64 protein-coding genes and 1 pseudogene (1 of these 65 only partly in view) are annotated in these 57,671 nt (G+C 32.9%); 56 read left to right on the top strand and 9 right to left on the bottom strand.

What is annotated here, in order from left to right; genetic code table 11:
* Nucleotides 1–266, top strand: partial view of a peptidylprolyl isomerase gene (locus B6K90_RS02455; RefSeq protein WP_088010939.1) — the 3' end only. It extends 370 nt beyond the left edge of the window; 266 of the gene's 636 nt are visible here — the last part of the coding sequence; its start codon lies off the left edge, out of view; the stop codon is at nucleotides 264–266.
* Nucleotides 267–343: 77 nt separating this feature from the next.
* Here the strand turns inward: B6K90_RS02455 and B6K90_RS02450 are convergent, their stop codons facing one another.
* Complete coding sequence (locus B6K90_RS02450; protein ID WP_084006937.1) at nucleotides 344–667, bottom strand: rhodanese-like domain-containing protein; 324 nt, start codon at nucleotides 665–667, stop codon at nucleotides 344–346.
* 175 nt (nucleotides 668–842) lie between these two features.
* Here B6K90_RS02450 and B6K90_RS02445 point away from each other — a divergent pair, with 175 nt between their 5' ends.
* The 3 genes from B6K90_RS02445 (at nucleotide 843) to mntR (ending at nucleotide 3,743) form a co-directional block, all read left to right on the top strand.
* On the top strand, nucleotides 843–1,676 hold the full coding sequence (locus B6K90_RS02445; protein ID WP_088010938.1) for a lipoate--protein ligase family protein: 834 nt from the start codon (nucleotides 843–845) through the stop codon (nucleotides 1,674–1,676).
* A 419-nt stretch (nucleotides 1,677–2,095) separates the two neighbouring features.
* Entirely contained in the window at nucleotides 2,096–3,121 is a 1,026-nt protein-coding gene (gene splB / locus B6K90_RS02440; protein ID WP_088010937.1) for a spore photoproduct lyase, read from the top strand.
* 184 nt (nucleotides 3,122–3,305) lie between these two features.
* Nucleotides 3,306–3,743 carry a transcriptional regulator MntR gene (gene mntR, locus B6K90_RS02435; RefSeq protein WP_088010936.1) on the top strand — a complete coding sequence of 146 codons (438 nt, stop codon included), beginning with the start codon at nucleotides 3,306–3,308 and terminating at the stop codon, nucleotides 3,741–3,743.
* A 10-nt stretch (nucleotides 3,744–3,753) separates the two neighbouring features.
* Here the strand turns inward: mntR and B6K90_RS02430 are convergent, their stop codons facing one another.
* Both B6K90_RS02430 and B6K90_RS02425 read right to left on the bottom strand, forming a co-directional pair.
* Nucleotides 3,754–4,149: an SA1362 family protein gene (locus B6K90_RS02430; protein ID WP_088010935.1), complete on the bottom strand. Its 396-nt coding sequence runs from the start codon at nucleotides 4,147–4,149 to the stop codon at nucleotides 3,754–3,756.
* A 119-nt stretch (nucleotides 4,150–4,268) separates the two neighbouring features.
* Entirely contained in the window at nucleotides 4,269–5,198 is a 930-nt protein-coding gene (locus B6K90_RS02425; protein ID WP_088010934.1) for a DUF1385 domain-containing protein, read from the bottom strand.
* A 207-nt stretch (nucleotides 5,199–5,405) separates the two neighbouring features.
* Here B6K90_RS02425 and B6K90_RS02420 point away from each other — a divergent pair, with 207 nt between their 5' ends.
* The 29 genes and pseudogenes from B6K90_RS02420 (at nucleotide 5,406) to spo0A (ending at nucleotide 30,608) form a co-directional block, all read left to right on the top strand.
* On the top strand, nucleotides 5,406–6,026 hold the full coding sequence (locus tag B6K90_RS02420) for a YqhR family membrane protein (protein ID WP_088010933.1): 621 nt from the start codon (nucleotides 5,406–5,408) through the stop codon (nucleotides 6,024–6,026).
* 89 nt (nucleotides 6,027–6,115) lie between these two features.
* Nucleotides 6,116–6,574: a type II 3-dehydroquinate dehydratase gene (gene aroQ / locus B6K90_RS02415; RefSeq protein WP_088010932.1), complete on the top strand. Its 459-nt coding sequence runs from the start codon at nucleotides 6,116–6,118 to the stop codon at nucleotides 6,572–6,574.
* Nucleotides 6,561–7,622, top strand: coding sequence for a M24 family metallopeptidase (locus B6K90_RS02410; RefSeq protein ID WP_088010931.1), 1,062 nt, complete (start codon nucleotides 6,561–6,563; stop codon nucleotides 7,620–7,622). The genes aroQ and B6K90_RS02410 overlap by 14 nt, the downstream gene beginning before the upstream one ends.
* 149 nt (nucleotides 7,623–7,771) lie before the next feature.
* On the top strand, nucleotides 7,772–8,335 hold the full coding sequence (gene efp, locus B6K90_RS02405; RefSeq protein ID WP_088010930.1) for an elongation factor P: 564 nt from the start codon (nucleotides 7,772–7,774) through the stop codon (nucleotides 8,333–8,335).
* An 81-nt stretch (nucleotides 8,336–8,416) separates the two neighbouring features.
* On the top strand, nucleotides 8,417–8,905 hold the full coding sequence (locus B6K90_RS02400; protein WP_088010929.1) for a DUF456 domain-containing protein: 489 nt from the start codon (nucleotides 8,417–8,419) through the stop codon (nucleotides 8,903–8,905).
* A gap of 375 nt (nucleotides 8,906–9,280) precedes the next feature.
* Nucleotides 9,281–9,562: a YqhV family protein gene (locus B6K90_RS02395; RefSeq protein ID WP_235821689.1), complete on the top strand. Its 282-nt coding sequence runs from the start codon at nucleotides 9,281–9,283 to the stop codon at nucleotides 9,560–9,562.
* 16 nt (nucleotides 9,563–9,578) lie between these two features.
* Nucleotides 9,579–10,499, top strand: a complete 921-nt coding sequence (gene spoIIIAA / locus B6K90_RS02390) for a stage III sporulation protein AA (RefSeq protein ID WP_088010928.1) — start codon at nucleotides 9,579–9,581, stop codon at nucleotides 10,497–10,499.
* On the top strand, nucleotides 10,500–11,012 hold the full coding sequence (gene spoIIIAB, locus B6K90_RS02385) for a stage III sporulation protein SpoIIIAB (RefSeq protein ID WP_088010927.1): 513 nt from the start codon (nucleotides 10,500–10,502) through the stop codon (nucleotides 11,010–11,012).
* A gap of 12 nt (nucleotides 11,013–11,024) precedes the next feature.
* Nucleotides 11,025–11,228, top strand: coding sequence for a stage III sporulation protein AC (gene spoIIIAC, locus B6K90_RS02380; protein ID WP_088072847.1), 204 nt, complete (start codon nucleotides 11,025–11,027; stop codon nucleotides 11,226–11,228).
* 26 nt (nucleotides 11,229–11,254) lie between these two features.
* Nucleotides 11,255–11,644: a stage III sporulation protein AD gene (gene spoIIIAD, locus B6K90_RS02375; RefSeq protein ID WP_088011436.1), complete on the top strand. Its 390-nt coding sequence runs from the start codon at nucleotides 11,255–11,257 to the stop codon at nucleotides 11,642–11,644.
* 21 nt (nucleotides 11,645–11,665) lie between these two features.
* A complete protein-coding gene (gene spoIIIAE, locus B6K90_RS02370; RefSeq protein ID WP_088010926.1) occupies nucleotides 11,666–12,835 on the top strand; it encodes a stage III sporulation protein AE in 1,170 nt (389 codons plus the stop codon).
* 8 nt (nucleotides 12,836–12,843) lie between these two features.
* On the top strand, nucleotides 12,844–13,461 hold the full coding sequence (gene spoIIIAF, locus B6K90_RS02365; RefSeq protein WP_088010925.1) for a stage III sporulation protein AF: 618 nt from the start codon (nucleotides 12,844–12,846) through the stop codon (nucleotides 13,459–13,461).
* A gap of 6 nt (nucleotides 13,462–13,467) precedes the next feature.
* The gene (gene spoIIIAG / locus B6K90_RS02360) at nucleotides 13,468–14,160 is read left to right on the top strand and encodes a stage III sporulation protein AG (RefSeq protein WP_088010924.1); all 693 of its coding nucleotides are present in this window, start codon (nucleotides 13,468–13,470) and stop codon (nucleotides 14,158–14,160) included.
* A gap of 21 nt (nucleotides 14,161–14,181) precedes the next feature.
* Nucleotides 14,182–14,745, top strand: coding sequence for a SpoIIIAH-like family protein (locus tag B6K90_RS02355; RefSeq protein ID WP_088010923.1), 564 nt, complete (start codon nucleotides 14,182–14,184; stop codon nucleotides 14,743–14,745).
* A 292-nt stretch (nucleotides 14,746–15,037) separates the two neighbouring features.
* Nucleotides 15,038–15,520: an acetyl-CoA carboxylase biotin carboxyl carrier protein gene (gene accB / locus B6K90_RS02350; RefSeq protein WP_088010922.1), complete on the top strand. Its 483-nt coding sequence runs from the start codon at nucleotides 15,038–15,040 to the stop codon at nucleotides 15,518–15,520.
* A gap of 43 nt (nucleotides 15,521–15,563) precedes the next feature.
* Nucleotides 15,564–16,913 (top strand): acetyl-CoA carboxylase biotin carboxylase subunit, encoded by a 1,350-nt coding sequence (accC, locus tag B6K90_RS02345; RefSeq protein WP_088010921.1) that lies wholly within the window; start codon nucleotides 15,564–15,566, stop codon nucleotides 16,911–16,913.
* A 15-nt stretch (nucleotides 16,914–16,928) separates the two neighbouring features.
* Nucleotides 16,929–17,327, top strand: coding sequence for an Asp23/Gls24 family envelope stress response protein (locus B6K90_RS02340; RefSeq protein WP_056475162.1), 399 nt, complete (start codon nucleotides 16,929–16,931; stop codon nucleotides 17,325–17,327).
* 190 nt (nucleotides 17,328–17,517) lie between these two features.
* The gene (locus tag B6K90_RS02335; protein ID WP_088010920.1) at nucleotides 17,518–18,084 is read left to right on the top strand and encodes a GNAT family N-acetyltransferase; all 567 of its coding nucleotides are present in this window, start codon (nucleotides 17,518–17,520) and stop codon (nucleotides 18,082–18,084) included.
* Between the two features lie 382 nt (nucleotides 18,085–18,466).
* Nucleotides 18,467–18,847 carry a transcription antitermination factor NusB gene (gene nusB, locus B6K90_RS02330; RefSeq protein ID WP_088011434.1) on the top strand — a complete coding sequence of 127 codons (381 nt, stop codon included), beginning with the start codon at nucleotides 18,467–18,469 and terminating at the stop codon, nucleotides 18,845–18,847.
* 37 nt (nucleotides 18,848–18,884) lie between these two features.
* Nucleotides 18,885–19,760 carry a bifunctional methylenetetrahydrofolate dehydrogenase/methenyltetrahydrofolate cyclohydrolase FolD gene (gene folD, locus B6K90_RS02325; protein WP_088010919.1) on the top strand — a complete coding sequence of 292 codons (876 nt, stop codon included), beginning with the start codon at nucleotides 18,885–18,887 and terminating at the stop codon, nucleotides 19,758–19,760.
* Nucleotides 19,761–19,796: 36 nt separating this feature from the next.
* Nucleotides 19,797–21,143, top strand: a complete 1,347-nt coding sequence (xseA, locus tag B6K90_RS02320; RefSeq protein WP_088010918.1) for an exodeoxyribonuclease VII large subunit — start codon at nucleotides 19,797–19,799, stop codon at nucleotides 21,141–21,143.
* Nucleotides 21,144–21,148: 5 nt separating this feature from the next.
* Nucleotides 21,149–21,376: an exodeoxyribonuclease VII small subunit gene (locus tag B6K90_RS02315; RefSeq protein ID WP_387327302.1), complete on the top strand. Its 228-nt coding sequence runs from the start codon at nucleotides 21,149–21,151 to the stop codon at nucleotides 21,374–21,376.
* A 1-nt stretch (nucleotide 21,377) separates the two neighbouring features.
* Complete coding sequence (locus B6K90_RS02310; RefSeq protein ID WP_088010916.1) at nucleotides 21,378–22,265, top strand: polyprenyl synthetase family protein; 888 nt, start codon at nucleotides 21,378–21,380, stop codon at nucleotides 22,263–22,265.
* Nucleotides 22,266–22,624: 359 nt separating this feature from the next.
* Nucleotides 22,625–24,505: a 1-deoxy-D-xylulose-5-phosphate synthase gene (gene dxs, locus B6K90_RS02305; RefSeq protein WP_088010915.1), complete on the top strand. Its 1,881-nt coding sequence runs from the start codon at nucleotides 22,625–22,627 to the stop codon at nucleotides 24,503–24,505.
* A 15-nt stretch (nucleotides 24,506–24,520) separates the two neighbouring features.
* Nucleotides 24,521–25,348 carry a TlyA family RNA methyltransferase gene (locus B6K90_RS02300; protein ID WP_088010914.1) on the top strand — a complete coding sequence of 276 codons (828 nt, stop codon included), beginning with the start codon at nucleotides 24,521–24,523 and terminating at the stop codon, nucleotides 25,346–25,348.
* Nucleotides 25,349–25,557: 209 nt separating this feature from the next.
* Nucleotides 25,558–26,010 (top strand): transcriptional regulator AhrC/ArgR, encoded by a 453-nt coding sequence (gene ahrC / locus B6K90_RS02295; RefSeq protein ID WP_069034068.1) that lies wholly within the window; start codon nucleotides 25,558–25,560, stop codon nucleotides 26,008–26,010.
* Nucleotides 26,011–26,042: 32 nt separating this feature from the next.
* A complete protein-coding gene (gene recN / locus B6K90_RS02290) occupies nucleotides 26,043–27,773 on the top strand; it encodes a DNA repair protein RecN (protein ID WP_088010913.1) in 1,731 nt (576 codons plus the stop codon).
* A 308-nt stretch (nucleotides 27,774–28,081) separates the two neighbouring features.
* Nucleotides 28,082–29,191, top strand: a pseudogene (spoIVB, locus tag B6K90_RS02285) (SpoIVB peptidase); the annotation flags it as partial.
* Nucleotides 29,192–29,819: 628 nt separating this feature from the next.
* On the top strand, nucleotides 29,820–30,608 hold the full coding sequence (gene spo0A / locus B6K90_RS02280; RefSeq protein ID WP_088010911.1) for a sporulation transcription factor Spo0A: 789 nt from the start codon (nucleotides 29,820–29,822) through the stop codon (nucleotides 30,606–30,608).
* A gap of 654 nt (nucleotides 30,609–31,262) precedes the next feature.
* On the opposite strand, the gene bacA is transcribed toward spo0A, so the two are convergent.
* Entirely contained in the window at nucleotides 31,263–32,063 is an 801-nt protein-coding gene (gene bacA, locus B6K90_RS02275; protein ID WP_088010910.1) for an undecaprenyl-diphosphate phosphatase, read from the bottom strand.
* Between the two features lie 252 nt (nucleotides 32,064–32,315).
* Nucleotides 32,316–32,483 carry a YycC family protein gene (locus tag B6K90_RS02270; protein WP_088010909.1) on the bottom strand — a complete coding sequence of 56 codons (168 nt, stop codon included), beginning with the start codon at nucleotides 32,481–32,483 and terminating at the stop codon, nucleotides 32,316–32,318.
* An 85-nt stretch (nucleotides 32,484–32,568) separates the two neighbouring features.
* Here B6K90_RS02270 and B6K90_RS02265 point away from each other — a divergent pair, with 85 nt between their 5' ends.
* The gene (locus B6K90_RS02265; RefSeq protein WP_268875912.1) at nucleotides 32,569–33,303 is read left to right on the top strand and encodes a glycerophosphodiester phosphodiesterase; all 735 of its coding nucleotides are present in this window, start codon (nucleotides 32,569–32,571) and stop codon (nucleotides 33,301–33,303) included.
* 68 nt (nucleotides 33,304–33,371) lie between these two features.
* Here B6K90_RS02265 and B6K90_RS02260 read toward each other — a convergent pair whose 3' ends face one another.
* A complete protein-coding gene (locus B6K90_RS02260) occupies nucleotides 33,372–33,620 on the bottom strand; it encodes a DUF2627 family protein (protein WP_088010908.1) in 249 nt (82 codons plus the stop codon).
* Nucleotides 33,621–33,807: 187 nt separating this feature from the next.
* On the opposite strand from B6K90_RS02260, the gene B6K90_RS02255 reads away from it, so the two are divergent.
* The 13 genes from B6K90_RS02255 (at nucleotide 33,808) to B6K90_RS02195 (ending at nucleotide 47,882) form a co-directional block, all read left to right on the top strand.
* Entirely contained in the window at nucleotides 33,808–35,880 is a 2,073-nt protein-coding gene (locus tag B6K90_RS02255) for a sigma 54-interacting transcriptional regulator (RefSeq protein WP_088010907.1), read from the top strand.
* A 210-nt stretch (nucleotides 35,881–36,090) separates the two neighbouring features.
* Nucleotides 36,091–36,996 carry a phosphate butyryltransferase gene (gene yqiS, locus B6K90_RS02250; RefSeq protein ID WP_088010906.1) on the top strand — a complete coding sequence of 302 codons (906 nt, stop codon included), beginning with the start codon at nucleotides 36,091–36,093 and terminating at the stop codon, nucleotides 36,994–36,996.
* Nucleotides 36,997–37,026: 30 nt separating this feature from the next.
* Entirely contained in the window at nucleotides 37,027–38,121 is a 1,095-nt protein-coding gene (bcd, locus tag B6K90_RS02245) for a branched-chain amino acid dehydrogenase (RefSeq protein WP_088010905.1), read from the top strand.
* A gap of 115 nt (nucleotides 38,122–38,236) precedes the next feature.
* Complete coding sequence (gene buk / locus B6K90_RS02240; protein ID WP_088010904.1) at nucleotides 38,237–39,337, top strand: butyrate kinase; 1,101 nt, start codon at nucleotides 38,237–38,239, stop codon at nucleotides 39,335–39,337.
* A 19-nt stretch (nucleotides 39,338–39,356) separates the two neighbouring features.
* A complete protein-coding gene (gene lpdA / locus B6K90_RS02235; protein ID WP_088010903.1) occupies nucleotides 39,357–40,778 on the top strand; it encodes a dihydrolipoyl dehydrogenase in 1,422 nt (473 codons plus the stop codon).
* A 324-nt stretch (nucleotides 40,779–41,102) separates the two neighbouring features.
* Nucleotides 41,103–42,110: a thiamine pyrophosphate-dependent dehydrogenase E1 component subunit alpha gene (locus B6K90_RS02230; protein WP_088010902.1), complete on the top strand. Its 1,008-nt coding sequence runs from the start codon at nucleotides 41,103–41,105 to the stop codon at nucleotides 42,108–42,110.
* Nucleotides 42,111–42,126: 16 nt separating this feature from the next.
* Entirely contained in the window at nucleotides 42,127–43,110 is a 984-nt protein-coding gene (locus B6K90_RS02225) for an alpha-ketoacid dehydrogenase subunit beta (protein ID WP_088010901.1), read from the top strand.
* 27 nt (nucleotides 43,111–43,137) lie between these two features.
* Nucleotides 43,138–44,484: a dihydrolipoamide acetyltransferase family protein gene (locus B6K90_RS02220; RefSeq protein ID WP_088010900.1), complete on the top strand. Its 1,347-nt coding sequence runs from the start codon at nucleotides 43,138–43,140 to the stop codon at nucleotides 44,482–44,484.
* A 105-nt stretch (nucleotides 44,485–44,589) separates the two neighbouring features.
* Nucleotides 44,590–45,066 (top strand): GNAT family N-acetyltransferase, encoded by a 477-nt coding sequence (locus B6K90_RS02215; RefSeq protein WP_088010899.1) that lies wholly within the window; start codon nucleotides 44,590–44,592, stop codon nucleotides 45,064–45,066.
* Between the two features lie 220 nt (nucleotides 45,067–45,286).
* A complete protein-coding gene (locus B6K90_RS02210; protein WP_088010898.1) occupies nucleotides 45,287–46,534 on the top strand; it encodes an MDR family MFS transporter in 1,248 nt (415 codons plus the stop codon).
* A 148-nt stretch (nucleotides 46,535–46,682) separates the two neighbouring features.
* Nucleotides 46,683–46,931, top strand: a complete 249-nt coding sequence (locus tag B6K90_RS02205) for a hypothetical protein (protein ID WP_088010897.1) — start codon at nucleotides 46,683–46,685, stop codon at nucleotides 46,929–46,931.
* A 91-nt stretch (nucleotides 46,932–47,022) separates the two neighbouring features.
* Nucleotides 47,023–47,334: a hypothetical protein gene (locus tag B6K90_RS02200; RefSeq protein WP_088010896.1), complete on the top strand. Its 312-nt coding sequence runs from the start codon at nucleotides 47,023–47,025 to the stop codon at nucleotides 47,332–47,334.
* 110 nt (nucleotides 47,335–47,444) lie between these two features.
* Nucleotides 47,445–47,882, top strand: a complete 438-nt coding sequence (locus B6K90_RS02195; RefSeq protein WP_088010895.1) for a BrxA/BrxB family bacilliredoxin — start codon at nucleotides 47,445–47,447, stop codon at nucleotides 47,880–47,882.
* A gap of 100 nt (nucleotides 47,883–47,982) precedes the next feature.
* Here B6K90_RS02195 and B6K90_RS02190 read toward each other — a convergent pair whose 3' ends face one another.
* Entirely contained in the window at nucleotides 47,983–48,177 is a 195-nt protein-coding gene (locus B6K90_RS02190) for a hypothetical protein (protein WP_088010894.1), read from the bottom strand.
* Nucleotides 48,178–48,331: 154 nt separating this feature from the next.
* On the opposite strand from B6K90_RS02190, the gene B6K90_RS02185 reads away from it, so the two are divergent.
* The 7 genes from B6K90_RS02185 (at nucleotide 48,332) to B6K90_RS02155 (ending at nucleotide 55,155) form a co-directional block, all read left to right on the top strand.
* Nucleotides 48,332–48,814: an NUDIX hydrolase gene (locus B6K90_RS02185; RefSeq protein ID WP_235821687.1), complete on the top strand. Its 483-nt coding sequence runs from the start codon at nucleotides 48,332–48,334 to the stop codon at nucleotides 48,812–48,814.
* A gap of 455 nt (nucleotides 48,815–49,269) precedes the next feature.
* Nucleotides 49,270–50,025: a transporter substrate-binding domain-containing protein gene (locus tag B6K90_RS02180; RefSeq protein WP_088010893.1), complete on the top strand. Its 756-nt coding sequence runs from the start codon at nucleotides 49,270–49,272 to the stop codon at nucleotides 50,023–50,025.
* 102 nt (nucleotides 50,026–50,127) lie between these two features.
* Complete coding sequence (locus B6K90_RS02175) at nucleotides 50,128–51,468, top strand: aspartate aminotransferase family protein (protein WP_088010892.1); 1,341 nt, start codon at nucleotides 50,128–50,130, stop codon at nucleotides 51,466–51,468.
* A gap of 79 nt (nucleotides 51,469–51,547) precedes the next feature.
* Complete coding sequence (locus B6K90_RS02170) at nucleotides 51,548–52,207, top strand: amino acid ABC transporter permease (RefSeq protein ID WP_088010891.1); 660 nt, start codon at nucleotides 51,548–51,550, stop codon at nucleotides 52,205–52,207.
* Nucleotides 52,200–52,922, top strand: a complete 723-nt coding sequence (locus tag B6K90_RS02165; protein WP_088010890.1) for an amino acid ABC transporter ATP-binding protein — start codon at nucleotides 52,200–52,202, stop codon at nucleotides 52,920–52,922. The genes B6K90_RS02170 and B6K90_RS02165 overlap by 8 nt, the downstream gene beginning before the upstream one ends.
* A 341-nt stretch (nucleotides 52,923–53,263) precedes the next feature.
* Nucleotides 53,264–53,608, top strand: coding sequence for a DUF485 domain-containing protein (locus B6K90_RS02160; protein ID WP_088010889.1), 345 nt, complete (start codon nucleotides 53,264–53,266; stop codon nucleotides 53,606–53,608).
* The gene (locus B6K90_RS02155; RefSeq protein WP_088010888.1) at nucleotides 53,605–55,155 is read left to right on the top strand and encodes a solute symporter family protein; all 1,551 of its coding nucleotides are present in this window, start codon (nucleotides 53,605–53,607) and stop codon (nucleotides 55,153–55,155) included. Before B6K90_RS02160 ends, B6K90_RS02155 begins: the two co-directional genes overlap by 4 nt.
* Nucleotides 55,156–55,234: 79 nt before the next feature.
* On the opposite strand, the gene B6K90_RS02150 is transcribed toward B6K90_RS02155, so the two are convergent.
* On the bottom strand, nucleotides 55,235–55,759 hold the full coding sequence (locus tag B6K90_RS02150; RefSeq protein WP_088010887.1) for an acyl-CoA thioesterase: 525 nt from the start codon (nucleotides 55,757–55,759) through the stop codon (nucleotides 55,235–55,237).
* A gap of 244 nt (nucleotides 55,760–56,003) precedes the next feature.
* On the opposite strand from B6K90_RS02150, the gene B6K90_RS02145 reads away from it, so the two are divergent.
* Together B6K90_RS02145 and B6K90_RS02140 are read left to right on the top strand one after the other, a co-directional pair.
* Entirely contained in the window at nucleotides 56,004–56,963 is a 960-nt protein-coding gene (locus B6K90_RS02145) for an aromatic acid exporter family protein (protein ID WP_088010886.1), read from the top strand.
* 12 nt (nucleotides 56,964–56,975) lie between these two features.
* A complete protein-coding gene (locus B6K90_RS02140) occupies nucleotides 56,976–57,491 on the top strand; it encodes a L,D-transpeptidase (RefSeq protein WP_088010885.1) in 516 nt (171 codons plus the stop codon).
* 70 nt (nucleotides 57,492–57,561) lie between these two features.
* On the opposite strand, the gene prli42 is transcribed toward B6K90_RS02140, so the two are convergent.
* On the bottom strand, nucleotides 57,562–57,654 hold the full coding sequence (prli42, locus tag B6K90_RS23550; protein ID WP_088010884.1) for a stressosome-associated protein Prli42: 93 nt from the start codon (nucleotides 57,652–57,654) through the stop codon (nucleotides 57,562–57,564).
* Nucleotides 57,655–57,671 lie beyond the last annotated feature (17 nt).

The raw sequence follows: 57,671 nt of genomic DNA, 5'->3' as shown, positions 1-57,671 counted from the left end.
ATACAACAGGCGTACTTTCTATGGCAAGAACTGGTGATCCAAATAGTGCTGGCAGTCAATTTTTCATAATGGCAAACGATACACCTGACCTTGATGGGCAATATGCTTCATTTGGTAAAGTGACAGAAGGGATCGATATTGTTAAGAAAATTGACGCAGTTGAAGTGGATTCAATGGAAAAACCTGTTACTCCAGTAATCATCGAGTCCATAAAGGTAGATACAAAAGGCGAGAAATATGCTAAACCAAAAACTCATAAAGAATAAATGGTAAACTATTTTACATAACGCAAAAAACTACTTCGCAAAAATGAAGTAGTTTTTTCATTTAAAGTAAAAATAGATTATAAACCTTTTTTTATTTTACCAGACCAAAGTTTATATCCGCCTTTAAGTTGGTAAAGTTCTGTTACTCCTTGTTTACGTAAAATACGTGCAGCTTGTCCTGGACGAACGCCCATTTGATCATATAAATATACTGCCTGATCTTTACGAATTTCTTTTGAACGTGTTTTTAATTGTGCGAACGGAATATTACGAGCACCTAATATATGGCCGTTCTTAAAATCTTCTTGATCACGTAAGTCAATTAGTTGAGCTTTACGGTAGCCAGCACGAAATTCTTCCTCAGTTAACGTTTTAATTAAACGTTTTTGGTAGAAATACATAACTGTTGAGTATACAATGATACCTAGTACGACAAAAATTATTGGTAAAAACTGACTCAAATTCTTCAACACCTTTCAATTACCTACTTATCTTATTATAATTCTCTAGTAGGATTGTGCAAGAAACTTTCATTAAAAAGTAAAAATTTAATCGAAAAATGAGGAGATTTTCAACATGACAAAGACAAAGTGGAATTTTATTAATAGCGGAGTAAAATCAGGTAGCTATAATATGGCTCTTGATGAATGCTTAATCAAGTGGCAAAGTGAAGAAGGTTTTCTTCCAACACTACGTTTCTACGAATGGGAAAATCCTACTGTAACAATCGGATATTTCCAAAAAAACCAAGAAATAAGTTTAGAAGCATTAAAAAAATACAACGGTGATTTCGTTAGACGCCAAACTGGTGGAAGAAGCGTACTTCATCATGATGAATTAACTTATAGTGTAATTGTCCCTGAAAGTTATCCAAATATGCCTGTATCGGTTACAGAAGCATATCGAGTTATTTCAATGGGAATTTTAGAAGGGTACAAGCTACTTGGTTTAGATGCTTCTTTTTCTGTACCAAAAACTGCAGAAGAAAAAAATCAATTAAAAAACCCAGCAAGTGCTGTTTGCTTTGATGCTCCATCATGGTATGAAGTTGTCGTTAATGATAAAAAAATTGCTGGAAGTGCTCAAACTAGACAAAAGGGCTCAATTCTTCAGCACGGATCAATTCCTTTAAATATTGATGTTGATATGTTATATGACTTATATATTTTCTCTTCGGACGCAGTGAGAGAGAGAATGAAAAAACGCTTCTTAGATCGTGCAACATGGATCAATGCAGAAAGTACTACTCCTAAAACAATGGCTGACTTATATGAAGCATTTGAAAAAGGCTTCGAAATTGGCTTAGATATCGAGTTGGTGCCGTATGAATTAACAGAGGCTCAAGAGAAGGAAGTACAGGAATTAGCCGCTACTAAGTATAGTACTGAGGAATGGAATTTGCGCAAGTAATATATAGTGAGAATTTTATTGAAAGCCTTTTTGGCTTTCTTTTTTTGTTGCACCGAGAGAAGATGTTTATTAGATAAAACCCGAGTGCTATTTAAGGAGGAAAGGGTGCAAATAAAAACTCTAGAGGAGCAATTAAATGTAGAAGTGCAAATTAAAAAGTGCAATTAAAATTCGAAAAACGCAAATAAAAAAGTGAAAAATACAATTGGGTATCCGAATGTAACTTAATTTCAAAAAAAAAGAATCTTTTTTAATTAAATCCTACATAATTTAAAAAAATCATGCAATAAAATACCCTAAAAACCGGCCTATTTTCCTCGTACTAAAGGAGCATCACAAGAGAACTTCCTACCTTTTCCACTGTTTTAATTTTTATCGGTGTTAATACTATCAAAAAATGATGAGAAGGAGTAGATGAAATGAAGCCCTTTATACCAAAGCTTGTTTATTTTGAGCCCCAAGCTTTAGAGTATCCGTTAGGAAAGGAATTAATGGAGAAATTTGAGAAGATGGGTTTAGATATTAGAGAAACAACATCCCATAATCAAATTCGAAATTTACCTGGTGAAAATGATGTGGAAAAATACCGGATAGCCAAGTCAACTTTAGTAGTTGGGCTGCGTAAGACTTTAAAGTTTGAAACATCTAAACCTTCAGCGGAATATGCAATTCCTCTTGCAACAGGCTGTATGGGGCATTGCCATTATTGTTACTTACAAACAACGCTTGGTTCTAAGCCATATATTAGAGTTTATGTAAATTTAGAAGATATTTTTGAGCAAGCAAAGAAGTATATGAAGGAACACGAACCGGAGATTACAAGGTTTGAAGCGGCGTGTACTTCTGATATTGTTGGTATTGATTATTTAACACATTCCCTTAAGAAAACGATTGAATTCATTGGTGAAACAGAATACGGTCGTTTAAGATTTGTAACGAAATTTCCACATGTAGATCATTTACTTGATGCAAAGCATAATGGAAAAACAACATTTAGATTTAGTATAAATTCTAGGTATGTTATAAAAAACTTTGAACCTGGAACTGGTTCATTTGATGAGAGAATTGAAGCCGCGAAAAAAGTTGCATATGCAGGGTATCCATTTGGCTTTATTGTTGCACCTATTTATATGCATGAGGATTGGGAAGAAGGCTATAAGGAGCTTTTTATTCGATTAAAGGATGCATTAGGTGAATTGGCAAATGAAAAGATGACGTTTGAACTTATACAGCATCGTTTTACTAAGCCTGCAAAAAAGGTGATTTTAGAAAGGTATCCTAATACAAAACTTGAAATGGATGAAGAGAAAAGGAAATATAAATGGGGGAAATATGGAATTGGAAAATATGTTTATCAAAAAGAAGAAGCTGCTTCAATTGAAGAGACAATTTCTGGTTATATAAATAAGTATTTTCCTAATGGAGAAATTCAATATTTTACATAATAAAGTGGATCTGTATTTTATAGGTACACTCTTATTATTTTCATCATACTCTTATACAGAATGACTATCTATTATCATTTAAATGTGTTCTTGTTAATTGCACTTTTGGTATATGTATTGTATCATTTTATTTGATGCTTATTGTAACGGAATAAAGTTTGAATGACTGTATTGGAGGAAGAACATGCCCACACCTAGTATGGAAGATTATATTGAACAAATTTACCTTTTAATTGAAGATAAAGGGTATGCTCGTGTATCTGATATTGCTGAAGCATTATCTGTGCACCCATCGTCAGTAACTAAAATGGTGCAAAAACTAGATAAAGACGATTACTTAATTTATGAAAAATATAGAGGATTAATCCTAACGCAAAAAGGTAAAAAGATGGGGAAAAGACTTGTCTATCGCCATGTATTACTTGAGCAATTCTTAAGAATTATTGGTGTGGATGAAAACTTAATTTATCAAGATGTTGAAGGTATGGAACATCATATGAGTTGGGAAGCGATTGATCGAATTGGCGAACTTGTTCAGTTCTTTGAAGAAGATAAAAATCGAATCGAAGCATTAAAAGATATTCAAAAGTCGAATGAAGCGCAATCAAATTCGAATAAATAAAAAGACCGTGCTAGTAGGAAGCACGGTCTTTCTTTTTGCCCTTTTCACCCTCTATCACAGTTAAGTGACTTGAATCCTTTGATCGTTTTTTTAACAAAGGCTTGGAGGTACTTTTTCTTGAAGTGGGCTTTGATTTGTTAATCGATTTTTTTAACGAGCTAGATTTTTGTGTGTTATATTTTTTTATAGTTTGTTTTGCAGCCTTACGATAGGAGTCTTGATGGCTTCTTTGACTGTTTGAAGATGAAAAAACTCTATAAATAAAATAAATAATTAAAAGGATTAATCCTATAAATAAAAATCTTTGTAATAATTTTGCTGGATCGTTTATCAACTGAGCAATTAAGCCAAAAAGTGCTAATGCTATTATTCCATAAAATATTGATGAGTACACTTTTTGATTCACTTTAAGCACCTCCTATGTGAAGAGTAAATTAGTTATTAAATGTATTAGAAAAAATATTGTTTCTTATAGTTTATTACATTTTATCCAATAAGTTGATATTTTTTATAAAATTCTGTCAATTATATCTTGTTATTTTTTTCCACTTCTAAAAGTCGGTTAAATGAAGCGATTGATACTTCAACTTGATCATCGGACGGCTCTTTAGTTGTTAATAATTGTAGCCATAATCCAGGGTAACCTACCCATTTTAATATAGGAATATATCGAACTTTATTTGTTAATTGCAAAACTTCGAATGAAACGCCTATAACGACTGGAATTAATAAAAGTCGATCGACAATTCTTAACCATAGTGGGCTTGTTGGAACTAAGAAGTAAATGAACATACCAACAATTACTGTAAATAGGATAAAGCTACTTCCACAACGATAATGTAGTCGGGATTGTGATTGGACTCCCTCGATCGTTAAAGGAATATTGTTTTCATATGCATTAATCACTTTATGCTCAGCACCGTGGTACATAAACACTCTTTTTATAAATGGTGTCAAGGAAACTAAGTAAATATAAATTAATAAAAAACATAGTTTTAAGATGCTTTCTATTACGACTTGTTGAAAATCAGTTTCAAATATTGGTTTCAATGTTGCTGCCAGTAGAACCGGTACAAGTGTAAAAATAACTTTTCCAACTAAAAAGGATAAAACAGCTAATAATGAAAGTCCGAGATAAGTTGCAAGCGTACCTTTTTGTTTTTCACGCTCAATTGCAATTTTCTCATCATCTTCTGGATCAATACCATATCTTTCAGTTGAGTAATTTAAATGCTTGGATCCGTTAATACTTGCTTGTATAATCGCGACTACACCACGGACAAAAGGTATTTTCTTTAATTTTTGCATTGTCCGATTTATATGTATCGGTTCTTCATAATATTGTATTTCTTCATTTGATCTGCGAATTGCAGAGACTGTATGTGTTTTGCCACCAAACATTACGCCCTCTACGATTGCTTGCCCCCCATAAACTGCTTTATTTTTCTCTCTCATGTTGCACCAACCTAAACTTGTTTTTTATCTATTACTATCTATTGTAAATGTAAGCATAATAATGGTGCAAGTAAGAAGTAGGAAAATCTAAATAATAATCACAATATTTTTAATTTTCTAATAAAAAATCAGAATCACATTAAAAATTTCTTTGTTGGACATAATACTTAAGTGATAATTAGCAATGTATGGAAAGGGAAATGTTAAATGCAGGACAAAGATAAAGAACAAGAAAAGCAACAAGGTCAGGATCAAGAACTAGAAAAGGAAATGCAGGGTAAAGAAAACAATCAAAACCAAGGTCAAAATCAGGACGATCAAGGTCAAACTGAAAATCAAGTGCAAGGTGGTCAGACTGAATCGAACGAGAATAAGCACTTTAATAAGATTGCTAGTATTGGGTTTTTCGGAGGTATTTTTTGGTCTACTGTTTTGTTAGTTCTTAGTTATTTCGACTTTACTCAAATTGGTCCAAATTTTGTTTTAGAAAGAATTAAACTTGGAAAATGGGCAACTGGTTATGTTGAAAACTTAATTTCTATTGTTGGTATAGGCATTATTTCAATCATTATTGCGTTTATATTTTATTTTATCGGCAGAAAATTTAACGGAGTTCTTCCAGGTATATTTTTTGGATTGCTTCTATGGGTTATTGTTTTTATTGTTCTTGGTAAAATAGCTTTCGATTTAAAAGCAATTAAGGATTACTCGTCTGATACGACAGTTACTACCATCTGTTTATTCATTTTATACGGAACTTTTATTGCATATTCTGTTTCTTTTGCATTTCAAGAGCAAAAGGCATATTTGCGTGGCTATTCAAAATAGTCTGCACTATGATAAAATAAACCTTGGGTATTCCAAGATATGTGTGATTGGGATAAATATGCACAAAATGATGGGTGGAGACTTTTAAAATGGCTAAGTTTTTATTATTGAATGGACCTAATCTAAATATGCTCGGTCAGAGAGAAGTTTCTATCTATGGTTCAACTACATTAAAGGATATTGAGGATCATATATCATCACTTGCACATGAAAATGGGGATACGATTGATTGCTTTCAATCGAATCATGAAGGTGAATTAATCGATAAACTGCATGCGGCAAATAATGTCTATGAGGGAATTCTTTTTAATCCTGGCGCATTTACTCATTACAGTTATGCAATTCGTGATGCAATTGCAAGTATTACCGTACCAACTATTGAAGTACACATTTCAAATATACATAAAAGAGAAGAGTTCCGACATACTTCAGTTTTAGCTGCAGTTACTGTAGGACAAATCGTTGGTTTAGGTGTGTATGGATATGATTTAGGTTTAAGTGCGTTACAAAAGATTAGTAGGGGAGAGAAAAACAATGGAAAAAATTAAAAAGTTACGTGAAACTTTAGTAGAAAAAGGATTAGACGCATTATTAGTAACTAGTACATACAACAGACGTTACATGACAAACTTCACTGGTTCTGCTGGTGTTGCTTTAATTACTAAGGACAAAGCTTTATTCATTACTGATTTTCGCTATATTGAACAAGCTACTAGCCAATGTGAAGGTTATGAGATTGTTAAGCATGAAGGTTCAATTCCCGCTGAAGTTGCAGCCTTAACTGAAAAATTAGGTGTTTCAAAACTCGGATTTGAACAAGATCATATTACGTTTACAGAATTTGGTTCTTACCGTAAAGTTGTAAAACCAGAATTAGTTCCTGTAAGTGGATTAATTGAAAAATTACGTTTAATTAAAACCGATGCAGAGATTTCAATCATTAAGGAAGCTGCTAAAATTGCGGAATCTGCATTTGATCATATTTTAGGTTTTATCCGTCCGGGTGTAACTGAATTAGAAGTATCTAATGAGCTAGAATTTTTTATGCGTAAATTAGGCGCTACTTCATCATCATTTGATACAATCGTTGCTTCTGGTGCTCGCTCTGCTCTTCCTCACGGTGTGGCATCTGAGAAAGTAATTGAAACAGGTGATTTTGTAACGCTAGATTTTGGTGCATACTATAAAGGGTATGTATCAGATATGACTAGAACAGTTTCTGTTGGTGAGCCTCATTCTGATTTGAAGAAAATTTATGAAATTGTTCTTGAAGCTCAATTACGTGGTGTTAACGGGATTAAAGCAGGAATCACTGGTAAAGAAGCGGATGCTTTAACTCGTGATTATATTACGGAAAAAGGTTATGGAGAATATTACGGACATGGAACTGGTCATGGTATTGGTTTAGAAGTACATGAGGGACCTGGCGTATCATTCCGTTCTGATACTGTATTAGAGCCAAATATGATCGTAACTTGTGAACCAGGTATTTACATTCCAAATCTAGGTGGAGTTCGTATAGAAGATGATTTAATCGTTAAAACTGGTGGTAACGAAAACTTAATGTCTTCACCAAAAAATCTAATCATTTTATAAGTTTTCATTAGATTAGAAATTAGAACTACACAAAAAGCGTATTTTACTTTATGATATAAAGTTGTAAAAGAAATTCATGGTAAGAGAAATGGTTCTTTTTTACACAATACATACTTATAGGACCATTTCATTTTTTAGGAGGATATTTAATGATTTCAGTAAACGATTTTCGTACAGGTTTAACAATTGAAACTGACGGTGGACTTTGGCAAGTAATCGATTTCCAACACGTTAAACCGGGTAAAGGTGCTGCATTCGTACGTTCAAAACTTCGTAACCTACGTACTGGTGCTGTACAAGAAAAAACATTCCGTGCTGGTGAGAAAGTAGCAAAAGCACATATTCAAAACCGTAAAATGCAATATTTATATGCAAATGGTAACCAACATGTATTCATGGACAATGAGTCTTATGAGCAAATTGAATTACCAGAAGCAAATATTGAACGTGAATTAAAATTCCTTAAAGAAAATATGGAAGTTTATATCATGACTTTTGAAAGTGAAATTCTAGGTGTTGAATTACCAAACACAGTTGAATTAAAAGTAGTTGAAACTGAACCAGGTATTAAAGGTGATACTGCTTCTAACGTTACAAAACCAGCTACAATGGAAACTGGTTTAGTAGTTCAAGTACCAATCTTCATTAATGAAGGCGAAGTATTAATTATTAACACAACTGAAGCTAGCTACGTTTCACGTGCAAAAGCTTAATTAAATGTAAAAAATGGAGGCACTTATTTAAAGAGTGTCTCTTTTTCTTATTAACTAAATTAAATAAGTAAGGGTGATGAAATGGTTACATCAATTGTTCTTTGGACATTGATTATCATTTGTTTTGCATTGGCGTTTGTTGCGCTAATCAAACCAATAATTCCAGGGGTACCAGTATTATGGGTAGGGTTTTTAATTTATTACTTTGGTATTAATAAAACTAATTTAAATATGTCGTTTTGGATTATTATGCTGATTTTTACAGCTGTTATTTTTCTAGCGGATATTCTAGCTAATAAATATTTTCTAAAAAAATACGGCAGTACAAAAACTGGTGAAAGAGTAGGTTGTTTGGCTGTAATCGTTGGTTCGTTTGTTTTTCCTCCCTTTGGCTTAATTATTGTCCCATTCATTTCTGTTTTTATAGCTGAGAAATTACAAGGGAAGAATACGAAAGAATCAATAAAATCTGCATGGGCGACAGTTGTCTCTTTTATTAGTAGCTCATTAGCAAAAGCGGTATTGCAAGTTATTATGGTTATAATCTTTTTTGTTTATATTATCTTTTAATTTGGTTTTTAGAATCTTATATTAAAACAACGAAGAATGTATTCTGCCTTATAGTAAGTGTAGTCATGTTGATTTCCACTACAGCCTATTATAAGTAAGTTCATTTCATTATTTAGCTTAAATTGTTACTCATGAACCCTTTATGAGTAAATAGTTAATTTTATATTATTGGTTTTTTGCTTACTCATAGACCTGTCAGGAGTAAGTTATTTTCATATTTACTTTGTCAGATCCACATCAATCATTCATAAGTAAGTCTAAAGAGAGAAGTTATCCGACTTCTCTCTTTTTTGTGCCTTCTAATTAATGTTTGTCTTCTGAAATGGACATGTTCAGCATATTAGTAATAAAAAAGAATGAAAAAGGTGTGTATCTATGAAGGATTGGATTGATTCAATGGATCGAGCAGTTCTAAGTATGGGAATGCTCAGAGTTTTTGGTGGAAGTGTAGAATTGATTGCTGCTTTTACAATTTTGTATTTTAACGATATTAAGAAAGCATTAGCAGTAAATAGTGTTTTGGCAACTGTTGGGCCTATTATCCTCATTTCAACAATGGCTATTGGAATTATAGGTGTTGCATCTAAATTAGATCCGATTCGATTAGTTTTAGTAGTTTGCGGTGTGTTTTTAATATTGTTGGCAGTTTTTAAATGATAGGATGTGACCTTTTATGGAAGAGGTTTTCAATGTATTGCCTACATTAATTAAAGAAAAGCTACAGCGTTCATATGGTGACCTACATCATGTAGAGGAATTAAGGTTAAGGGTCGGTCGTCCAGTTGAAGTGATTTCTAATAATCAGTCAAATTTTATACCTTATATTTTAACAGAAGAAGAAGGCGGACAGATTCTTGGAAAGCTAAGTCAATTTTCAATTTATACAATTGAGGAAGAATTGAAAAAAGGCTATATCACAATCAAAGGTGGACATCGAGTAGGGCTAGCTGGTCGAGTTGTAACCGAAAACGGAATGGTTAAAATGATTCGAGATATTAGTTCTTATAATTTTCGTATTGCAAAAGAAAAAGTTGGAATAGCTAGTCCATTTGTAAAGTATGTTTATGAAGGAAGATGGAAAAATACAATGCTGATTGGCCCGCCACAAGCTGGGAAAACAACATTACTTAGAGATTTTGCAAGAGTAGTGAGTCAAGGTGATGCCATAAGGGGAATAAGGCCTGGGAAGGTTGGCATTGTTGACGAACGATCTGAAATAGCAGGTTCAGTTAAAGGGGTACCTCAATATACATTTGGTGAAAGAATCGATGTATTAGATGCATGCCCAAAAGCTGAAGGAATGATGATGCTTGTAAGGTCGATGAGTCCTCATGTCATTCTTGTAGACGAAATTGGAAAAAAGGAAGATGTAGATGCAATTTTAGAAGCGATCTTTGCCGGTGTTCAATTAATAGTGACGGTCCATGGTTATTCACTAGAGGAAATAAGAAAACGCCCTTCTCTTCAACCTTTGTTTCAAAATGGGACATTTGAACGGTTTATCGAAATTTCAAGTTTTCCCTCACCTGGTACTGTTACAGATATTAAAAATAAGGATAGCGCTAGTTTATTTCATCCGAGGGCGGTGCTTTAAATGAGATGGATTGGAGCACTTATTATCATTTTTTCAACAAGTTGGCTTGGGTTTTATTTCGCAGGTAGATTAACAGAACGGACAAAAGAATTAAGGGGATGGAAGTTGGCTCTCCAATCTCTTGAAGCAGAGGTTATGTATAGTCAATTGCCTCTGCAAGAAGCGTTTAGGAGAATTGCTAGTCAATTAAAAGGACCGATTAATAGTTGTTTAAAGGATTTTGCTATTCAACTAGAAACTAGTGCATTTTCAGCGAAAGAAGCTTGGGAAAATTCATTAATGAAATATGCTAAAACTGTCTCGATTAAAGAGTCTGACATACAAGTATTATTACAGTTTGGTGAGACGATTGGTATGCATGATAAATATTCACAACAAAAACAAATCATTTTAGCATTAAAGCATTTAGAAAGAGAAGAGCAGGAAGCAATCGATTCGCAGGTCAGTTATGAACGAATGTCCAAAATGCTAGGAGTTTTAAGCGGAATATTAATAGTTATATTACTCTTGTAGGAGGGATTTAAATTGATTACAAATTATGCACTGATGTTTCAAATAGCTGGGATTGGTGTAATTGCTGCAATTATCCATGCAGTTTTAAAAAAAGCCGGACAGGAAGAGTTTGCTACATGGACAATTATTACTGCATTCATTATCGTATTTCTTCAAGTGATCACTAAAGCTGGTGATCTGTTTAATAAAGTTAGGGATGTATTTCTATTTCATTAGATTAGGGGTGAGAGTCTTTGGAAATCATCCAAATTGTCGGTATTGGGTTAGCAGCAACATTTGTCATTCTTTTATTAAATCAATTTAAGATGAATAATTTTACATTAGCAATAACTGTTTTTATAAGCTGTGTATTATTTTTATTTTTGTTAGATAAGGTTCAATTCTTATTAGATGAAATTCAAAAACTAGCAAATCAAGCGAGTATTAAAAATGTGTATGTTGAAACTTTATTAAAAATTATTGGGATCGCATACATAGCTGAATTTGGAGTTCAAATTACGAAAGATGCAGGACAAGGGGCAATTGCTTCCAAGATTGAATTAGGGGGAAAAGTACTCATTTTGGTTCTTGCAGTTCCGATTTTAACAGCATTAATTGAAACAATTTTAAGCTTTTTACCAAAAGTTTCTTAGATGTAAGGAAAGGAGGACATTATGTCAAAAAGGATGAAGGTTTTTCTTCTTTTCTTTACTCTCTTTTTTTTAGTACCAAGAATTGTACAAGCTGCTCCTCCACCTGCTGAAATAGTAAATGAACAAATACAAAAATTAGGGATCGATGAAGTTCAACAATATTGGGATGAAGTTGTTCATAAATATGGTGGTTTTTTACCAGAAAGTCAAAAAGGGGACTTTATCCAATTTATAAAGGGAGAAAAGAAATTTTCATTACAAGAATGGTTTATTGCATTTGGTAAATATATATTTTTTGAGTTATTAAGTAATGGAAAAATATTAGGGATTTTAATTATGTTAGTTATTTTTAGTTCTTTACTCCAATCATTACAAAATGCATTTGAAAAGAGTACAGTCAGTAAAATTGCCGATAATGTTGTTTTTCTAGTACTTGTAGTTTTTGCATTAAATAGTTTCTATATTGCAACACAGGCCACCCAAGATGCCATTACAGTTATGATTGACTTTTTACGAGCTTTAATTCCTATTTTACTAGCTTTAATTGCAACTTCAGGTGGTGTCATCTCTGTTGGTGTTTTCCATCCAATCTTAATTTTTTTAATGCATACAAGTGGATTACTAGTGACGTATTTTGTCCTACCTTTAATTCTTGTATCTACAATTTTAAGTATTGTAAGCATTATAAATGATGAGTTAAAGGTGACAAAATTAGCTTCTTTAATAAGAAATGTTGCTGTAGGAGTACTAGGAATCTTTTTAACTATTTTTTTAGGAGTATTAAGTGTACAAGGTTTGACAACTGCAGTAACAGATGGGGTAGCGGTTAAAACAGCTAAATTTGTGACTAGTAATTTTATTCCGGTTGTTGGTAAAGTTTTTGCAGATGTGACAGATACAGTTATTAGTGCGTCTTTATTATTAAAAAATACTGTCGGGATAGTAGGTTTGGTTACTTTATTAGCAATCGTTGTTTTCCCGGCTATTAAAATATTAGTTTTAGCTTTAATTTATAAATTCTCAGCGGCGATTTTACAACCAGTTGGAAGTAAAAATATCATTAGCACGATCGATACGATTGGAAAAAGTGTAACTTATTTATTTGTTTGTTTATCAATTGTTTCATTAATGTTTTTCTTAAGTATGACATTAATAATAGCGGCAGGAAATATTGTCGTCATGTTTAGGTAGGTGAAAAAATGGAATTCTTTATACACTGGGTTTCAAATATTATCGTCTATATATTAGTTGCAACCATCATTATGATGTTAATTCCAAATACCGGCTTAGCAAAATATGTACGATTTGTAGCGAGTCTATTATTAATTGTCATGATGCTCCAACCAATTTTTCAATTATTCAGAGTAAATATAAAAGAAGTACTAGCTGGATACCAGTCTAAAACGTATGAAGCGAATGGCGAAATAAAAAATGAAATAAATAATAAGAAAAATGAAATACAAGAAGCAGAACGTGCATATATATTAAAACAAATGGCTGTCCAAATGAAAAAGGATGTTGAAAAAAGCTTTACAAAAGAATTTGAACAGGTAATCACAAATGTAGATTTACAAGTAAAAGATGGAGTAAATACAGTAAAAACAGCTAAAGATCTATCTAAAGTAATCGTTTACGTAAGCCCTAAAAAAGATGAGACAAGCAATGTAGAACCTGTTCAAGAAGTATCGATTAATACCGATCAGCCAGTTCAGACAGACGATGAAAAAATTAAACAACAAGAGTTACAAACTTTTTTAGCAAATAAATGGGAGCTTGAGGACAAGCAAATCGAACTCAAAATGGAAGGAGGGGAGTAATGACAAATGAAGAAAAAGATTCCACCAATAAAATTAGCAGACTTTCTAAAAGGAAATGGCGATGAAAAAACCTCTTCTGACAAAGAAAAAAGTCCATTTAAACTGACGAGAAAATATGTACTAGCTCTACTGGGACTCGGGATTTGTTGGATGATTGCAAGCAGTCTATTTGCTAATACAAATCAAACTACGAATTCGATGCTTTCACCTATTTCGAAAGAAACGAGTGGAACACCAAAAAATAATGAACCAGCTGTTGAGACTCTTGGAAGTGGTGGTGGAAAATCCTCATCAAACAAAATAGAAGAAATTGAAAAAAAATATGAGCAACAGCTAACAGACACATTAAATAATATGGCCGGTGTTAGTAATGTAAAAGTAGAAGTAAATCTTGAAGGTAGTGAAAAGAAAGTCTATCAAACAAATAAAACGAATCGCTCTCAGGAAACTGATGAAACAGACAAACAAGGTGGAAAACGAAATATTGATGATCAATCACAAGAAGAGCAAGTAGTCATTATTGATAACGGAGATAAACAAGAACCAGTAGTAGTCGAAACTGAAATGCCAAGAATTAGAGGAGTCTTAATTGTAGCCAAAGGTGCACAAAATCTAGAAATTAAACAAATGATTAGAGAAGCTGTTACACGATTACTTGATGTACCAAGCTATCGTGTCTCTGTACAACCTAAAAAATAAGAGGAAGAAGGTAAAAGTTAAATGAAAAAACAAACAATTTGGTTATTAACAATGTTAAGTTTAGTTGTTGTATTATCTGTTTATTATGTTACGACACCTGATAATTTAAAAACAACAAGTTTTATGAACATGAATAATAATACTAATACAGATTCGTTAGACTCAACTCCTAAAGATACGAAGAAAACAGATTCTACTAAACAAAACGATAAAGAAACTACTTCTCAAGAAAATTCTACGAGTGAAGTATTCTTAAAACAACGTATGGAACAAGAAGATCAAAGAAGTCAATTAATTGATGAATACAAAGCTACTGTTGACTCAGCAACTGCATCAGCACAAGAGAAAAGTGAAGCATTCACTAATATGAATGAGCTTCAAAAATTAACTGCATTAGAATCAGATGTAGAAACTATGATTAAAGAAGCTGGCTATAAAGATGCACTAGTTCGTTCTGACAAAGATGAAGTAAAAGTAGATGTAACATCATCAAAACCAAGCAGAAAAGCAGCGAATGACATCATCCAAATGACAAGAAGTGTTTTAGGTGAAAAACTTGTAGTAGTAAAATTCCAAGTTAAATAATTTTATGTACAAAGCCAGTAGAAGTCTATTCTACTGGCTCTTCATTTTTATTAATAAGCTTATAATTAATTTTTGTGAATTTTAGGATTCTTCTTAATTCCCTATCCCTTTCTGTCTTTGATTTTCCCTGTTATAATAGTTTATATTGAATTATTTTTGGTAAGGAATAATATATAAATATTCTTCGTAAATTAGCTAAAAATAATTAGGAATTACTTTGGTTAAAATAATTTGTTGAAAAGTTTAGTATTAGGTTATAAGATTAGACTATATGTCTTAAGGGGTGAACAGAATGAAAATTCATGAAATTAGAGAGTTAATTAAGTTAATCGATCAGTCAACAATAAATGAATTCGAATTTGAGGATAATGGTGCGATCGTTAAAATTAAAAAAGGTGGACAAACAACTGTTGTTACATCTGCTCCAGTTGTACACCAAGAGGCAGCTCCAGTTGCGGCTGCTCCAGTTGCGACATTAGAAAGACCAGTTGTTGCAGAAACTGCTGCACCTGTAGTGGAAAAAGAAGATACAAGTAATTTACATAAGATTACATCACCAATGGTTGGTACTTTCTACGCATCTCCATCTCCTGATGCAAAAGAATACGTTTCAGTTGGCGATCGCATTACAAACGATTCAATCGTTTGTATCGTTGAAGCAATGAAGCTATTTAATGAAATTGAAGCTGAAATTGAAGGCGAAATCGTTGAAGTACTTGCTAAAAGTGGTCAATTGGTAGAATACGGTCAACCATTATTCTTGGTAAAGGCTTAAATATCTACAAAATTAACAGTACTTTACTAGAGAAGGTGAAGAAATGAAAAAGGTTTTAATAGCAAATCGAGGAGAAATCGCCATTCGAATTATTCGAGCATGTAAAGAATTAAAAATTGAAACAGTTGCTATTTACTCTGAAGGAGATAAAGAAGCATTACATGTTCAAATGGCTGATGAAGCTTATTGTGTAGGTCCTAAATTATCAAAAGATAGTTATTTAAATATGACGAATATCATTAGTATTGCAAAATTAACTGGTTGTGACGGAATCCATCCTGGTTATGGTTTCTTATCAGAAAATGCTAGTTTTGCAGAATTATGTACTGAGTGCAATGTGAAATTCATTGGACCAACGGCTGATTCTATTTCTAAAATGGGTACAAAAGACGTTGCTCGTGAAACAATGAAGGAAGCAGGGGTACCTGTAGTACCTGGTTCACAAGGTATTATTCAAAGTGTTGAAGATGGTAAAAAGATTGCTGCAGAAATCGGCTATCCAGTTATTATCAAAGCTACAGCTGGTGGCGGAGGTAAAGGAATCCGTGTAGCAAAAGATGAAATTGAACTTGAAAAAGGTATACAAATTACTCAACAAGAAGCTCAAACTGCTTTCGGTAATCCAGGTGTGTATCTTGAAAGATATATAACAGATTTTAGACATGTTGAAATTCAAGTTTTAGCAGATGAACATGGTAATACGATTCATCTTGGAGAACGTGATTGCACAATTCAGCGTCGTCTTCAAAAATTAGTAGAAGAAGCTCCATCGCCTGTTTTAGACGAAGAAACTCGTGAAAAAATGGGTCAAGCAGCTGTTCGTGCAGCTGAAGCAGTAAATTACTGGGGTGCTGGTACGGTTGAGTTCATTTATGAACCACATACTAAAAACTTCTTCTTTATGGAGATGAACACACGTATTCAAGTTGAGCATCCGGTAACAGAATATATTTCTGGTATTGATCTGATTAAGCAACAATTATTAATTGCTAAAGGTCATCCATTAAAAATAACTCAATCTGACGTATCTTTAAAAGGATGGTCGATTGAATGTCGTATTAATGCTGAAAATCCAGATAAGAACTTTATGCCGTCTCCTGGTAAAATCATTACGTATTTACCACCAGGTGGCCCGAATGTTCGTGTAGATTCTGCTGTATATAGCGGGTACACAATTCCGCCATATTATGATTCAATGATTGCGAAAGTTATCGTGCATGGCAAGACAAGAGAAGAAGCAATTGCTATAATGATAAGAGCACTTGAAGAATTTGTGGTAGAAGGAATTTACACAACAATTCCATTCCATTTAAATTTATTGCAAAATGAAATCTTCGTAAAAGGGAAGTATAATACTAAATTCCTTGAGGAGCATGCGCTTGTTAAAGGATAAAGTGGAGGGATCTGTATGAACGAAAATCAAATTTTAGAAATGGGTACTGCGACATTAGGTCGAGTAGAAATCGCACCTGAAGTAATCGAAGTTATTGCTGGTATTGCAGCTGCTGAAGTTGAAGGTGTTTCAAGCATGCGTGGAAACCTAGCATCTGGTATTTCTGAAATTATCGGTAAGAAATATCACGGTAAAGGTGTCCGAGTTGATTTATCAGAAGATCGAATTACAATCGATGTATACATTCTAGTTAAATTTGGTAAGTCAATCCCAACTGTAGCAGGTAATGTACAAGACAATATTCGTCAAGCATTATTAACGATGACAGGCCTTGAATTATCTGAAGTAAATGTTCACGTTGTAGGAGTTCAATTCGATACGAAACCTGAGCAAGAAGCTCCAATTGAACTTTAATATTGTAAAAAGAGTCTCTATCTAATAGAGGCTCTTTTTTTGTTTGATAAGAAGTAAGGGCAGTCCTCAAAGTTTTATGTTTTTTTCACTCTTGTTTATCCTTAGTCCTGAACTTATGTAAATGTTTTTATTAAATATTTCGAAATATGTTAAAATTTTATTTGTAAATTAAATAGAAATAGGTGAAAATATGATTTTAAATTTAAGAACAAATAGAACAATATTACGTGAATTTGTTGAAAGCGATTGGAAGCAAGTACATAAATATGCATCACAATTAGTTGTATGTCAATTTCAGCCATGGGGTCCGAATACAGAAATTGAGACGAAGGAATTCGTTCAAAACATACTAAGAGATATGAAACAAATCAATAGGACTAGATTTGTATTTGCAATAATAGAAAAGGAATCCGATGAATTAATAGGATCGATAGAGTTTAATATTAGGGATAAAATAAATCAGATAGGTGAAATAGGGTATATAATTCATCCTAACTATTGGGGCATGGGATTTGCTAGTGAAGCTACTAAAGAAGTAATTTCATTTGGATTTAATAATTTTAAGCTGCATCGTATATTTGCGACATGTGATGTTAGAAATATTGCATCAGCAAAAGTACTTGAAAAATGTGGATTAAATTTAGAAGGTAAAATGCGTGAAGATTTATTATTAAGAGACGGCTGGAGAGACACGTATTTATATAGCATACTGGAACAAGAATGGATTGGGAGTCAGGAACTAATCGAAAGACATTAAAATCAGGTAGTAATTGGAAATTTATTTTAATTCTTAAAAACTTTTACAAACCTTTTAACCCCACATTTTCACAATCTATCTTTTTGAATGTTCGTGTTTTGGTATTTAAATATTATTTTAAAGTAAGAAAAAGTAATTTTTTTTAAAAAAACACAAACATTATTCTGTTATTTTATTTGATTTTAAGTTAAAATGTAGAAAACAGTTTAAAGTATTGAGTTTGCTTAGAAACGTTAATAATAATAAAAATTAGAGTTAATACAGACAGTCGTTGGAACTTATTAAAAAAAATGGTAAAATAACGTGTTACTATACAAAATTAGAATTCGTTATTACCTATGCAACGAATGCTGAATTTAGCTTAAAGGAGTTTATTATTTTGATGAAACGTAGAAAAGCAAGGGAACTTGCATTACAAACATTATTCCAAATGGATTTAAGTGAAGCAAATGCTTCAGATGCATTAGAGCATGTATTAGAAGAAGCTGAAGAAAAACAAGATGCATTTTTAGATGCAATCGTAACGAATTTTGTTAGTCATAAAGAAGTAATTGACGAACAATTAGCTTCAAATATCGAAAGCTGGACGATTGATCGTTTAGGTAACGTTGATCGCAATATCCTTAGAATCGCTTTAGTAGAAATTAATTACCTAGAGGATGTTCCAAAAAGTGTAGCAATCAATGAAGCGATTGAAATTGCAAAAGTTTACGGTGATGATGATTCTAGTAAATTTATCAATGCGGTATTATCAAAATTCTAAATAGATAGATTGTTTATATGCATAGGGGGAAATTAAAATGGTAGCAACATTAATTAATGGTAAAGAAATTTCAGTATCAATTCGTGAGGAATTAAAGAATGGTGTTTCAGAATTAAAAAATCAAGGTGTTACACCAGGTTTAGCAGTTGTTTTAGTTGGAAATAATTCTGCTTCAAGAACATATGTGAATTCGAAGCATAAAGCATGTAATGAATTAGGGATGTATTCTGAAGTAATTGAATTACCTGAAACAGTTACTGAAGATGAGTTATTATCCGTTGTAAACAAATTAAACGATGATCAGTCAATTCATGGTATTTTAGTTCAGTTGCCATTACCTGCTCATATCTCTGAAAAGAAAGTAATTGAAACGATTTCACCATTAAAAGATGTTGATGGATTTCATCCAATTAATATTGGAAGAATGATGACTAATCAAGATTCATTACTACCTTGTACTCCTTTTGGTATATTAAAATTAATAGAAAATACAAATATTCCGATTAGTGGTAAACATGTAGTTGTTATTGGACGTAGTAATATTGTAGGTAAACCAGTTGGACAATTATTCTTAAACGAAAATGCAACGGTTACTTATACACATTCACGTACTACTAATCTAAAAAATATTACAAAGCAGGCTGATATTTTAATTGTTGCAATTGGTGTAGCAAAATTAATTACAGCTGATTATGTTAAAGAGGGAGCAATTGTTATTGACGTCGGCATGAATAGAGATGAAAATGGCAAATTATGTGGAGACGTAAATTTTGAAGATGTTAAAAATATTGCTGGTTATATTACTCCGGTACCAGGTGGGGTAGGACCAATGACAATTACAATGCTACTTCATAATACGTTAAAAGCAGCTTCTCAAATTGATAATAAATTAAATTTGAGTGTTAAACTTTAATCTTATTGCTTTGTAAGAATGAAAGAAGGGCTATGCATGACGGAAAAGCTACCAGTTACTGTTACCGCATTAACTAAATATTTAAAAGCAAAATTTCAAGCGGATCGTAATTTACAAAATATACTTCTCCGTGGAGAAATCTCAAATTTTAAACGTCATTCTTCTAGCGGCCATTATTATTTTACGTTAAAAGATGATGGTGCTAGAATTGCAGCGGTCATGTTTCAATCCTATAATGCTAATATTGCATTTCAACCAACTGATGGTATGCAGGTTATTGTACAAGGCGAAATAAATGTATACCCAGGATCTGGTAGCTATCAAATCTACATAAGAGACATGCAACCTGATGGGGTTGGCGGTCTCTTTGTAGCTTATGAACAATTGAAGAAAAAACTATTAGAAGAAGGAATCTTTGATCAGAAATTTAAGAAAAAGATTCCTTCTTTTCCTAGTGTAATCGGGGTTGTTACTTCACCAACTGGTGCGGCAGTCCGAGATATTATTACAACGATTCAACGAAGATACCCAATTGGGAAAATAGTTGTAATTCCGACTCTTGTACAAGGTGAAGGTGCGCCAGCATCGGTTGTGAAATCAATTGAAACTGCAGGTAAAATGAAAGAAATAGATGTGTTAATAGTTGGACGAGGTGGAGGTTCGATTGAAGAACTCTGGGCCTTTAATGATGAAAAAGTAGCAAGAGCAATCTTTGAATCAAAAATTCCAATCATTTCTGCAGTAGGTCATGAGACGGATACTACGATTGCGGATTATGTAGCTGATCTTCGGGCACCTACACCAACAGCTGCAGCAGAATTAGTTTCATTAAGTCAAAGAGAAATACTTGAGCAATTTACTGTTCGTAAATCAAGACTTAATAAAGCAATGGATACGATTATTGAACGAAAACAAGCGCAATTAAAGGCAGTTCAAGATGCTTATGTATTTAGATATCCTAATTCACTATTTCATCCAAAACAAGAGCAATTTGATCGGATAAATGAGCGTTTACTTACATCAATAAATGAAATTGTTAAGTCTAAAATAAACAAGCATAAAGAACTAAATTCGTCATTACTTATTCATCATCCAAGTAATAGAGTTCAGTTTGAAAAGCAAAAACATCAGCAATTACATATGGCTTTACAAAAAGAATTTAATCGCCTTATTACCCAGAAGAAATTTGAAATGGAAAGAATAATTCATACACTTGATGCACTTAGTCCATTAAAAGTTATGGCTAGAGGTTATTCATTAGCATATAAAAATGAGAATGAATTGATGAAATCGGTTAAACAGGCAAAAGAGGGAGACCGATTCCAATTACAAATGACCGATGGGAAATTAAATTGTGAAGTACTTGAAGTAAAAGGAGAGTGAATCAATTGTCACAAAATGAACGTTCTTTTGAAGAAGCAATAAAAGAAATTGAAATGATTGTACAAAAATTAGAGCAAGGTGACGTACCACTTGAAAAAGCGATCGAATACTTTCAAGAAGGTATAAAACTATCTCAAATTTGCCAAGAGAAGCTTACAAAAGTTGAAAAACAAATGACCTCTATATTAAATGAACAGGGTGAACAAACTCCTTTTACTGTTGAGGAGGAATAATATGAACACTTTCAAAGATTTTATGGAGTATTCCAGTAGAATAGTAAATGATGAAATGATCAAATCAGTTGAAAGATTAAAAGCACCAGAAAAATTAAAAGAATCTATGTCCTATTCATTGCAAGGTGGAGGGAAAAGAATTAGACCTCTTTTACTATTTGCAACTTTAGATGCATTTGGTAATGATCCTTTAATAGGGATAAAACCTGCTTGTGCTTTAGAAATGATTCATACTTATTCATTAATTCATGATGATTTACCATGTATGGATGATGATGATTTTCGAAGAGGAAAACCGACAAATCATAAAGTATTTGGAGAAGATCTTGCGGTATTAGCAGGTGATGGCTTACTGACATACGCATTTAAATTAATTACTGAAATGAATGATTTTCATGTATCTGATCAAGTGAAGCTACAATTAATTAGTGAATTAGCGATTGCTGCTGGTCCTGAAGGGATGGTTGCCGGTCAGGTAGCGGATATGGAAGGTGAAAGTAAAGAACTTAGTGGAGAAGAATTGCAATATATCCATGAAAGAAAAACGGGTAAAATGCTAATGTATCCAGTAATTGCAGGTGCAATTATTTCAAAAGCAACAGCTGAGCAATTATCTCATCTAACGCAATTTGCTTATAAGCTCGGTATCGCATTTCAAATACAAGATGATATTTTAGACGTAATTGGTGATGAAGAAGTTCTTGGTAAGCCAGTTGGTAGTGATATAGAAAATGATAAAACTACTTATGTAAAGTTATATTCAGTTGGAGGCGCTAAAGAAAAACTGCATACATTTATTACAGAAGCTAAGCAACATGTTCGAGCATGTGGGATTAAAGATGACTACTTAATCTCAATTTGTGATTTTGTGGAAAATCGCAGTTTTTAAACTTGATTTGTAATTAATTCCATGTCCATTGAATACATTTATTCATTTATGTATAATGTAACTACTTTATAATCGTGTTAATGTTGTTAATAAAATATACAGAAATGTAGGCCGTTAACACATATGTGCTAGCGGCTTTCTTTTCTTTTTGTGGAAAATATCTATAATTTTGTTCTATAAAAATAAAAAATATTAAACAGATTTTAATAAAAATGGTATTATGATACATGGTGTTAAGAGTTAGTCATTTAAGAAACTAGCGTTTAACTACAAGTATGGTAAAATCATTTTATAGATAAAATTACATAATAATGAATTATTTATATAGATTTAACATCTAGGAAGGTGAGTGATCCAAGATGGATCTTACGACAATTGAAAATCCGAGCTTTTTAAAAAATAAAACGAACGGTGAATTAGAAATAATAAGTGAAGAAATTCGTAAATTTCTTATTCAACAGCTTTCTGAGACTGGTGGTCATATTGCGCCAAATTTAGGAGTTGTTGAATTAACGATAGCATTACATAAAGTCTTTGATTCGCCTAAAGACAAATTTTTATGGGATGTAGGACATCAATCATATGTTCATAAAATATTAACTGGTCGAGCTAAAGAATTTACTACACTAAGACAGTTTAAAGGATTATGTGGTTTTCCTAAGCGAAATGAAAGCGAGCATGATGTATGGGAAACAGGACACAGTTCAACTTCTTTATCTGCGGCAATGGGGATGGCTATTGCTAGAGATATTAAAAAAACAGGTGAGTACATTATTCCGATTATTGGAGATGGTGCATTAACTGGTGGGATGGCTCTTGAAGCAATGAATCATATTGGCCATGAGCAAAAAGATGTCATCGTTATATTAAATGATAATGAAATGTCTATTGCCCCGAACGTAGGTGCTTTACATAGCATTTTAGGAAGACTGAGAACAACAGGGAAATATCGTTGGGCTAAAGGTGAACTTGAAGGTGTAATTAAAAAAATTCCTGGAATTGGAGACAAACTTTCAAGTACATCAAAAAAATTAAAAGATAGCCTTAAATACTTAGTTACACAAGGGATGTTCTTCGAGGAAATGGGCTTCACTTATTTTGGACCAGTTGATGGTCATAATTTTGAAGACTTATTTGAATCTCTTGAATATGCTAAGAAAACTAAAGGTCCGGTATTAGTACATGTACTTACGAAAAAAGGAAAAGGATATAAGCCAGCAGAAAGTGATGATATTGGAACTTGGCATGGCACAGGTCCTTATAAAGTTGAATCTGGAAAGTTAATAAAGCCGGATAAAGCACCACCAGCCTGGAGTAAACTTGTTAGTGATACTGTATTAAAATTAGCTTTAAAGGATGAGCGAATTGTAGCGATTACTCCTGCAATGCCAGTAGGTTCAAAATTGGAAAATTTCCAAGCTCAATTACCTGACCGTATATTTGATGTCGGTATTGCAGAGCAACATGCGGCAACGGTAGCAGCTGGATTAGCTACGCAAGGAATGAAGCCATTTTTAGCGATTTATTCTACATTCCTTCAAAGAGCATACGACCAAGTTTTACATGATATTTGTAGACAAAATTTAAATGTATTCATTGGAATCGATCGTGCAGGATTAGTAGGTGCTGACGGCGAAACTCATCAAGGTGTGTTTGATATTGCCTTTCTACGTCATATACCAAACTTAGTTTTAATGATGCCTAAAGATGAGAATGAAGGCCAACATATGGTAAACACTGCAATTAAATACGAAGATGGTCCAATTGCGCTGCGTTTCCCTAGGGGGAATGGTATAGGCGTACAAATGGATGAGCAATTAAAAGAAATTCCGATTGGATCATGGGAAGTATTAAAAGAAGGATCTGATGCAGTTATCTTAACTTTTGGTACAACAATTAAAATGGCTCTAGATGCGGCTGATGAGTTAGAGAAGGAAAATATTTCAGTTAAAGTAGTAAACGCGAGATTTATTAAACCAATGGATACTGCAATGTTAAATGATATCTTTAAGGATGGAAAACCGATTTTAACGATTGAAGAAGCGGTATTACAAGGTGGTTTTGGAAGTGCTGTTTTAGAATTTGCAAGTTCAAATAATTTTCAAAACGTCCGCGTAGAACGTATCGGTATTCCGGACTTATTTGTTGAACACGGTGATGTTGATAAATTACTTGAAGAAATTCATTTAACAAAAGATGAATCGGTTAAGAAAATCCGTGAAATGGTTTGTAATAATTAAGAGGATGACATTTAAATGGCGAAAAAGGAACGAGTAGACGTACTTTTAGTAGATCGTGGTTTAATTGAAACACGTGAAAAAGCTAAAAGAGCAATTATGGCAGGACTTGTCTATACAAACGAACAAAGATTAGATAAGCCTGGAGAAAAAATAGATATTGAACTCCCTTTACAAATTAAGGGTGAGGTTATGCCTTATGTAAGCCGTGGAGGATACAAATTAGAAAAAGCTATAAACACATTTGATTTATCAGTAAAAGATAAAATTATGATTGATATTGGATCGTCAACAGGTGGATTTACGGATTGTGCACTTCAAAATGGGGCAAAAAAATCATATGCACTTGATGTTGGATACAATCAACTTGCTTGGAAATTAAGGCAAGATGAACGCGTAATTGTAATGGAACGAACAAATTTTCGATATGTTAAACCAGAAGATTTAATTGAAGGGTTACCTGGGTTCGCTTCAATTGACGTATCCTTTATTTCATTACGTTTGATTTTACCAGTTCTAAAAACATTATTAGTACCTTCAAGTGATGTTGTCGCGTTGATTAAACCACAATTTGAAGCTGGTAGGGAACAAGTTGGTAAAAAGGGTATCGTACGCGATCCAAAAGTGCATGAACAAGTTATCGAAATGATGATCGATTTTGCGCTACGCCAAGGATATGATATAAAAGCTTTAACTTTTTCGCCTATAACTGGTGGAGACGGTAATATTGAATTTTTAATTCATCTACATTGGGAAGGTTCAAAGGAAATTGGAACAAGCGAGTTAAATCGATTACCAATGGAAATTGTAAATGAAGCACATAGTGAATTAAAGAAGGTAAAATAATAAAAAGGAAACCAAATAGGTTTCCTTTTTCTCCTTTTTTCAAATTAAGTAATTAATCAGATAGGATTCGAAGCCTGAGAAAGAAGAAAAATTTTTGATAAAAAAATGCATTTTATGAAAACGTTTAAAAAAATATATACAATAACCAATAGATTAGATAATATAATCTGTAAGTAAGATATTTGTCGGAATTTGCAAAGAGGTGTATTATGAATAAAGGTCAGCGTCATATAAAAATACGAGAAATTATCGCAAAAAATGAAGTCGAAACACAAGACGAGTTAGTACAATCACTAAGAGACTTAGGTTTTAAAGTAACCCAAGCAACTATTTCACGTGATATAAAAGAACTACATTTAGTAAAAGTCCCGTTATCTGATGGTCGATATAAATATAGCTTACCTGCAGATCAACGGTTTAATCCGTTACAAAAATTAAAGAGACTGTTAATTGATTCATTTATTAAAATTGATAGTTCTAGTCATTTAATTGTAATGAAAACTTTGCCAGGTAATGCAAATGCAGTTGGTGCATTAATTGATCATTTAGATTGGTCAGAAATTATGGGTACAATCTGTGGTGATGATACGATCTTAATCATTTGTCGTACACCTGTAGATGCTGAGGATTTAAAAGAAAAATTTATTGACATGCTTCAATAGGAGAATGGTTTTAAAAAGAGGAGAGAAACTCATTGTTATCTGAAATTATCATTAAAAATTTTGCAATCATTGAGGAAGTTTCCATTTCATTTGAAAAGGGTTTAACTGTACTAAGTGGTGAAACAGGAGCGGGGAAGTCGATAATTATTGACGCCATTGGTCTGTTACTTGGTGGTCGTGGATCTGCAGAATTCGTAAGATATGATACTGAAAAAGCAGAAATTGAAGGCTTATTTCACATTGAAAATGAGAATCATCTAATTTACTCTAGATGCAGAGAATTAGGCTTTGACATTGAAGATGAAATGATTATTTTAAAAAGAGATATTACTTCATCGGGTAAAAGTGTATGCCGTATCAATGGTAAATTAGTTACAACTTCTATACTTAAGGAAATTGGTGGCTTACTTGTTGATATTCATGGGCAACATGAGAGCCAAGATTTAATGGACCAAGAACATCATTTACCGATGTTACAACAATATGATGAACAAGCAATTGCTCCTTTGTATACTGAATATCAAAATATATTTAGTAACTATACAGACTTAAAAAAACAGTTAAAGCAATTAACTGAAAACGAACAACAAATGGCGCATAGGTTAGATTTAATTCAATTTCAGCTATCAGAAATTCAAAATGCGAATTTGATGGAAAATGAAGACGATCAGTTGATGGAAGAAAGACTCAAAATTTCTAATTTTGAACGTATTTATAAGTCTTTAGTTGAAGCATATCAAAGTTTATCGCAGGATGGATCAGGATTAGATTCAGTTCGATCATGTATGTATTCTTTAGAGTCAGTAACGAATATTGATAATGACATTAAAGAGATGCATGAAGGAATCAGTAGTAGCTATTACTTATTAGAGGATATTTCGTATCGATTACGTGATTCCATTGAACAAATGGAATATGATCCAAATAGGCTAAATGAAATTGAAACTCGTTTAAGCGAGATCTCTATGTTAAAAAAGAAGTATGGTCACAGCGTTACTGATATTTTAAAATATGCAGAAGATATCGAACAAGAGTTGGATACTATTCAACATAAGGATATGCATATAGAGAAATTACAAAAAGAACTAGAAAATGTTACAAGCAAGCTAATTAAAGCTGGTCAGACTCTTTCGAATAAAAGAAAAGAATTAGCGATTAAATTGACTGCTGATATACATAAAGAATTAAAAGAACTTTATATGGATAAGACAACCTTTGAAATAATGTTTGAGGTTGAAGAAGGACAAGAATCAGATCCGATAATGGATGAAAAACATATTAAGTTTAAAAAGGATGGATTTGATTTTGTTGAGTTTTATATTTCAACAAACCCAGGTGAGCCTTTAAAGCCGTTAGCAAAAGTTGCTTCTGGTGGAGAACTTTCAAGGATGTTCCTAGCATTAAAGAGCATTTTCACAAAGCATCAAGGGATTACGTCAATTATATTTGATGAAGTTGACACAGGGGTTAGTGGAAGAGTAGCACAAGCAATAGCGGAAAAAATACATAAGGTATCTATCGATTCTCAAGTACTATGTATAACTCACTTACCGCAAGTTGCTTCTATGGCAGATACACATTTATTTATCGCCAAATTAATTGTTGGAAATCGAACGAAAACTTCTGTTACACCATTACAAAACGATCAAAAAATTAATGAAATTGCAAGGATGATCGCTGGAGTTGAAATTACAGATGTAACGATTCAACACGCTAAAGAATTGATCAATCAGGCAGCTTCTGCAAAATACCAATCTCAATGAATTAAAAAGAGAATGTTTAATAATAGAAACTTTTTTCTATACATTAAATATTCTCTTTTTTTATGGGAATTATTGATAAATTAGTAATTGGAAAATGCTAAATGAAACATACTAATACAACATTATACGTTAAAGTATCTATCATATTTTTACAATCATATTTTGCTCTTACAAAGCTAACATTAACTACATAGCCACGAATTAAAAAAATGAAATTTGGCGCTAAGGAGAGTGATTCGCTTGTGAAAAATATAAATGTTCAACGAATAATAAAAATTCTTCTCCTTTTATTTATAGTTGGTATTGGCGTGTTTAATATAAATCAAAATAGTGTGTTTTCATCTACCATAAAAAATAAGGATCAACAAGAAATTGTTAATGTAGCACTTGGTATGAACGAATTACCAAGTAAAAAGGTGGATGTAAAAGTATTAAACAGTTTAAGAATAATACCAGGGGGACAATCAATAGGAGTAAAGCTTAATTCAGTAGGTGTCTTAGTCGTTGGACATCATTTAGTAAATACTAGTTCAGGACAAAAGTCTCCGGGTGAAATTGCCGGTATTAAAGTTGGAGACATGATTATAAAAATGAATGGTAAACAAATCGAAAAAATGTCAGATGTATTACCGTTTATTCAAAAAGCAGGAAAGTATGGAAAGCCGATAAAAATCACTGTAAAACGAGAGGGTAAGTATTATACTAAAATGTTACAACCTATTCGGGATCAAGGTCATAATAGCTATCGAATTGGATTATATATAAGAGATTCAGCTTCTGGTATTGGTACGATGACGTTCATTGAACCTAATTCATTAAAGTATGGAGCATTAGGACATGTTATCTCTGATAGTGATACGAGAAAAGCTATTGAAGTTGAAGATGGACATATTGTTTATTCAACAGTTACTGCAATTGAAAAAGGTGCAGATGGTTCACCAGGAGAAAAAATAGCGCATTTTGCTCTAGATCGCGGAACGATTGGTAATATCACTTCTAATAGTCCATTTGGCATATTCGGTAAAGTTAACAACAAAATAGACAATGGGATTATGTCTCAACCATTACCAATTGCATTATCAAATGAAGTGAAAAAAGGTCCTGCTAAAATACTTACCGTAATACACGATAATAAAGTTGAAGCATTTGACATAGAAATTGTAAGTAGTATTCAACAAAAGTTTCCATCAACTAAAGGAATTATTTTAAAAGTTACCGATAAACGTTTACTTAAAGAAACAGGTGGGATTGTTCAAGGAATGAGCGGCTCTCCAATCATTCAAAATGGAAAATTAATCGGAGCTGTTACACATGTTTTTGTAAATGATTCGACTAGTGGATATGGAGTTCATATTGAGTGGATGCTTGATGAAGCTAAAGTACCGATTTATGACTATCAAACTAAAAAGGCTTCGTGATTTAAAAAATACACCTATCAAATTAATGTAGGTGTATTTTTTATGAAAAAGTAATGTGATGTTTATTTCCACTACAAGATGTCTGTGAGGTGATATCGGCCTACTTAATACTTCCATTCCTTAAGGGGCTCAGATCGGCCTTCTTGCATCTCCTACGAGTGTTTAATACTCATCAAGAGATGAGCATATAAAAATTAATCTAAAATACCCATTATTGATTCGTAATTAAAATTTCAACGCTGAAAGATACACCTATTAAATTTTATTAAAAATAAGTCAAAATTGGAAAAAAGTGGTAATATATTATTAGTAACATCGAAAAATAAAAAAAATTTAATGTAGAAAATGATTGATATGACGGTTAATGTTACAGAATTGTAAATTTATATTAAAAATTATAAATTTACATACTATTTCATTTTTTATATAATGAATTATATGTATAATTCGACTTATTACATAGTGGTTTTTATTTGAATCGTCGAATGCTAGAAGAAATTGAAGAAAACTATCTATATTAATAAAAATATTCAGAATTTATAATAAAAACAGGAAATAAATTTTTATTGTCGAAATTATCGGTAATAAGTAATGAAATTCACTATAGAGGATGTAGGGAGGAACGGGCGTGGAGAAAATTAAAGTATTATTAGTTGATGATAATAAAGAACTTGTTATTATGTTAGAAAACTACATTAACGCACAAACAGATATGGAAGTGGTTGGAGTTGCGTTTAATGGACAAGACTGCTTACCTCTAGTGAAGGATAAAAAGCCAGATGTACTAGTCTTAGATATTATTATGCCTCATTTAGATGGATTAGCGGTTTTAGATCGCTTACGCACTGGCTTAGTTGAAAAAATTCCAAACGTTATTATGCTAACTGCTTTTGGTCAAGAAGATGTTACTAAAAAAGCTGTTGACCTAGGTGCATCATATTTTATTTTAAAACCATTTGATATGGAGCATTTAATTAGTAATATCCGTCAAGTAGTTGGAAAAGGTAGTGCGGTAACTAAACGTAATTCACCTTCTCTAGTTACAAATTACGAAAACAAGCCACGTAACTTGGATGCTAGCATCACAAGCATCATCCATGAAATTGGCGTACCTGCACATATTAAAGGATATATGTACTTACGTGAAGCGATTTCGATGGTATATAACGATATTGAGCTTCTAGGTTCAATTACAAAAGTATTATATCCAGATATCGCTAAAAAGTTTAACACAACAGCTAGCCGAGTTGAACGTGCAATTCGACATGCGATTGAAGTAGCATGGAGCCGTGGAAATATCGATAGTATTTCAACATTATTTGGCTACACAATTTCAATGTCAAAAGCAAAACCAACAAATTCAGAATTTATTGCTATGGTTGCTGATAAATTACGTTTAGAGCATAAAGCTTCTTAATTTATTTTTAGTACAAATTACTCATGAAAAATTCAATTCCGATTAACTTCTGACAGTGATTCCACAGACATTTCTCTTAGCGAATAACTTCTTATGAGATCTTCGGTATTTTTTCGCATTAGCACTTATATATGTAAAAAGAAAACGTTGTCTACAGTAGACGACGTTTTCTTTATGTTGCTGAATGTTTTTCCTTATTTTGCACAAGCTTGTATATAAAATAAAAATTGGTTTGCGTAATAATTTGTATTATGCTATAATATTTAATGCGCCACTGAAACATTTAGAAAACGATATTATTACTACTAAATTTGGAAGAAAATTGGACGTATTCCATGACGCGTCAGCTATTTCAACCTTATTTAAAAATTAGTAGTAGTGTCTGTTAGTGAAGATTGTTGTGAAACAAGCTGCCTAATGGAACGGCCCTGGAGCCGAATTGCGAAAGAGAGGTAGGGCTTTCGCCAATAGACAACAATTTTTAATTTTAAATAACTAACATATATACAAAGGCTATTCGTATACGTTGTACGAATAGCCTTTTTCCATTTGTAAAATAAGGCGAACAGAAATAAAAAAAGATAGGACATACAAATTTGGTTGTCCTATCTTTTTGAGTATGAATTTAATGCCTTAGTATAAGTGGTCGTTTAATTAGAATATAAATACAATCGTGAAAACAATCGCAACTATAAAACGATAAACTGCAAAACCTGTTAGTTTGACTTTCTCTAATAATTTTAGGAAAGAAACGATCGCAAGTAATGCGACTACGAATGCTGTGATGAATCCTGTAGCGAATAATGGTAAATCTGAAGCACTTAAAATATCGATATTTTTAATAAAATCTAAACCACTTGCTGCAATCATCATCGGTACTGCTAAAATAAAAGTAAATTCTGCAGAAGTCTTTCGATCTAAACCAAATAATAATCCCCCAGCTATTGTAGAGCCTGATCGTGAAAATCCTGGCCATAGAGCTAACATTTGAAAGCATCCAATAATAAAAGCTTGTTTATATGAGATATGATCTAAATCAGATGATTTAGGATGTTTAGAGACTTTCTCAGCGACAATTAGTAAAATACCGCCAGCTACTAATCCGATTACAACAGTTTTAGGTGAGAATAATACATCTTTGATGAAATCATGGAATATAAGCCCTACAATCCCGGCTGGAATTGCACCGATAATAATATGAATTAAGTTGAGGTTCGTTTGTCTATAACCATCTGATTTAACTCCTAGGACTGACCAAAGTCGTTTCCAAAAAACTACAACTACTGCTAGAATTGAACCAAGTTGAACAATTACTTCAAAAAATGAAGCCTTCTCTCCTGTGAAATTTAATAAATCAGCAACTAAAATCATATGACCAGTAGAAGAAACAGGTAAAAATTCTGTTAATCCTTCTACCATCCCCATGATAAAACCAATTAACCAATCAGGTAACATTTAAAAATACCTCCATAAATACTTTTCGTTATAAAATATACACAATACTTTACATTTTACTTGAAAACTAATTAATATGAAAGGAAGATTAAATTAAAATTAGCTCATAATTGTTAATTATTTGTACAATTTTACATAAGAATGTAATTTAAAGTTGGAATTAATAAAAAAGTGCATAAAAAAAGAAGACGAATAAACTTCTGCCTTCTTTCATTACTTTAAGTTCAAATTAAATTTATTAATGCTAATTTACTATTTAGATTCGTTATCCTTAGATGCTTCTTCGCTCTTAGACAAATCCAATTCCATCAACTTTTTCATTAATATATGCTGTGGCATGTGCATAATTTGTTCTAAAGGAACGTTTAATTTCTTAGAAAGTAAAATTGCCGTTTCAGGCGAAATTTGCAAGGGTCGCATAATAATCCTCCTTAGTTTTTGTAAAATTAGTATACAATAAGAAAAAGAAGAAAGTACATATTTTCTCAACAAGGGGGGAATTTGAGTGGTTGATATTATTGGTCATAGAGGTGCTGCAGGAACCTATCCAGAAAATACGATGGTTTCATTTATGGCGTGTGAAGATTTAGGCGCAGATGGAATTGAATTAGATGTACATTTAACAAAAGATGGTGAGATCGTCGTTATTCATGATGAAACAATAAATCGTACAACTAATGGTAAAGGTTTCGTTAAAGATTATACTTTAGCTGAATTGAAGCAATTTGATGCTAGTTATCGTTTTAAACGACAATTTAAGGGATGTACGATCCCAACCTTAAAAGAAGTATTTGAATGGGCAAAAGGGAATAACTTTAGTATCAATGTTGAATTAAAAAATGATAAAATCGAATACCATGGACTTGAAGAACGAGTAATAAATTTAATCCGTTCATATGAATATGAAAAAAGAATCGTTTTATCTTCCTTCAATCATAAAAGTATGCTTAAATTCCACTTAATGGCACCAGATATTGAAACTGCAGTTCTATATAATCGAAGAAGTAAAGAACCATGGAAAATTGCTGAAGATTATAAAGCAAAAGCAATTCATCCAAATTTTCGAATTATTACTGATGAACAAATCGAAGAAACAATGGAACATCATATAGCTGTAAGACCGTATACAATCAATGAACCAGCTGTAATGAAACGATTAATTGAAGTCAACTGTACAGCGATTATTACTGACTATCCAGAACAAGCTTTCCGGGTGAGAAGTCAATTTCTTAGTAAATAAAAAAAGTGCTTACACAAGTAAGCACTTTTTCTTGTTCTGTTATTTATCTTTTGGTTTTAATGAGAAAATTATCTTTTTAAAAATCTACCTTGAACTTTGTTTCGTTTACGATCTCTAAATAAGACAAAGCTTCCGACTAAATAAAAACCGACACCTAATGATACAAGGCCGAGTAATAATTGCAATGGAAGATTTGGAATGCCAAAAGAATGGATTAGAAATACCGTATCACGAAGTAATTTAATTCCGATAACTGCTAAAGCTATTGGTACAACAATCACAACGAATGCTAACATACGTGTAAATGATTCTTTCATGTTTATTAATTCCTCCGATAAAAGTAACAATAAATTATAAAATTACGAATTTCTCTTTCTTCATAATCTTATACAAGTATAGTGTTGTCAAGCCTTATAAAACATTTGAAATAGACGAAAGAATGACTTTATATATATAATAGTCTAATGTGTTTAATAATTTGTTGAAATTAGTAGGTGAACTAAGATGAAACAAAACGTAATGATCGTCGGAATGGGAACTGGAGGCACAGCAGTATTAAAACTTCTATCACATTCTGATTTATTTCATGTTGTTGCAGTAGTAGATATGATAAAAGAGGCTAAAGGTTTAGAATTTGCCAAAAGCTTACATATTCCAATACTAAAAGATTGGAAGTCGAATTTAAATGATGAGATTGATGTTGTCATAAATACTACTGGAGATGAAACAATCTACCAGGAAATAGTCGAGTATAAAGCTAAGCATACTTTAGCGATCCCAGGTTCAGTTGCAAAAATGATATCTGATCTTGTTCAAGAAAAAGAATCTCTTTTTAATTTAATTAACAATAAAAAAAGACAACAGGAACTAATTTTGGACAATACTCACGATGGAATGATTGTGGTTGATAAATGGGGAAAAATTCTTTTATTTAATCGCTCTGCAGAAAGAATGCTACATACTAATAAAGATACTGCGATTGGTAGATATATACTAGATGTTGTCCCAACTAGTAAATTACCCCGAGTTCTTCAAACGAAAAAGAAGGAAATTAATCAAGAGCATATTTTAATTAATGGAAGCAAGATTTTTACAACCCGTATTCCTATCTTTCGAGAAGATGGTGAACTTGAAGGTGCAATTTCTGTTTTTAAAGATGATACTGAGGTAATAGATTTAGCAGAAGAGGTTACGAATTTAAAAGAAGTTTACAGCATGCTTGAAGCAGTCATTCAAAGTTCGGATGAAGCAATTTCAGTTGTAGATGAAAAAGGTAATGGAATTATTATTAATCCAGCATACACAAGATTGACTGGATTATCGAGTGAACAAGTTCTTGGTAAGCATGCAACGATTGATATTACTGAAGGTGAAAGTGTTCATTTAAAGGTGTTAAAAACAAAACAAGCAGTTCGTGGAGTACGCATGAAAGTCGGAAAGCAAAATCGTGATGTACTAGTTAATGTAGCTCCTGTAATTGTAGACGGAAAATTAAAAGGCAGTGTTGGGGTAATCCATGATGTCTCTGAAATATCACAGCTAACGAATGAATTACATAGAGCACGTCAAATTATTCGAACATTAGAGGCGAAATATTCATTCGAGGATATAGCTGGTGAATCTGAAGGAATTCACTTAGCGATCATGCAGGCTAAATTAGCTGCGAGCACTCCTGCAACCGTTTTACTCCGTGGGGAATCTGGAACTGGGAAGGAATTGTTTGCTCATGCGATTCATAATGAAAGCGATCGCAAATATAATAAATTCGTTCGAGTGAATTGTGCTGCGATTTCAGAAACTTTACTGGAAAGTGAATTATTTGGTTATGAAGAAGGTGCTTTTTCTGGAGCAAAACGTGGTGGGAAAAGAGGGCTTTTTGAGGAAGCTAATAATGGTAGTATTTTCTTAGATGAAATTGGAGAATTATCACCTGCGATGCAAGCCAAACTATTAAGGGTCCTACAAGAAAAAGAAATAAGACGTGTTGGTGGGACAAAGTCTATTCCTATTAATGTGCGTGTGATTGCTGCGACGAATGTTCATCTCGAGGAAGCGATCATTGATGGAAAGTTTCGAGAAGACCTTTATTATCGATTAAATAAACTTCCTATTATTATTCCTGCACTAAAGGACCGAATTGAAGATATTTTACCGATTGGAGAAAGATTATTAGCAAAAATTAATCAAGACTACGGTCGAAATGTTGAGGGGATCTCATTATCAGCATTAAATAAATTAAAAAGTTACAATTGGCCTGGTAATGTTAGGGAATTGGAAAATGTTCTAGGAAGAGCGGTTATATTCATGAAATTTAATGAAAAACAAATCTTACCTGAACATTTATCAGCGCTTGCACAAGTTAAACAAGAACAATCAGTTAATCATAACGAAGTTCATACTGAAGAAATAACCTCCCTTGACGAAATGGTTATAAGTTATGAAGGTGAAATTATTGAAAAGATTTTAATGAAAAATAATGGGAATAAAACAAAATCAGCAAAAGAGCTAGGAATATCAGTAAGAAATTTATATTACAAATTGGAAAAATACCACACTGCAAAAAATAGCACGCAATAATTTGCGTGCTATGAATGTTTTTGCATACAATTACTGTCATTTTTCAAAATATTGTTGTAGAATAGATTTATTGGTGTTACTAGTACCTGGTACTAGAATGTTGGAAATGTAAGGCTTTTCAACTATTTTTAAAAATAGTTCGATCCTTTTTGAAAAGTTGGCACGCTAATTGCTTTATAAAGTGCAGGGGGATGAAAGGAAGGGCTTTCAATGAATTTAAAAGATATAATGTTACGCGCGAAAAATCATTCGAGGCAAACTGTAGCTGTAGCTGTTGCTGAAGACTTCGAAGTAAAAGAAGCAGTTTCAATTGCGTTAGATAATGATTTAGCAAATTTTTTACTTTTCGGAAACGAGCAAGCTATCTATGAAATGTATGAAGATTTATTAAAAAACGAACAATTTGCAGAAAGACTAAAAATTGTTCATTCTCATTCAAACAAAGAAGCTGCTAAAAATGCAGTTGTAGCTGTTCGCTCTGGTGAAGCTTCAATTGTAATGAAAGGTAATCTTTCATCGTCAGTTCTTCTAAAAGAAGTATTGAACAAAGAATATGGTTTAAGAGATAAAAATGTTTTATCGCATGTAGCAATATTCGACGTACCAGGTAGAGAAAATGCAGTAATCGTAACGGATGCTGCGATGAACATTGCACCTACTTTAGATCAAAAGGTGAAAATTATTGAAAACAGTGTTGAAATTGCAAGGAAAGTAGGAATAGAGACCCCTAAAGTTGCTGTACTGGCAGCTGTTGAAGTAGTAAATCCTGCAATGCAAGCAACACTAGATGCAGCATCACTAACTGTCATGAATACAAGAGGACAAATTAATAATTGTATTGTTGATGGACCATTAGCGCTTGATAATGCCATTTCTGTTGAAGCAGCTGAACATAAAGGCTTAACTGGAGAAGTTGCTGGGCGAGCTGATATTTTATTAGTACCTACAATAGAAACTGGAAATATTTTATATAAATCATTAGTCTTTATGGCAAACTCAGAAGTGGCTGCACTTATTGCTGGAGCAAAAGCACCGATTGTTTTAACATCGCGTTCAGACTCTGCAATGACAAAATTATATTCATTAGCTTTAGCTATATGTAATTCTAAAAACTAAACTTACACATTTTAAGGGAGCTGTTATTAAATGGAAATCTTCAAATACTTAGAAACTTATGATTATGAGCAAGTTGTTTTCTGCCAAGATAAAGAATCAGGATTAAAAGCAATTATTGCTATCCACGATACTACATTAGGTCCAGCATTAGGTGGAACAAGAATGTGGACTTACGAATCAGAAGAAGCTGCAATTGAAGATGCTCTACGTTTAGCAAAAGGTATGACTTATAAAAATGCTGCTGCTGGCTTAAACTTAGGTGGAGGAAAAACTGTAATCATCGGTGATCCACGTAAAGATAAAAACGAAGCAATGTTCCGTGCATTTGGTCGTTATATCCAAGGCTTAAATGGTCGTTATATTACTGCTGAGGACGTGGGTACTACTGTTGCAGATATGGATTTAATCCACGAAGAAACTGATTATGTAACTGGTATTTCACCATCATTCGGTTCTTCGGGTAATCCATCTCCAGTTACTGCATTTGGTGTATACCGTGGTATGAAGGCTGCTGCAAAAGAAGCATTTGGTACTGACAGCTTAGAAGGTAAAAAAATTGCAGTACAAGGTGTTGGTAATGTTGCTTACAGCCTTTGCGAGTACTTACACGAAGAAGGTGCTCAATTAATCGTAACGGATATCAACAAAGAAGCTGTACAACGTGCAGTAGAAGCATTTGGTGCTACAGCTGTAGATCCAGATGATATTTATGGAGTAGAATGTGATATTTATGCACCATGTGCATTAGGTGCAACAATTAACGATAAAACAATCCCACAATTAAAAGCGAAAGTTATTGCAGGTTCTGCAAATAACCAATTAAAAGAAACACGTCATGGTGATTTAATCCATGAATTAGGAATCGTTTATGCTCCTGACTACGTAATCAATTCTGGTGGAGTAATCAACGTTGCTGATGAGTTATATGGATATAACTACGACCGTGCAATGAAAAAAGTTGAAGGCTTATATGATAACATTGCAAAAGTTATCGAAATTTCAAAACGTGACGGTATTCCAACATATTTAGCTGCTGACCGTTTAGCTGAAGAGCGTATTGCTACAATGGCAAAATCTCGTAGCCAATTCTTATCAAATGGTCATAACATCTTAAGCAGAAGATAATTGAAATAAATTTTAATTAAAAATTCCTTTATTTTTTAGATGGAAAGAAAGAGTGAAATAATAGTACCTCTTTCTTTCTAGTTATAAAGGTAAGGTAAACTTAGAAGGGAGAGTGTTGACAATGCATCGTATTTTAGTAATTAATCCTGGCAGCACATCCACAAAGGTTGGTGTATTTGATGATGAAAAGCCAATTTTTGAACAAACAATACGCCATGACGATGAAGAATTAAATAAATACAAAACAATAATTGATCAATATGAATTTAGAAAAAATGTGATTTTAGAGGTATTACACAAAGAAGGTATTAATATTTCTAAATTAAGTGCTGTATGTGGTCGAGGTGGATTACTTAGACCAATCGAAGGTGGAACTTATGCAGTAAATGAAATCATGTTAGAAGATTTAAAAATTGGTTATAGTGGTCAGCATGCTTCAAATCTTGGTGGTATCATTGCTAACGAGATTGCGCAAGGACTAAACATTCCAGCATTTATCGTTGATCCAGTAGTTGTAGATGAATTAGAGCCAGTTGCAAGAATCAGCGGACAATCAATTATGGAAAGAAGAAGTGTTTTCCATGCATTAAACCAAAAAGCTGTAGCACGAAAAGTGTCAAAACAGCTAGAACAGTCATATAACGATTTAAACCTTATTATCGCCCACATGGGTGGAGGTGTGAGTGTTGGTGCTCATAAAAAAGGACGTGTTATCGACGTAAATAACGGTTTAGATGGTGAAGGACCTTTCAGTCCAGAGCGAGCTGGAACTGTACCAATTGGTGATTTAATAAAACTTTGTTACTCTGGTGACTACTATATTAACGAAGTTCAAAAAATGATGGTTGGTCAAGGTGGGTTAGTTAGCTATCTTGGAACAGCTGATGCAATTAAAGTAGAAAACATGATTGAAGATGGTGACGAAAAAGCTGCTTTAGTATATGAAGCAATGGCTTACCAAGTCGCAAAAGAAATTGGAAGTGCGGCAGCTGTTCTTGAAGGCAATATTGATGCAATTATATTAACAGGTGGAATTGCTTATAGTGATTTTATTGTTAATGAAATAACAAAAAGAGTTAAATGGATGGCACGTGTAATTGTTTTACCAGGTGAAAATGAACTTCAAGCTCTTTGTGAAGGTGCACTTCGCGTACTTCGAGAAGAAGAAGAAGCAAAAATCTATCCTGGAGAATTTGCAGTTAAATCTTTAGTATAAATGTGAGGAGAATTTCATCATGGCAACAGAATATGATTTAGTCGTACTCGGTGGCGGTACAGGTGGCTATGTAGCTGCTATTCGTGCTTCTCAATTAGGATTAAAAGTAGCGGTAGTAGAAAAAAATAAACTAGGTGGAACTTGCTTACATGCAGGCTGTATTCCAAGTAAAGCATTACTACGTAGTGCGGAAGTTTTTTCAACTGCTAAGAAAAGTGAAGAGTTTGGTGTTGAAACATCAGGCGTAACATTAAATTTTAGCAAAGTACAACAAAGAAAAGAAAATATCGTTGCCGGGCTTCATAAAGGTGTTGAACACTTAATGAAACAAGGGAAAATTGATGTATACAATGGATTAGGTCGTATTTTAGGACCTTCTATCTTCTCTCCAATGCCAGGAACTATTTCAGTAGAAATGAACGATGGTAGCGAGAACGAAATGCTAATTCCTAAAAACGTATTAGTCGCAACTGGTTCAAGACCAAAGTCTTTACCTGGATTAACTATTGATGGTGAGCATGTAATGTCATCTGATGAAGCGTTAAAAATGGAGTCACTTCCTGAGTCAATTATTATCGTTGGTGGCGGTGTAATCGGTATTGAGTGGGCTTCAATGTTAGCAGATTTTGGTGTTGATGTAACAGTAATCGAGTATAGTAAAACTATTTTACCTTTAGAAGACGAAGAAATTTCTAAAGAAATGACTAGATTATTAAAGAAAAAAGGTATTAAATTAGTTACTGATGCTAAAGTTTTAGCTGAAACTTTAGTAATCGATAACGGTGTAAGAATTAATGCTCTTCATAAAGATACTGAGAAATCTTTCACTGCTGAAAAAATGTTAGTATCTGTTGGTCGTCAAGCGAATGTTGAAGGAATCGGATTAGAAAATACTGACATCGTAGTTGAAAATGGCTTTATCCAAACAAATGCTAATTACCAAACAAAAGAATCACATATTTATGCGATCGGTGATGTAATTGGTGGCTTACAATTAGCGCATGTTGCTTCAAGAGAAGGTACTATTGCAGTTGAGCATATCGCTGGTAAAACACCACTTCCACTAGATCCAACAATGGTTAGTAAGTGTGTTTATAGTAATCCAGAAGTTGCATCTGTAGGTTTAACTGAACGTGAAGCAAAAGAAAAAGGTTATACAGTTAAAAAAGGAAAATTCTCATTCCGTGCAATCGGTAAAGCTTTAGTTTACGGTGAACATGATGGGTTTGTAAAAATAATTGTTGATGAAGAGACTAATGATCTTTTAGGTGTTCATATGATTGGACCTCACGTAACTGATATGATCTCTGAAGCAGGTTTAGCAAGAGTATTAGATGCAACTGCTTGGGAAATTTCTCATACAATTCATCCTCATCCTTCATTATCAGAAGCTATTGGTGAAGCAGCACTTGCTGTAGAAGGATTAGCAATACATTCTTAATTTAAAATATTGAAATGTAGAGATTAATTCTCTACATTTCATCTCTACTAACTCATATTGTGGTGTTCTTTACAGATGTTCGCCCCAGCCATGTTATAAGCCGAATACCAATAAAGGTTTCTAGAGCCTCTATCGGTATTCGACTTATGCTTGTCGTGGTTGATCGCGACTTAAGTTCACAATATGTCTAGTTATAAACTTTTAGCTCATGTGTCATATTTCAACTATCATAAAAGGTTTTAATTTAACCATAACAGATAACTGTCATATGCCAAACAGAGCTGTTACAAAAGATTCCACATTTAAAATTTAGGGGGATATTTTATGGAAAAGGTTACAACTTCAAACCGTCATGAACAACTTGGTTTATCGAATGATGACGTCTTAAGTATGTATGAAACAATGTTATTAGCACGTCGTCTTGATGAACGTATGTGGTTATTAAATCGTGCTGGTAAAATTCCGTTCGTTATTTCTTGTCAAGGTCAAGAAGCAGCACAAGTAGGATCGGCTTATGCTTTAGATAATACAAAAGATTATGTATTACCTTATTACCGAGATATGGGTGTTGTTTTACAATTTGGTATGACACCTACAGAATTAATGTTATCAGGTTTTGCAAAAGCTGAAGATCCAAACTCTGGTGGACGTCAAATGCCAGGTCACTTTGGACAAAAGAAGAATCGTATCGTTACTGGTTCATCACCAGTTACTACACAGGTTCCACACGCAGTAGGTGTTTCATTAGCTGCTAAAATGGAAGGTAAAGATATCGTATCATGGGTTTCATTTGGTGAAGGTTCTTCTAACCAAGGTGATTTCCATGAAGGAGCTAACTTTGCTGGAGTACATAAGCTACCAGTAATTTTCTTCTGTGAAAATAATAAGTATGCTATTTCAGTACCTATAGAAAAACAATTAGCTTGTGAAAAAGTATCAGATCGTGCAATTGGATATGGAATGCCAGGATTTACTGTAGATGGAAATGATCCATTAGAAGTGTACCGTGTTACGAAAGAAGCGGTTGAGCGAGCTCGTCGTGGAGAAGGTCCTACTTTAATTGAAGCTGTATCATATCGTCTAACTGCACACTCTAGTGATGATGATGATCGCATCTACCGTTCACGCGAAGAAGTAGAAGAAGCTAAAAGTAAAGATTGCTTATATACATTTGGTACGTATTTACGTGAAGTTGGAGTACTTACTGAAGAAATCGAAAAAGCAATGGATGCTAAAATGAAAAAAACAGTTGATGAAGCAACAGATTATGCAGAGAACGCTCCATATGCTGCACCTGAGCACGCATTGAAGTTTGTTTACGAAGAGAAATAAGAGGGGGTAGGACAATATGGCAGTAATTTCTTATATAGATGCAGTAACTTTAGCGTTAAAAGAGGAAATGGAACGCGATCCAAAGGTATTTGTATTAGGGGAAGATGTTGGATTAAAAGGTGGAGTATTTAAAGCGACTCATGGTCTGTATGATCAATTTGGTGAGGATCGTGTATTAGATACACCACTTGCAGAATCTGCAATTGCGGGTGTTGGTATTGGTGCTGCAATGTACGGACTAAGACCAGTAGCTGAAATGCAATTTGCTGATTTCATTATGCCTGCAGTAAACCAAATTATTTCTGAGGCATCAAGAATTCGTTATCGTTCAAACAATGACTGGACTTGTCCTATTACAATTCGTGCTCCTTATGGAGGCGGTGTTCACGGTGCACTTTATCACTCTCAATCTGTTGAGAAGGTATTTGCAGGTCAACCAGGTTTGAAAATTGTAATGCCTTCTACTCCTTATGATGTTAAAGGATTATTAAAAGCAGCAATTCGTGATAATGACCCAGTAATTTTCTTTGAACATAAACGTGCTTATCGTTTAATTAAAGGTGAAGTACCTGAGACTGATTATGTACTTCCAATTGGTAAAGCTGATGTAAAACGTGAAGGTGAAGATATCACAATCATCACTTACGGATTATGTGTACATTTTGCTCTTCAAGCTGCTGAAAAGTTAGCTCAAGATGGCATTTCTGTTCATGTTTTAGACTTACGTACAATTTATCCATTAGATAAAGAATCTATTATCGAAGCTGCTTCTAAAACAGGAAAAGTTTTATTATTAACTGAAGATAATAAAGAAGGAAGTGTAATGAGCGAAGTTGCAGCAATTATTGCTGAAAATTGCTTATTTGACTTAGATGCGCCAATCGCTCGCCTTGCTGGCCCTGATGTTCCGGCAATGCCTTATTCTCCTACAATGGAAAAATTCTTCATGGTTAATCCAGATAAGGTAGAAAAAGCGGCTAGAGAACTTGCAGCATTTTAATGGCACTGTTTGAAAAAGGGGGACATAATGATGATCGAAAATATTAAAATGCCTCAATTAGGTGAAAGTGTAACAGAGGGCACAATCAGTACTTGGTTAGTAAAAGTAGGAGATCGAGTAAATAAATACGATCCACTTGCTGAAGTTATGACAGATAAAGTTAATGCTGAAGTACCATCTTCTTTTTCTGGCGTGATTAAAGAGTTAATCGCAAATGAAGGTGAAACTTTAGCTGTTGGTGAAATCATTTGTACGATTGAAGTGGAAGGTGCTTCTGGTGAAGTAGCTGCTACAACAATCGAAGAAACGAAACCAGTTGAAAAAGCTGCACCAGCACAAGTAGCACCAGCACCGGCACAAACTCCTGTAGCTGCTGCACCAGTTCAAACAATCGCTAAAACTGATGAGTCAGGTAAAGTACGTTTTTCTCCAGCTGTACTTCGTTTAGCACAAGAAAATAATCTTGATCTTTCATTAATTCCTGGCACAGGAAATAATGGTCGCGTTACACGTAAAGACGTTTTAAATGCAATCGCAAATGGTGTTCCTCAAACGACACCAGCACCTGTTGCAGTTGAAACTCCTGCTCAACCAGCTGTAGCACAAACTGCTCCTGCTGTTGAAGTAGCTAAAGCACCTGCTGCAGCACCAGCACCTGTTATTCCTACAGCAGTTGGTGATATTGAAATTCCAGTTACAGGTGTACGAAAAGCAATTGCAACAAATATGTTACGCAGTAAACATGAAGCACCACACGCTTGGATGATGATCGAAGTAGATGTTACAAACTTAGTTAATTACAGAAACAGCATTAAAGATTCTTTCAAGAAAAAAGAAGGTTTCTCTTTAACATTCTTCGCATTCTTTGTTAAAGCTGTAGCGCAAGCACTTAAAGAATACCCAATGATTAATTCAATGTGGGCTGGTGACAAAATCATCCAAAAGAAAGATATTAACTTATCGATCGCTGTTGCAACAGACGATGCATTATTTGTTCCGGTAATTAAAAATGCTGATGAGAAAACAATCAAAGGTATTGCACGTGAAATTACTGAATTAGCTACAAAAGTTCGTACTGGTAAATTAAAATCAGACGAAATGCAAGGTGGTACATTCACAGTTAATAACACTGGATCATTTGGTAGTGTTCAAAGCGCGGGTATTATTAACTACCCACAAGCTGCAATTTTACAAATTGAAAGCATCGTAAAACGTCCTGCTGTAGTAAACGGAATGATTGGCGTTCGCGATATGGTTAACCTATGCTTATCACTTGATCATCGTGTACTTGACGGATTCATTTGTGGTAAATTCTTAGGAAGAGTAAAAGAAATTTTAGAAAATACTACAAAAGAAAATACGAACGTATATTAATAATATTAAACCTTACTCCAAAACAACGGAGTAAGGTTTTTTTGTATTTTGTGATAGAATAATTATAAAATTCTGTATTTTATAAAATAAAAGGGGTGTGAATTTATGCTAGTTGAACAAAACGGTTATTATATATCAACTAATAAAGAATTATTAAACAGAGAGGTAATTTATAACTTTTTAGACAAAGATTCATATTGGGCAAATGAAATTCCTTATGAGTACATTGATCGATTTATCAATGGATCTTTCTGTTTTGGTGTTTACAAGGGTAATCCAGAAGAAAATGAACCAACCCAAGTTGGCTTCGCAAGAGTAGTATCAGATGGCGTAACATTTGCTTATTTAGCAGACGTATTTATTCTTCCTGAATATCGTAAACAAGGCTTATCAAAATGGCTAATGGAACAAATCATGAGTTATGAAAAACTATCAACTGTACGAACATTCATGCTTGGCACAAGAGATGCTCATAACTTATATCGCAAATACGGTTTCGAAGTGATTGATAATAGTAATAACCGATTCATGGCTATATTAAAAAACAATCTGTACAGGAATATGAAAAATAATAAGGAATAGGATGGCAATCTTCTTCTTTAGAGCTTTCTTTTTCATGCCTTTTATGCAATACCATTCATTACCTTTAGAATTGCCTTTATTCAAGCATTTAACGCTTTTCTTAAATACTATACTCAGCCCCCAATTCATTTTGGATCCCTGAACTAAAACCTTTACAAACTGTAATATTTGTAAGATAATTTACAAATATGTGACATCTTAGAGAAATAGGGGGGATAAGATGTTTAAAAATTTATCTGCCGTACATCCTGTTGCTTGGAATATCGTTATTGGAACTTTATTCGTTAGATTTGCTAGCACAGTAAGTATGCCGTTTTTAGCTATTTATTTAACTTCAGTTAAACATATCTCACCTGCAATGGTTGGGATTATGTTAACGGTTTCATCTTTTTTAGGAGTGTTCTTCAGCTTTATAGGAGGAAGTCTTTCTGATCGTATTGGAAGGAAAACTATTTTATTATCGAGTATTTTCTTATGGTCTATTACATTAGTTGGTTTTGGACTAGGAAATTCATTCGCCTGGTTTTTCGTGCTGAACTCGATCTTAAATATTTGCTCATCATTTTTCGAACCTTCTTCAAGAGCATTACTTTCTGATTTAACCGACGAAAAATCAAAACTGTTAGTCTTTAATTTGCGATATGCTGCTATTAATGTTGGAGTTGCAGTAGGTCCTTTAGTTGGTTTATATCTAGGAAGTTCTAAAAGCACATTACCATTTGTATTATCTGGAATTGTGTACTTTTTTTATGGTTTAACATTATTATTTATGTTATCAAAGTATAAAATTGGAGAAGGAAAGCCTGCTTCAACTAACAAAGTTTCGATGAAGGCGTCGTTTTCAATTTTAAAAAAGGATATCGTCTTTGCTCTAACGATTCTAACAATCTGCTTTTATGGTCTTGGTTATTCACAAAGCTTTTCAACAATGTCTCAATACTTTGCAAATGCACCACAGTTTCATAATGGAGTTAAACTGTATGCGTATTTAACAACAATTAATGCTGTTACTGTCGTAATACTTCAATTTCCAATTGTAAGTAGAATGAAAAATTTTTCACCTACTGTCTCAATGATGATTGGAAATGTGATTGTTAGTTTAGCTGTTGCTGGATTTGGTTTATTTACTAATTTTTACTTATTAGCAATCGTAATGATTGTGTTAACTGTAGGAGAAATATTTGCATTTACATTTACAGATGTATTTGTCGATCAGCTTGCTCCTGAAGAATTAAAGGGAACTTATTTTGGGGCAATGGGATTTTCAAAACTCGGTTTTGTTTTCGGTCCTGCGCTTGGAGGAAGTTTATTAGCTTACTTCGGATATGAAAATGGTGGTCGTGGATTTGTTATTATTAGTGCAATCGCTTTTGTAAGTTTTCCATTGATGTATTTTGTAAATAGACTTTTTCAAAAAAGAAAAGAAGTCGAGGTTAAAACGGATACAAAATTAACTGTTAATTCTTAAAAGAACGCTTTTAAAGCGTTCTTTTTTGTTTCTACTAATATTAAAAGCTTTAAAGCAATATATATTAATTCCTATTTTTCCATTTATTACCATTCAATATGTGATACATTTAATATAAGAAGAATAATAGCAGGATGGGGGAGTTTCATTGAATAAATATGGTTGGCTTTCTTTGATGATGGTTGGTATCAGTATAGTTATATCTCTTTTTATCCATGAACACACTAATTACCTGGGTATATTCCTTTTATTTTTCAGCATCTTATCAATAACAGGGGTAATATTTGCATTCCTTTCAAAAAAAATAACAAATATCATTCTTGGTGCTTTTTTAAATATTATCACTTTTGTTTTCTTTTACTTTTTAATATTGGCGTTCGGTATTGGCGAAGCGTAACTATTAGAGTTTTTTCATTTCATACTAAAAAAGTATGCTTTCGTTCATTCCCTCATATATTTGTATAAACAAGCGATATGGAGGGAGAGATATGGACGAACTTCTTTTTGATCAGCTTAAGTTATTAAGTTGGGACTGTATAATATTAGAAGGTGCTAGCGAGCAAGAAGAAGAGCTAATGAAAAATGTATTATCCACATTACATTCAATCGGATTAAAAAATAAAATTGATGCTAAAGTTTTATTTATTGCAGGAGATGTGGAAAAGATTGATCAGTTTGTCATAAAAAATCCATTTGTAACCGTCATAAGAGTTGTTGAAGAGTTAAATGAAGATTACCAATATGCCATATCTACTTTAGCCCATTTACCAAATGTAATTGTAGAGTTAGTGAATGAATAATTAAGACAATAAAGGATTAATTTGAAATAATAAAACTAGCAGGTTCAAAAGCTTGAATTATTAGCCGCTATATTGGTAAGATGAAAAAAAGCATGTAAGGAGTAGATGAAATGAATATGAATTTTAATTTTTTTATGAATGATGTTGTCCATACTGCACGTCAAGAGATCGTAGCGGCTGGTTATGCAGAGTTAAAAACACCAGAGGAAGTTGAGCAAGCATTAGAAAAGAAAGGCACTACACTTGTAATGGTAAACTCAGTATGTGGTTGTGCTGGCGGTATTGCTCGTCCTGCAGCAGCACATTCAGTGCACTATGATGCAAGACCTGACCAATTAGTAACTGTGTTTGCAGGGCAAGATAAAGAAGCTACTGCGAAAGCTCGTGAATATTTTACTGGTAAAGCACCTTCTTCTCCGTCATTTGCACTTTTAAAAGACGGTGAACTAGTTGCGATGATTGAGCGTCATGAAATAGAAGGACATGACCCAATGCAAGTAATTCAAAAACTTCAAAATTACTTCGATCAATATTGTGAAGAAATTTAAATAAAAAAAGTACAAAAAATTATGGGGGGGAATTCCATAAATTTTTGTACTTTTTTTGTGCATAATAATATTATGTAAACTTATTTTAATATGAAGCGTTTTAATTAACTACCATGTATATGAAATAAAATATAAAAAAGAAAGATAATGCAGCTAAAGCGCATGTGAAAATTAGTAACATTAATGCATCTTTATATGCTGCTTCATCATATTTTACTCGAAAAGCGAAGGATTCTAATTTATGTTTTTTTAATTTTCTATATTGGTTTATATCGATAATATTTGATTGATCCACAACACACCTCTCCTTTGTTGTACTAATATATTAACTAAATTTTAAAATATTCTAAATAATTAGTAAAGTTGTTTTGTAAACAAATTAATAGCAAATTATGCCATAATTAATAGAAATAAAATTTACTAATCTGTTTGAAAGGTAAGTGGGAATTGTGAAATATACTTTATGCTTTATCAAACGAAATGATGAACTATTAATGTTAAATCGTATAAATGCACCTACAATGGGAATTTGGAATGGTGTTGGTGGAAAAATAGAAAAAGGAGAAACAATCGAAAGATCAGTGCAAAGAGAGATTGCAGAAGAAACAGGAATACAAATTGAGTTGAAAGATATAACTTATAAAGGTAAAGTGACTTGGCATGAAGAAGATGTGGATTTCGGGGGTATGTATGTATTTCTAGCTGAGGTTTCTAGTAGCTTAAAATATGATACACCGTTAAAAACAAATGAAGGGATTTTAGATTGGAAAAAAATTGATTGGGTAATAGATGAAAACAATCAAGGAGTAGGAGAGTGTATTCCTTATTTTCTTCCTATACTATTAAAAAACGATCAAAATCATCATTATTCCTTTTATTATAAGGAAAAATCGGTTGTTAATGTAGTAATCAAAGAGGAAGTTTTAGTATAATAAAATAATTTATAAATGAATATTGTAGTCATTTATACAAAAATATCATTTCTAAAATGGTATTTTTTTTATGAATAAGTATGAAAACGATTAAATTTAGGGGAATTTATATGTTTGGTAGTGAAAAATGTAGTGATTTGCGAGATTTGTCGAAAACTTTTTGAAAGATTTGAAAAGTTAAATAACAATACTCTTATTCACTTGTTTGAATAAATATATAATTATAATGAATTTTAATAAAAAAATTTTTTTTATAATATCCTTGTAAAGTTAAGGAATATCAAATTTTTTTGTCGAAATACTGAAAAATATAGTTGCATATTTATTAGTATGTGTTAAAATTCATTTTGTAGAATAATTATTCATTCAAAAAAAATAGTTGTTTAATAGAATACTTAAAAAGATAATAGAAATAATAAGTTAGAATTTTTCAAAAATTTAAGGGGGAAGCATTAATGAAAAAAATAGTCGGAGTATTAGCTGCATCAGCATTATCAATTGGAATGTTATCTGCTTGTAACAAGTCAGATGATAAAACCTTAATTTTAGGAACAAGTGCGGATTATAAGCCTTATGAATTTATTGATACAAAAAATGACAAAATAGTCGGATTTGATGTCGATTTAGCTAAAGCGCTTGGTAAAAAAACTGGATACACTGTTAAAGTAAAAGACATTGATTTTAACTCATTAATTACTGCAATGAATGCAGATAAAGTAGATTTTATAATGGCAGGTATGAAAAAGACACCTGAGCGTGCGAAAAATGCAGATTTCACTGAACCATATTTCACAGATCAAAATGAAATAGTTGTAAATAAAGATTCAAACATTAAAAGTGTTGAAGATTTAAAAGGTAAAACAATCGGTGTACAAGCTGGTTCAATTCAAGAAACAAAAGCTATTGAAGTTTCTAAAAAGGTTGGATTTAAAGTTGAAAACCGTAATCGTATTCCTGAAATGGTAGAAGAATTAAAAGCTGGAAGATTTGATGCTGTTGTTATCGAGCAATCTGTAGCAAGTGGTTATCTAAATAAATTACCAGAAATGCAAGGATTATTAATTAAAGATTTCTTCGAACAATCTGGTTCAGCAGTAGCTCTTCCAAAAGGAAGTAAATTAACACCTAAATTTGATAAAGCACTTACTGAATTAAAGGAAGATGGAACTGTTGATAAATTAATTAAAAAATGGTTCGGTGAATTGAAGTAACAAATGTTTAAGATAAGAGTTTAATAGATTAAATGATAAAGCTAGGTATGGCAGAAGATAAAGAAAATGATAAGGTTGTTGTAATCAGGGGAGGAATTATTGATGGAGAAAGATTGGAGTCACTTATTAGAAAAAATGCCTTTACGTCTTGCACCAAGCATGGCAAAGGATCATCCTAACTTACCGGTAGTAAAAGAAGAAGGCTGTTACTACTATGGAGTAGATGGTAAAGAGTATTTAGACTTTACATCTGGCATTGCTACGACTAATGTTGGACATCGTCATCCGAAAGTAGTACAGGCAATTAAAGATGGCGCTGATTCTTTAGCTCATGGTCCGTCGGGGGTTATTATTTACGAATCGATTTTAAAGCTAGCAGATCAGTTGGCTGAAATTCTTCCTGGTAACTTAGATACTTTCTTTTTTGGTAATAGTGGAACTGAAGCGATTGAGGGTGCTATTAAGCTAGCTAAACATGCTACTAAACGTCCATATATTGTTTCATTTATTGGTTGTTTCCATGGCCGTTCTATGGGGGCTCTAAGTGTTACGACATCCAAAAGTAAGTATCGAAAATTTTTACAACCATCAGGCTCTTATCAAATACCTTATGCAAATGTTTCAGAATGCCCAGAAGGTTATGATGAAGAACAATATGTAGTAGGGCAATTAGAAAAAGATTTTAAACGATTATTTAATCATCAAGTAACTCCAGAAGAAGTAGCTGCAGTTATTGTAGAACCAGTTCTAGGTGAAGGTGGATATATAGTACCACCTAAAGCATGGTTAAAGAAAATACGAGAAATCTGTGATGAAAATAATATTTTATTAATTTTTGACGAAGTTCAAACAGGATTTGGACGTACAGGGGATTGGTTTGCTGCACATACTTTTGATGTAACGCCAGATATCATGGCAATTGCGAAAGGTATTGCAAATGGTATTCCTTTAAGTGCGACTGTAGCATCAAATGAACTAATGAAACAGTGGCCACTAGGTAGTCACGGAACAACATTCGGTGGAAATCCAATAGCTTGTTCAGCTGCACTGGCTGTTTTAGAAATTATTAAAGAAGAAAAGCTCTTAGAAAATACGAAAGAAGTTGGAGCTTACGCAGTAGAAAAACTAAATGGATTAAAAGAAAAGCATCCGGTAATTGGAAGTATTCGCTCAATTGGTTTAATGATCGGCATTGAAATCATTAATCCAGCTACAAAAGAACCGAACGGTGATGGATTATTTAAAATTCTTGATCTTGCTTTAGAAAAAGGTGTTTTATTCTACTTCTGTGGAAACAACAGTGAAGTAATTAGAATGATTCCACCATTAACTGTAACAAAGAGTCAAATTGATGATGGGTTAGCAATCTTAGATGAAGCATTAACTGAATATGAAAAATCCATTGGATATGAATTATATGAAACAAAGGGCATTGGTTTCTAAACCAGTGCTCTTTAACTAAACAGACTTTGTCGAATAAACTTTGTAATTTAAAAGTCAAATAGTAAAGGAGTACTACAATATGAAATTAGATTTTACTCAAATTGTTCCTTCAATTCCATATATATTGGCCGGATTAAAATTAACACTACTTGTAGTTGTCTGTTCAATTTTATTAGGTCTTGTTTTAGCAATATTACTTGCACTAATGAAAATTAGCCGTGCAAAATGGTTAGTTGTAATAGCAGATTTTTATACATCAATTTTTCGTGGAACACCGATGGTTTTGCAATTAATGATTATTTATTATGGTCTACCACAATTAATTGGTTTCGATATCGAGAAGTTTCCAGCAGCGGTATTAGCTTTTGGATTGAATTCAGGAGCTTATGTATCAGAAATTATCCGAGCAGGTATATTAGCAGTTGATAAAGGACAACAAGAAGCTGCTTCAGCTTTAGGAATCCCTTACCGTAAAATGATGTCAAAAATTATTTTACCTCAAGCATTTAAAAATATTTTACCAGCATTGATGAATGAATTTATTACTTTAACGAAGGAATCAGCAATGGTAACAGTAATTGGTGCATCTGATTTAATGAGAAGAGCATTCTTAGTAGGTGGAGAGACGTACTCATTTATGGAGCCACTTATCTTTGTAGCTGCAATCTATTACATTATCATTATGTTACTGTCACTTCTAGGTAAATCTGTTGAAAGGAGAATGCGTACAAATGATTAAAATTACTGATTTAAATAAAAGCTTTGGAAATGTTCATGTATTAAAAGGAATAACAACTACAATTGAGCAAGGATCTGTTGTAGCTGTAATCGGCCCATCTGGTTCTGGTAAATCTACATTTTTACGTTGTATGAATTTATTAGAAACTCCTTCATATGGTGAAATTTGGATGGACGATATTGAAGTAACTAATCCTAAATGTAATATAATGAAAATCCGTGAAGATGTAGGTATGGTATTCCAACATTTTCACTTGTTCCCACATATGACAGTTCTAGAAAATATTACGTATGCTCCAATTAACGTAAAAGGTATGAGTAAAGCCAAAGCAGAAGAAAACGCAAAGGCACTTCTTGAAAAAGTTGGACTTCTTGAAAAAGCAAACGTCTACCCTCCTAAGCTGTCAGGTGGTCAAAAACAACGTGTAGCTATTGCAAGAGCACTTGCAATGGAACCAAAAGTAATGTTATTTGATGAGCCAACATCAGCATTAGATCCGGAGATGGTAAAAGAAGTACTTGAAGTAATGAAATCATTAGCTCATACAGGTATGACAATGGTCATCGTTACACATGAAATGGGTTTTGCGAAGGAAGTTGCAGATCGAATCCTATTCTTAGACGAAGGAAATCTAGTTGAAGATGCAACTCCAATCGAATTATTTACAAAACCAAAAACTGACCGCGCAAAGTTATTCCTTGAGAAAGTTTTATAAGCCATTTAATCACTTATAATGTGAAAAATCCCTACTTTTCATTTGAAAAGAGGGATTTTTTTAATGACAAAAAAAGTCATTGATTTATCTTGAATTTGTCTAAATATGTTTTAGATTTGTAACTCAGCGTATATTTTTTGTATTTCAACTTCATCTCGTATTCAAATTCTACAAAAAAAACATTAAAAATTAGAACTTGTTAATTCTTGTCTATCGAAAACATTTATTAAAGTGTATCAAAATGAAATAAAATTATCTTAGTTTCTGAATATTCTTTCATTTTATTTGAAATAATATCTTCATTTTTTTCTAGAAATAAAAACTTGAAGGGAGAGAACTAGATGGATTTGGACCAAAATTCTAGTACGAGTATAAGTCAGAGCACATACTCGGAAGTTGCAAAATCTCATGAGTTTAAACAGTTATTGAAAGCAAAAAGAAAGTTTATTTTACCAATGTCTTTATTCTTTTTTTGTTTTTACATTGCATTACCTTTGATGACTTCTTATTCTAAAGTACTTAATACAAAAGCAATTGGAGAGGTCACATGGGCTTGGTTGTTTGCATTCGCTCAATTTGTTATGACATGGGTATTATGTATGATTTACAGTAAAAAAGCCGAATCCTTTGACAAAATGGCAGATGGAGTATTGGAGCAGTTAAATAAAGGAGGGGAGGAAATTTGAATACGACGGCATTTACATTATTTTTAATTATCGTACTAGGAACGCTAGTTATTACATATTACGCTTCTAAAAAAACGAAGGATGCGAAAGATTTTTATACAGCAGGTGGTGGATTGACTGGATGGCAAAATGGTTTTGCAATTGCAGGTGACTATATGTCAGCAGCGTCCTTTTTAGGAATTGCAGGTGCCATCGCTTTAACTGGATTCGATGGATTTTTCTATAGTATTGGATTTTTAGTTGCATATTTAGTTGTCTTATATTTAGTAGCTGAGCCTTTACGAAATCTTGGAAAATACACGTTAGCAGATATGATTGCTGCACGATTTGATCAAAGAAAAGTAAGAGGGATAGCAGCGTTAAACACAATGACGATCTCGATCTTTTATATGATTGCACAATTAGTTGGTGCTGGTGCACTGATTAAATTATTGCTAGGAATTAATTATACGACTGCTGTTTTAATAGTAGGAATATTAATGACTGTTTATGTAATATTTGGAGGTATGAGGGCTACTAGTTGGGTACAAATCGTAAAGGCAATACTTCTGATGCTTGGTACATTAGTCATTTCAATCATTGTATTTGCTAAATTTAATTTCAATATTAATGAAATGTTTAGCCAAATGAGAACTGCAACTCCTTTAAAGGAAACGTTTTTAAATCCAGGTGTAAAATATACAAATGGATTAGATACAATTTCGCTTAATTTAGCACTCGTTCTTGGAACTGCCGGATTACCCCATATACTCGTTCGTTTCTTTACAGTGCGAGATGCGAAAACGGCACGAAAATCAGTCGTTTATGCAACTTGGTTAATCGGAGCATTTTATATCATGACAATTTTCCTTGGATTTGGAGCAGCTGCATTTGTTGGAAATTCTGAGATTATTAAGGCAAATCCAGCAGGAAATATGGCAGCTCCACTTTTAGCTGAAGTATTAGGTGGTAACTTTTTATTTGCTTTTGTTTCAGCTGTAGCTTTTGCAACTATACTCGCAGTAGTAGCTGGTCTAGTATTAACTGCTGCATCTGCCTTTGCACATGATTTTTACAATGAAATCTTAAAACAAGGTAAAGCAACTGAAAAAGAACAAGTTTCAATGGCTAGATATGCCTCGATTGGAGTTGCTTTAATCTCTATCTTACTTGCAATATTTGCACAAACATTAAATGTTGCATTTTTAGTATCATTAGCATTTGCAGTTGCTGCAAGTGCGAACTTACCAGTTATACTATTTACAATCTATTGGAAGCGTTTTAATACGACTGGCGCCATTACCGGTATGCTAACTGGATTAATATCTGCAATCATTCTAGTGGCAATTAGTCCAAATATTTGGAGCCCAATTGAAGGAAAAGCGATCTTTGTTGGAGATCCATTAATAAATTTAACAAATCCAGGCATTATATCAATTCCATTAGGATTCATAGCTGCTTATTTAGGTACAATTCTTTCTAGAAAGAAAGAAAATGAAGCTAAATTTGATGAAATTCTCGTGAAGTCTAATACGGGCCATGGTGTATCTGGTATTTCTTCGCATTAAAAATAAAACTACAAAAAAGAAACTGAAGAATATCTCAGTTTCTTTTTTTGTGTAGAACCAATTTTAATTTCACTTAATTTTAATCATCATTTTGTTTTAACTTCAAAGGTTTCGTAGAGATAATCGTTTCAATGTTTTTGCTGATTAATTTATTATTTTTACGATTTTCGATTCTTGCTTTTGCTATTTCAGCAAGTTCTCGTTCTTCTTCCGTTTCAAGAATGATGGATGGTACTGGTACAGTTTTATTATCCTTCATTCCAACGAACGTTAAAAAAGAAGTAGCAGCTACTCGGCGATTTCCAGTAATCAAGTTCTCTGCAATCGCTTTTACGAAAATTACGATAGATGATGTTCCTGTCACTACGACGAAGGATTCATAAGATATACAATCCTCTTCTGTAACTGGGTGTAAGAAGTCTACATGGTCAATTGAAGCAGTTACACATTTCAATCTTGAATGTTTAGCAGCGGTGATCGATGCAGTCATATCCATGTCAGCAAGAATTTTTCCTCCAAATAAAGTTTGGTGATTGTTTAAGTCAGTTGGGAAAACTCGAACAGTTAAAGCTGAACGTGATTCATGGCAATATTTTGAACTCATAAATTCACACCTTTTATTAGAATAATGATATTTTTACCAATCTATTTAATATTAAGCGTAATTATGAGATTAAATATATTGTTTAGAAGTATAAGAGGATGTGGTCTAACTGAAAAAGTAGAACATTCTCTTTGTGGGCTCAACGATCTTTTTTATCAATCCTGATTATTTATCTTTTCTTAACTTTATCTTGTTCAATGAATCAAATACATCATAAAGTAAAACATAAACAATAGGTGATATTATGTATAGGATTGGTTCAAGGATTGTTAAAACGGCGTTAGGGAGTGCGGTTGCAATTTTTATAGCACAATCTGTGGGAGTTCATTTTTACTCGTCTGCTGGAACATTAACAATATTATGTATACAAACAACCAAAAAGCGTTCATTAGATACAGCTTTGAGAAGGTTTTCAGCATGCGTGCTAATCATCCTTTTTTGTATTTTTTTCTTTCATATATTTGGATATACACCGTTAGCGATTGGATTATTACTATTATTTTTTATTCCAAGCTTAGTAAAGCTTAGAATTCAAGAAGGAGTCATTTCTAGTGCAGTTATCATGTTACATTTATATGGTTTAAAAAACATTACGGCTCCAATAATATTAGATGAGTTAACTGTAATTGTAATAGGAATTGGTGTAGCTTTACTTTGTAATTTATATATGCCTAGTTTAGATGATCAAATAAAAAACTTTAAAGTACAAATTGATTCTAAATTTTGTTTTATTTTTGAGAAAATTTCTATTTATTTAAAAGAACCAGCTAATAAGTGTTTTTTAGAAGAATACGATGAAACAGTAAAATTGCTTCAAGAAGCGAAAAGAATTTCTAAATTAGAAATTGATAATCATTATTTTAAATCTTCGAATGATGAAGATTATGAATACTTTTTATTAAGAGAGAGGCAACTTGAAATTATCCACCGTATTATTGACACGGTTTGTGATATTAAAGTGAGTAACGAACAATCTCATATTTTATCCAAATTTTTTAATGATTTAAGCTTTTCGATAAATCCAATTATAAGTGGGGTTATATGCCTACATCAGCTAGAAGAAATCTATCATATGTTTCGTGCAATGCCACTACCGAAAACATCTGATGATTTTGAAACTAGAGCAGCGGTATTAACAATCATTAATGAAATGGAGACTTTTTTGATTATGAAATCAAAGTTTAAGGGAAAATACGCTAAGTAAATTTGAAAGGAGTTGCTTTATTTGCTTAAACTAGTTCTGTCACTACTTTTAGTAATAGGTCCAGTATGGCCACTTGGACAAAACCCAAGAGTAGGTGAACCATTTATTATCATTAATAAAGAAGTAAATAATTTAGCATATATAGAAGACGGTAAAGTCCTAAAGGTCTATCGAATTGCCACCGGAAAAACAGCAGATTTAACGCCAGAAGGTATTTTTAATATTACATATAAAGCCAAAAATCCATATTGGCGCAAAAAAAATATTCCAGGTGGCGATCCTAAAAATCCTTTAGGAACTAGATGGATTGGTTTTGATGCACTAGGTACTGATGGATCAATTTATGGAATTCATGGTAATAATGACCCTTCCACAATTGGTAAATATATATCAAATGGATGTGTAAGAATGTATACAAATGATGTGAATGAACTTTTTGATAAAATTCCATATGGTACAAAAGTATTCATAACAACATCATCAAATTCATTTGAACAACTAGCTCGTGAAAAAGGTGCGATCAGATAATAAAGAGGACTCATCATCAAAATTTCAAGATCTTGATGATGAATCCTCTTTTTACATTTTATTTGTCTTTTTATAAAAAAGAAGCGATACCTGCAAGTAAAGTAGTAGCAAGCATTGAAATTAACATAATCATAACGACTACTTTTTGTGTTTTTTTTCTCATGTGATTACCACCTTAAA

Source organism: Gottfriedia acidiceleris, assembly GCF_002128425.1.
GTDB classification, from domain to species: domain Bacteria; phylum Bacillota; class Bacilli; order Bacillales; family Bacillaceae_G; genus Gottfriedia; species Gottfriedia acidiceleris.
This window is presented reverse-complemented; position numbering and strand designations above follow the sequence as displayed.

Excerpts from the sequence above, each read along its gene's own strand:
- B6K90_RS02450 (WP_084006937.1), bottom strand. The coding sequence starts at position 667 with ATGTATTTCTACCAAAAACGTTTAATTAAAACGTTAACTGAGGAAGAA.
- B6K90_RS02445 (WP_088010938.1), top strand. The coding sequence starts at position 843 with ATGACAAAGACAAAGTGGAATTTTATTAATAGCGGAGTAAAATCAGGT.
- splB (WP_088010937.1), top strand. The coding sequence starts at position 2,096 with ATGAAGCCCTTTATACCAAAGCTTGTTTATTTTGAGCCCCAAGCTTTA.
- mntR (WP_088010936.1), top strand. The coding sequence starts at position 3,306 with ATGCCCACACCTAGTATGGAAGATTATATTGAACAAATTTACCTTTTA.
- B6K90_RS02425 (WP_088010934.1), bottom strand. The coding sequence starts at position 5,198 with ATGAGAGAGAAAAATAAAGCAGTTTATGGGGGGCAAGCAATCGTAGAG.
- B6K90_RS02420 (WP_088010933.1), top strand. The coding sequence starts at position 5,406 with ATGCAGGACAAAGATAAAGAACAAGAAAAGCAACAAGGTCAGGATCAA.
- aroQ (WP_088010932.1), top strand. The coding sequence starts at position 6,116 with ATGGCTAAGTTTTTATTATTGAATGGACCTAATCTAAATATGCTCGGT.
- B6K90_RS02410 (WP_088010931.1), top strand. The coding sequence starts at position 6,561 with ATGGAAAAAATTAAAAAGTTACGTGAAACTTTAGTAGAAAAAGGATTA.
- efp (WP_088010930.1), top strand. The coding sequence starts at position 7,772 with ATGATTTCAGTAAACGATTTTCGTACAGGTTTAACAATTGAAACTGAC.
- B6K90_RS02400 (WP_088010929.1), top strand. The coding sequence starts at position 8,417 with ATGGTTACATCAATTGTTCTTTGGACATTGATTATCATTTGTTTTGCA.
- B6K90_RS02395 (WP_235821689.1), top strand. The coding sequence starts at position 9,281 with ATGAAGGATTGGATTGATTCAATGGATCGAGCAGTTCTAAGTATGGGA.
- spoIIIAA (WP_088010928.1), top strand. The coding sequence starts at position 9,579 with ATGGAAGAGGTTTTCAATGTATTGCCTACATTAATTAAAGAAAAGCTA.
- spoIIIAB (WP_088010927.1), top strand. The coding sequence starts at position 10,500 with ATGAGATGGATTGGAGCACTTATTATCATTTTTTCAACAAGTTGGCTT.
- spoIIIAE (WP_088010926.1), top strand. The coding sequence starts at position 11,666 with ATGTCAAAAAGGATGAAGGTTTTTCTTCTTTTCTTTACTCTCTTTTTT.
- spoIIIAF (WP_088010925.1), top strand. The coding sequence starts at position 12,844 with ATGGAATTCTTTATACACTGGGTTTCAAATATTATCGTCTATATATTA.
- spoIIIAG (WP_088010924.1), top strand. The coding sequence starts at position 13,468 with ATGAAGAAAAAGATTCCACCAATAAAATTAGCAGACTTTCTAAAAGGA.
- B6K90_RS02355 (WP_088010923.1), top strand. The coding sequence starts at position 14,182 with ATGAAAAAACAAACAATTTGGTTATTAACAATGTTAAGTTTAGTTGTT.
- accB (WP_088010922.1), top strand. The coding sequence starts at position 15,038 with ATGAAAATTCATGAAATTAGAGAGTTAATTAAGTTAATCGATCAGTCA.
- accC (WP_088010921.1), top strand. The coding sequence starts at position 15,564 with ATGAAAAAGGTTTTAATAGCAAATCGAGGAGAAATCGCCATTCGAATT.
- B6K90_RS02340 (WP_056475162.1), top strand. The coding sequence starts at position 16,929 with ATGAACGAAAATCAAATTTTAGAAATGGGTACTGCGACATTAGGTCGA.
- B6K90_RS02335 (WP_088010920.1), top strand. The coding sequence starts at position 17,518 with ATGATTTTAAATTTAAGAACAAATAGAACAATATTACGTGAATTTGTT.
- nusB (WP_088011434.1), top strand. The coding sequence starts at position 18,467 with ATGAAACGTAGAAAAGCAAGGGAACTTGCATTACAAACATTATTCCAA.
- folD (WP_088010919.1), top strand. The coding sequence starts at position 18,885 with ATGGTAGCAACATTAATTAATGGTAAAGAAATTTCAGTATCAATTCGT.
- xseA (WP_088010918.1), top strand. The coding sequence starts at position 19,797 with ATGACGGAAAAGCTACCAGTTACTGTTACCGCATTAACTAAATATTTA.
- B6K90_RS02310 (WP_088010916.1), top strand. The coding sequence starts at position 21,378 with ATGAACACTTTCAAAGATTTTATGGAGTATTCCAGTAGAATAGTAAAT.
- dxs (WP_088010915.1), top strand. The coding sequence starts at position 22,625 with ATGGATCTTACGACAATTGAAAATCCGAGCTTTTTAAAAAATAAAACG.
- B6K90_RS02300 (WP_088010914.1), top strand. The coding sequence starts at position 24,521 with ATGGCGAAAAAGGAACGAGTAGACGTACTTTTAGTAGATCGTGGTTTA.
- ahrC (WP_069034068.1), top strand. The coding sequence starts at position 25,558 with ATGAATAAAGGTCAGCGTCATATAAAAATACGAGAAATTATCGCAAAA.
- bacA (WP_088010910.1), bottom strand. The coding sequence starts at position 32,063 with ATGTTACCTGATTGGTTAATTGGTTTTATCATGGGGATGGTAGAAGGA.
- B6K90_RS02270 (WP_088010909.1), bottom strand. The coding sequence starts at position 32,483 with ATGCGACCCTTGCAAATTTCGCCTGAAACGGCAATTTTACTTTCTAAG.
- B6K90_RS02260 (WP_088010908.1), bottom strand. The coding sequence starts at position 33,620 with ATGAAAGAATCATTTACACGTATGTTAGCATTCGTTGTGATTGTTGTA.
- B6K90_RS02255 (WP_088010907.1), top strand. The coding sequence starts at position 33,808 with ATGAAACAAAACGTAATGATCGTCGGAATGGGAACTGGAGGCACAGCA.
- yqiS (WP_088010906.1), top strand. The coding sequence starts at position 36,091 with ATGAATTTAAAAGATATAATGTTACGCGCGAAAAATCATTCGAGGCAA.
- bcd (WP_088010905.1), top strand. The coding sequence starts at position 37,027 with ATGGAAATCTTCAAATACTTAGAAACTTATGATTATGAGCAAGTTGTT.
- lpdA (WP_088010903.1), top strand. The coding sequence starts at position 39,357 with ATGGCAACAGAATATGATTTAGTCGTACTCGGTGGCGGTACAGGTGGC.
- B6K90_RS02230 (WP_088010902.1), top strand. The coding sequence starts at position 41,103 with ATGGAAAAGGTTACAACTTCAAACCGTCATGAACAACTTGGTTTATCG.
- B6K90_RS02225 (WP_088010901.1), top strand. The coding sequence starts at position 42,127 with ATGGCAGTAATTTCTTATATAGATGCAGTAACTTTAGCGTTAAAAGAG.
- B6K90_RS02220 (WP_088010900.1), top strand. The coding sequence starts at position 43,138 with ATGATGATCGAAAATATTAAAATGCCTCAATTAGGTGAAAGTGTAACA.
- B6K90_RS02215 (WP_088010899.1), top strand. The coding sequence starts at position 44,590 with ATGCTAGTTGAACAAAACGGTTATTATATATCAACTAATAAAGAATTA.
- B6K90_RS02210 (WP_088010898.1), top strand. The coding sequence starts at position 45,287 with ATGTTTAAAAATTTATCTGCCGTACATCCTGTTGCTTGGAATATCGTT.
- B6K90_RS02200 (WP_088010896.1), top strand. The coding sequence starts at position 47,023 with ATGGACGAACTTCTTTTTGATCAGCTTAAGTTATTAAGTTGGGACTGT.
- B6K90_RS02195 (WP_088010895.1), top strand. The coding sequence starts at position 47,445 with ATGAATATGAATTTTAATTTTTTTATGAATGATGTTGTCCATACTGCA.
- B6K90_RS02180 (WP_088010893.1), top strand. The coding sequence starts at position 49,270 with ATGAAAAAAATAGTCGGAGTATTAGCTGCATCAGCATTATCAATTGGA.
- B6K90_RS02175 (WP_088010892.1), top strand. The coding sequence starts at position 50,128 with ATGGAGAAAGATTGGAGTCACTTATTAGAAAAAATGCCTTTACGTCTT.
- B6K90_RS02170 (WP_088010891.1), top strand. The coding sequence starts at position 51,548 with ATGAAATTAGATTTTACTCAAATTGTTCCTTCAATTCCATATATATTG.
- B6K90_RS02165 (WP_088010890.1), top strand. The coding sequence starts at position 52,200 with ATGATTAAAATTACTGATTTAAATAAAAGCTTTGGAAATGTTCATGTA.
- B6K90_RS02160 (WP_088010889.1), top strand. The coding sequence starts at position 53,264 with ATGGATTTGGACCAAAATTCTAGTACGAGTATAAGTCAGAGCACATAC.
- B6K90_RS02150 (WP_088010887.1), bottom strand. The coding sequence starts at position 55,759 with ATGAGTTCAAAATATTGCCATGAATCACGTTCAGCTTTAACTGTTCGA.
- B6K90_RS02145 (WP_088010886.1), top strand. The coding sequence starts at position 56,004 with ATGTATAGGATTGGTTCAAGGATTGTTAAAACGGCGTTAGGGAGTGCG.
- prli42 (WP_088010884.1), bottom strand. The coding sequence starts at position 57,654 with ATGAGAAAAAAAACACAAAAAGTAGTCGTTATGATTATGTTAATTTCA.